General features: G+C 61.8%; 48 protein-coding genes (2 of these 48 running past the window's edge). 22 read left to right on the forward strand and 26 right to left on the reverse strand.

The features are described from left to right. Positions 1-111 carry the 5' end (the start) of an MFS transporter gene (locus C8K18_RS14885; RefSeq protein WP_107707931.1) on the reverse strand. 1290 nt of this gene lie to the left of the window's left edge, so 111 of the gene's 1401 nt are visible here — the first part of the coding sequence; the start codon lies at positions 109-111; the stop codon falls past the left edge of the window. A 717-nt stretch (positions 112-828) separates the two neighbouring features. Continuing rightward, positions 829-1560 (reverse strand): enoyl-CoA hydratase/isomerase family protein, encoded by a 732-nt coding sequence (locus tag C8K18_RS14890; protein ID WP_029968870.1) that lies wholly within the window; start codon positions 1558-1560, stop codon positions 829-831. A 56-nt stretch (positions 1561-1616) separates the two neighbouring features. Here C8K18_RS14890 and C8K18_RS14895 point away from each other — a divergent pair, with 56 nt between their 5' ends. The 3 genes from C8K18_RS14895 (at position 1617) to C8K18_RS14905 (ending at position 4081) form a co-directional block, all read left to right on the forward strand. Further along, entirely contained in the window at positions 1617-2399 is a 783-nt protein-coding gene (locus C8K18_RS14895; RefSeq protein ID WP_107707932.1) for a GntR family transcriptional regulator, read from the forward strand. Positions 2400-2414: 15 nt separating this feature from the next. Further along, positions 2415-2936 carry a DinB family protein gene (locus C8K18_RS14900; protein ID WP_006050444.1) on the forward strand — a complete coding sequence of 174 codons (522 nt, stop codon included), beginning with the start codon at positions 2415-2417 and terminating at the stop codon, positions 2934-2936. 182 nt (positions 2937-3118) lie between these two features. Further along, a complete protein-coding gene (locus C8K18_RS14905) occupies positions 3119-4081 on the forward strand; it encodes a Dyp-type peroxidase (RefSeq protein ID WP_107707933.1) in 963 nt (320 codons plus the stop codon). A 14-nt stretch (positions 4082-4095) separates the two neighbouring features. On the opposite strand, the gene C8K18_RS14910 is transcribed toward C8K18_RS14905, so the two are convergent. The 6 genes from C8K18_RS14910 to C8K18_RS14935 all read right to left on the reverse strand — a co-directional run bounded on the left by C8K18_RS14910 (position 4096) and on the right by C8K18_RS14935 (position 11428). Then, positions 4096-5733, reverse strand: a complete 1638-nt coding sequence (locus C8K18_RS14910; RefSeq protein WP_107707934.1) for a gamma-glutamyltransferase family protein — start codon at positions 5731-5733, stop codon at positions 4096-4098. A 63-nt stretch (positions 5734-5796) separates the two neighbouring features. Continuing rightward, complete coding sequence (locus tag C8K18_RS14915) at positions 5797-6693, reverse strand: ABC transporter permease (RefSeq protein ID WP_107707935.1); 897 nt, start codon at positions 6691-6693, stop codon at positions 5797-5799. Beyond that, positions 6693-7637: an ABC transporter permease gene (locus C8K18_RS14920; RefSeq protein WP_107707936.1), complete on the reverse strand. Its 945-nt coding sequence runs from the start codon at positions 7635-7637 to the stop codon at positions 6693-6695. Before C8K18_RS14920 ends, C8K18_RS14915 begins: the two co-directional genes overlap by 1 nt. 6 nt (positions 7638-7643) lie before the next feature. After that, positions 7644-9146, reverse strand: coding sequence for an ABC transporter substrate-binding protein (locus C8K18_RS14925; protein WP_029968858.1), 1503 nt, complete (start codon positions 9144-9146; stop codon positions 7644-7646). Between the two features lie 105 nt (positions 9147-9251). Continuing rightward, entirely contained in the window at positions 9252-10409 is a 1158-nt protein-coding gene (locus C8K18_RS14930) for an ABC transporter ATP-binding protein (RefSeq protein ID WP_258196124.1), read from the reverse strand. Then, complete coding sequence (locus C8K18_RS14935) at positions 10406-11428, reverse strand: ABC transporter ATP-binding protein (protein WP_107708139.1); 1023 nt, start codon at positions 11426-11428, stop codon at positions 10406-10408. The genes C8K18_RS14930 and C8K18_RS14935 overlap by 4 nt, the downstream gene beginning before the upstream one ends. A gap of 126 nt (positions 11429-11554) precedes the next feature. On the opposite strand from C8K18_RS14935, the gene C8K18_RS14940 reads away from it, so the two are divergent. Beyond that, a complete protein-coding gene (locus C8K18_RS14940; RefSeq protein WP_029968854.1) occupies positions 11555-12421 on the forward strand; it encodes a LysR substrate-binding domain-containing protein in 867 nt (288 codons plus the stop codon). A gap of 173 nt (positions 12422-12594) precedes the next feature. After that, the gene (locus C8K18_RS14945; RefSeq protein ID WP_107707937.1) at positions 12595-13767 is read left to right on the forward strand and encodes a TIGR03118 family protein; all 1173 of its coding nucleotides are present in this window, start codon (positions 12595-12597) and stop codon (positions 13765-13767) included. A gap of 253 nt (positions 13768-14020) precedes the next feature. Here the strand turns inward: C8K18_RS14945 and C8K18_RS14950 are convergent, their stop codons facing one another. Beyond that, entirely contained in the window at positions 14021-14878 is an 858-nt protein-coding gene (locus C8K18_RS14950) for a sugar phosphate isomerase/epimerase (RefSeq protein WP_053860493.1), read from the reverse strand. Between the two features lie 148 nt (positions 14879-15026). Between C8K18_RS14950 and C8K18_RS14955 the strand changes: the two genes are divergently transcribed. From C8K18_RS14955 to C8K18_RS14975, 5 genes are all read left to right on the forward strand, one after another. Next, on the forward strand, positions 15027-16205 hold the full coding sequence (locus C8K18_RS14955) for a sugar ABC transporter substrate-binding protein (protein ID WP_258196125.1): 1179 nt from the start codon (positions 15027-15029) through the stop codon (positions 16203-16205). An 88-nt stretch (positions 16206-16293) separates the two neighbouring features. Further along, a complete protein-coding gene (locus C8K18_RS14960; RefSeq protein WP_107707939.1) occupies positions 16294-17415 on the forward strand; it encodes a Gfo/Idh/MocA family protein in 1122 nt (373 codons plus the stop codon). A 396-nt stretch (positions 17416-17811) separates the two neighbouring features. Further along, positions 17812-19395, forward strand: a complete 1584-nt coding sequence (locus tag C8K18_RS14965) for a sugar ABC transporter ATP-binding protein (RefSeq protein WP_107707940.1) — start codon at positions 17812-17814, stop codon at positions 19393-19395. Beyond that, entirely contained in the window at positions 19388-20398 is a 1011-nt protein-coding gene (locus tag C8K18_RS14970; RefSeq protein ID WP_107707941.1) for an ABC transporter permease, read from the forward strand. The genes C8K18_RS14965 and C8K18_RS14970 overlap by 8 nt, the downstream gene beginning before the upstream one ends. Before the next feature lie 14 nt (positions 20399-20412). Continuing rightward, entirely contained in the window at positions 20413-21387 is a 975-nt protein-coding gene (locus C8K18_RS14975) for an ABC transporter permease (protein WP_006050459.1), read from the forward strand. 11 nt (positions 21388-21398) lie between these two features. Here C8K18_RS14975 and C8K18_RS14980 read toward each other — a convergent pair whose 3' ends face one another. Further along, complete coding sequence (locus C8K18_RS14980) at positions 21399-22322, reverse strand: LysR family transcriptional regulator (protein ID WP_107707942.1); 924 nt, start codon at positions 22320-22322, stop codon at positions 21399-21401. 314 nt (positions 22323-22636) lie between these two features. Here C8K18_RS14980 and C8K18_RS14985 point away from each other — a divergent pair, with 314 nt between their 5' ends. The 10 genes from C8K18_RS14985 to C8K18_RS15030 all read left to right on the forward strand — a co-directional run bounded on the left by C8K18_RS14985 (position 22637) and on the right by C8K18_RS15030 (position 32537). Continuing rightward, positions 22637-23518 carry an intradiol ring-cleavage dioxygenase gene (locus C8K18_RS14985; RefSeq protein ID WP_107707943.1) on the forward strand — a complete coding sequence of 294 codons (882 nt, stop codon included), beginning with the start codon at positions 22637-22639 and terminating at the stop codon, positions 23516-23518. Continuing rightward, entirely contained in the window at positions 23515-23865 is a 351-nt protein-coding gene (locus C8K18_RS14990; protein WP_006050462.1) for a Dabb family protein, read from the forward strand. Before C8K18_RS14985 ends, C8K18_RS14990 begins: the two co-directional genes overlap by 4 nt. Further along, positions 23852-24937, forward strand: a complete 1086-nt coding sequence (locus C8K18_RS14995; protein WP_107707944.1) for a maleylacetate reductase — start codon at positions 23852-23854, stop codon at positions 24935-24937. Before C8K18_RS14990 ends, C8K18_RS14995 begins: the two co-directional genes overlap by 14 nt. A 10-nt stretch (positions 24938-24947) precedes the next feature. Continuing rightward, a complete protein-coding gene (locus C8K18_RS15000; protein ID WP_029968831.1) occupies positions 24948-25232 on the forward strand; it encodes a YciI family protein in 285 nt (94 codons plus the stop codon). 119 nt (positions 25233-25351) lie between these two features. Then, the gene (locus tag C8K18_RS15005) at positions 25352-26128 is read left to right on the forward strand and encodes an SDR family NAD(P)-dependent oxidoreductase (protein WP_258196126.1); all 777 of its coding nucleotides are present in this window, start codon (positions 25352-25354) and stop codon (positions 26126-26128) included. A 27-nt stretch (positions 26129-26155) separates the two neighbouring features. Further along, positions 26156-26392: a hypothetical protein gene (locus tag C8K18_RS15010; RefSeq protein WP_029968829.1), complete on the forward strand. Its 237-nt coding sequence runs from the start codon at positions 26156-26158 to the stop codon at positions 26390-26392. Between the two features lie 40 nt (positions 26393-26432). Continuing rightward, a complete protein-coding gene (iolG, locus tag C8K18_RS15015; protein WP_107707945.1) occupies positions 26433-27425 on the forward strand; it encodes an inositol 2-dehydrogenase in 993 nt (330 codons plus the stop codon). 94 nt (positions 27426-27519) lie between these two features. After that, on the forward strand, positions 27520-28428 hold the full coding sequence (locus C8K18_RS15020; RefSeq protein ID WP_107707946.1) for a LysR family transcriptional regulator: 909 nt from the start codon (positions 27520-27522) through the stop codon (positions 28426-28428). 177 nt (positions 28429-28605) lie between these two features. Next, a complete protein-coding gene (locus C8K18_RS15025; RefSeq protein ID WP_107707947.1) occupies positions 28606-29739 on the forward strand; it encodes a substrate-binding domain-containing protein in 1134 nt (377 codons plus the stop codon). Further along, the gene (locus C8K18_RS15030; protein ID WP_107707948.1) at positions 29736-32537 is read left to right on the forward strand and encodes an ATP-binding protein; all 2802 of its coding nucleotides are present in this window, start codon (positions 29736-29738) and stop codon (positions 32535-32537) included. The genes C8K18_RS15025 and C8K18_RS15030 overlap by 4 nt, the downstream gene beginning before the upstream one ends. Positions 32538-32564: 27 nt before the next feature. On the opposite strand, the gene C8K18_RS15035 is transcribed toward C8K18_RS15030, so the two are convergent. From C8K18_RS15035 to C8K18_RS15080, 10 genes are all read right to left on the reverse strand, one after another. After that, positions 32565-33926 (reverse strand): metallopeptidase TldD-related protein, encoded by a 1362-nt coding sequence (locus C8K18_RS15035; RefSeq protein WP_107707949.1) that lies wholly within the window; start codon positions 33924-33926, stop codon positions 32565-32567. After that, on the reverse strand, positions 33926-35362 hold the full coding sequence (locus C8K18_RS15040) for a TldD/PmbA family protein (RefSeq protein WP_107707950.1): 1437 nt from the start codon (positions 35360-35362) through the stop codon (positions 33926-33928). Before C8K18_RS15040 ends, C8K18_RS15035 begins: the two co-directional genes overlap by 1 nt. Continuing rightward, complete coding sequence (locus tag C8K18_RS15045) at positions 35355-37013, reverse strand: ABC transporter ATP-binding protein (RefSeq protein WP_107707951.1); 1659 nt, start codon at positions 37011-37013, stop codon at positions 35355-35357. The genes C8K18_RS15040 and C8K18_RS15045 overlap by 8 nt, the downstream gene beginning before the upstream one ends. Next, positions 37010-38125, reverse strand: coding sequence for an ABC transporter permease (locus C8K18_RS15050; protein ID WP_029968817.1), 1116 nt, complete (start codon positions 38123-38125; stop codon positions 37010-37012). The genes C8K18_RS15045 and C8K18_RS15050 overlap by 4 nt, the downstream gene beginning before the upstream one ends. Then, positions 38079-39131, reverse strand: a complete 1053-nt coding sequence (locus C8K18_RS15055; protein WP_107707952.1) for a microcin C ABC transporter permease YejB — start codon at positions 39129-39131, stop codon at positions 38079-38081. The genes C8K18_RS15050 and C8K18_RS15055 overlap by 47 nt, the downstream gene beginning before the upstream one ends. Before the next feature lie 26 nt (positions 39132-39157). Continuing rightward, positions 39158-41026 (reverse strand): extracellular solute-binding protein, encoded by a 1869-nt coding sequence (locus C8K18_RS15060; RefSeq protein ID WP_107707953.1) that lies wholly within the window; start codon positions 41024-41026, stop codon positions 39158-39160. 115 nt (positions 41027-41141) lie between these two features. Further along, positions 41142-41912, reverse strand: coding sequence for a TonB family protein (locus tag C8K18_RS15065; protein WP_107707954.1), 771 nt, complete (start codon positions 41910-41912; stop codon positions 41142-41144). After that, a complete protein-coding gene (locus C8K18_RS15070) occupies positions 41909-42328 on the reverse strand; it encodes a biopolymer transporter ExbD (protein ID WP_006051605.1) in 420 nt (139 codons plus the stop codon). The genes C8K18_RS15065 and C8K18_RS15070 overlap by 4 nt, the downstream gene beginning before the upstream one ends. Positions 42329-42353: 25 nt before the next feature. Continuing rightward, on the reverse strand, positions 42354-42965 hold the full coding sequence (locus C8K18_RS15075) for a MotA/TolQ/ExbB proton channel family protein (RefSeq protein ID WP_006051606.1): 612 nt from the start codon (positions 42963-42965) through the stop codon (positions 42354-42356). A gap of 116 nt (positions 42966-43081) precedes the next feature. Continuing rightward, positions 43082-45784 carry a TonB-dependent siderophore receptor gene (locus C8K18_RS15080; RefSeq protein ID WP_107707955.1) on the reverse strand — a complete coding sequence of 901 codons (2703 nt, stop codon included), beginning with the start codon at positions 45782-45784 and terminating at the stop codon, positions 43082-43084. Positions 45785-47128: 1344 nt separating this feature from the next. Between C8K18_RS15080 and C8K18_RS15085 the strand changes: the two genes are divergently transcribed. Then, the gene (locus C8K18_RS15085) at positions 47129-47983 is read left to right on the forward strand and encodes a DUF2092 domain-containing protein (RefSeq protein WP_258196127.1); all 855 of its coding nucleotides are present in this window, start codon (positions 47129-47131) and stop codon (positions 47981-47983) included. Positions 47984-48300: 317 nt separating this feature from the next. Beyond that, on the forward strand, positions 48301-48756 hold the full coding sequence (locus C8K18_RS15090) for a hypothetical protein (protein WP_132384610.1): 456 nt from the start codon (positions 48301-48303) through the stop codon (positions 48754-48756). 82 nt (positions 48757-48838) lie between these two features. Here C8K18_RS15090 and C8K18_RS15095 read toward each other — a convergent pair whose 3' ends face one another. The 6 genes from C8K18_RS15095 to C8K18_RS15120 form a co-directional block, all read right to left on the reverse strand. Further along, complete coding sequence (locus C8K18_RS15095) at positions 48839-50458, reverse strand: tetratricopeptide repeat protein (protein WP_107707956.1); 1620 nt, start codon at positions 50456-50458, stop codon at positions 48839-48841. Positions 50459-50550: 92 nt separating this feature from the next. After that, the gene (locus tag C8K18_RS15100) at positions 50551-51120 is read right to left on the reverse strand and encodes a YSC84-related protein (RefSeq protein WP_006051611.1); all 570 of its coding nucleotides are present in this window, start codon (positions 51118-51120) and stop codon (positions 50551-50553) included. Positions 51121-51318: 198 nt separating this feature from the next. Next, positions 51319-52314 carry a 2-hydroxyacid dehydrogenase gene (locus C8K18_RS15105; RefSeq protein ID WP_006051612.1) on the reverse strand — a complete coding sequence of 332 codons (996 nt, stop codon included), beginning with the start codon at positions 52312-52314 and terminating at the stop codon, positions 51319-51321. 56 nt (positions 52315-52370) lie between these two features. Further along, positions 52371-53960, reverse strand: coding sequence for an aspartate:alanine exchanger family transporter (locus C8K18_RS15110; protein WP_107707957.1), 1590 nt, complete (start codon positions 53958-53960; stop codon positions 52371-52373). Positions 53961-54049: 89 nt separating this feature from the next. Further along, complete coding sequence (locus C8K18_RS15115) at positions 54050-56140, reverse strand: glycogen-debranching protein (protein ID WP_107707958.1); 2091 nt, start codon at positions 56138-56140, stop codon at positions 54050-54052. Next, positions 56127-57671: the 3' portion of a glycogen/starch/alpha-glucan phosphorylase gene (locus C8K18_RS15120; RefSeq protein ID WP_107707959.1), read on the reverse strand. 954 nt of this gene lie beyond the right edge of the window; only the last 1545 of its 2499 coding nucleotides appear in the window; the start codon falls outside the window, past its right edge — the gene reads right to left on this strand; the stop codon is at positions 56127-56129. Before C8K18_RS15120 ends, C8K18_RS15115 begins: the two co-directional genes overlap by 14 nt.

The raw sequence follows: 57671 nt of genomic DNA on the forward strand, positions 1-57671 counted from the left end.
GTAGATGTCGAAGCCGTCGAAGAACATGCCGATGCCGATCAGCCACATGATGCGCCGATGAAATCCCGACATCGGCAAACGGTCGAGCCGCGGGCCTGCGTTAACGTTCATGTCTGTCTGTCTCCTGTCGACGGGAGTTAGTGCTTCAGCACTTACTCCCGTCCCATGCACCGCTGTCGACGGGAGTTAGTGCTTTAGCACTTACTCCCGTCCCATGCAAAGCTGTCGACGGGAGTTAGTGCTTTAGCTGTCGGCCCGAGTTAGTGCTTCAGCACTTACTCGGGTCCCATGCAAAGCACTTACTCCCGTCCCATGCAAAGCTGTCGACCGGACTTGGCGCTTTAGCGCTTAGTCCGGTCCCATGCAAAGCTGTCGACGGGAGTTAGTGCTTTAGCTGTCGACCGGAGTCAGTGCTTCAGCACTTACTCGGGTCCCATGCAAAGCACTAACTCCCGTCCCATGCAAAGCTGTCGACGGGAGTTAGTGCTTTAGCTGTCGACCGGAGTTAGTGCTTCAGCACTTACTCGGGTCCCATGCAAAGCACTTACTCCCGTCCCATGCAAAGCTGTCGACCGGACTTGGCGCTTTAGCGCTTAGTCCGGTCCCATGCAAAGCTGTCGACGAGAGTTAGTGCTTTAGCTGTCGGCCCGAGTTAGTGCTTCAGCACTTACTCGGGCCCCATGCAAAGCACTTACTCCCGTCCCATGCACCGCTGTCGACGGGACTTGGCGCTTAAGGTCGTTGCCGCTGGCGTTCTGCGCAAACACGAGCCGTCCCGCGATAAAGTTCGCGCTCGCCGTCTATGAACTTCGATGAAAGAACCTGCGCTCAGCGCCCCTGCATCAGCCGCAGGCTCGCGACGGTCAGCATGTCGGTCGCGCTGCGGAAGTTCTGTTCGGTCGTGCATTCCTCCGCCGCCAGGAAGAATGCCTTGCACTGGCGCACGCCCGCATCGTCGAGCGCGAGAATGCGCTCGGTGAGCGCGTCCGCGTCGCTGCGCAGCATTGCGGGCTCGCAGACCTTCGTGATCAACCCCGCCTGCAACGCGGCCACGGGCGTCAACGCGTCGCCGAACAGGACCATCGGAAACAGCGCCTTCGGCAAGGCGTAGCGGCCCGCATACGCCATGATCGCGGCAGGCGGCAAACCCTTGCGCATCTCGGGAAACGCGAGCGTCGCGCGCGACGAGACCAGCGTGAAGTCGCACAGAATCGCCAGTCCGAAGCCGAAGCCGTGTGCATCGCCCTGCACTTCCGCGATCGCAATCATCGACGTGCCGCGCACGAGCCGCTTCAGTTCGATCAGCCGCGCGACTTCCGAACGGATCGACACCGCATCGCGCGCGGCGCGCTCGCGTCCCGTGCAGAAAACGTCGCCGCTCGCACGGATGCGCAGCACGCGCGCGGTCGGCTCGGCGGCTTCGCTGCGCAACGTCGCCGTCATCGCGTCGAACATCGGGCCGGAAATCTCGTTACCCGCGTCCGGGCGATTCAGCGTAAAGCTCAGCACGTCGCCCGCTCGCTCGATCAAAACCGGCTGCGGCAATGGACTGCGATCCATGACATCTCCTGTTGTATAATCTGTATACAGCGTATTCACATGATGACGAGGTGTCAATGCCTTCCAGCAAAACAGTGGTCAAGACTGTCGGCGCCGCCGCGCGCAAGCGCGCGAAAGAGCCTCATGCAGGCGCGCATTCGCTAGACAAGATCGCGATCAAATATCACTCGCGCCTGCGCACGGTCCATGCATCGAGCGACTCATTGAGCGAGGGTGTGGTGGTGCCCGCGTTGCGCGAGGCGATCGTCGAGGGCGTGCTCGCGCCGGGCAGCCGCCTTTCGGAAGTGCAGGTCGCGAAGCAGTTGAACGTAAGCCGCACGCCGATGCGCGAGGCGTTCGCGCAACTGGAACGCGAGGGACTGGTGACGGTCCTGCCGCGCGTCGGCGCGTACGTGCGCGCGGTGACGCTGCGCGATGTCGAGGAGATTTACACGGTGCGCGCGGCGCTCGAATGTCTTGCCGTGCAACTCGCGTCGGAGCGCATCACGGCGCTCGGCACCGCGCAATTCGACGACGTGATCGAAGCAATGCAAGCGAGCGTCGATGCCGACGATCCGGCGAGTTACGTCGATGCGCTGGATCGCTTCTACACACTCGTGATGACGATCGCCGACAACCGCACGCTACAGGACAGTCACGCAGCTTTGATCGGACCTGTGCGGCGCTTGCGACGCATTGCGATGGCGCGCGGCGGCCGCATGCTCGCGTCGTTCAGGCAGGCGGTCAAGATTCGCGATGCCATTGTGAACCGCTCGCCGAACGTGCAGGACCTGATGCGCGAACAGTTGGCCGGCGCGTGCTGTGCGGCGCTCGACGTGTTAAACGACGCAAATGAATAATCGAGGAAACGAGTCATGATCAATACGCAAACCGCCCGCATTCTTTCCCGCTACAAGAGCTGGGCCGACACGGTGCTTTTCGACGCCACCGGTGCCCTCGCGCCAGAGGAAGTCGTCAAGACGCGGCAGACGTTGTTCAAAACGATGATCGGTACGCTGAATCATAACTATGTGGTCGATCTGATCTGGAAGGCGCATCTCGAGCGCAAGGAACACGGCTTCACGACGCGCAGCGTGGTCCTGCACGCCGAGCTGAACGACTTACGTCGCGCGCAACAGGATGTGAACGCATGGTTCGAACGTTGGGCCGATGCACAAAGCGATGCGTCGCTGGCTGAAGAGCTGACGTTCGCGTTCATCTCGGGCGAGCGTTCGACGATGTCGCGCGGCGCGATGTTCATGCATCTCGTGAATCACGCTTCGTATCATCGCGGGTGGGTCTGCGAAATGTTCTTCGAGGTTCCCGCGAGACCGCCGACTACCGACCTGCCGGTTTTTATCGCGGCCCACCCGGAGTCCGGTTTTTCGCGCGCTTAGCCGCTAGCAGTCGTGTCGACATGGCTAGCGGTATTTATGAAGACCTACACTCTCACAGGTATTGCGGGGCGCTGTGTATCCTTCGGGGAAGCCGGCGGGCGAACCAGGGTTCATCTTGTGCTCGTAGTGGCGCCCCTTGATCATGCCGCGACTGCCCGCTAACGGATATCTGGGAGAGGCAAATGACTGACAGCAGTTGGGACCGAGTCCCAATCGATTCGCAAAGCATCGATGCGCCACTGTCGCGTGCGGCGGTGTTTCTCACCTTGACGGTCGCCGAGGGTCGCGAGGCGCTACAGGTCGTCGCCGGCGTCCTGGACGGTCTCGACGATCTGATCAAGACGGTCGGCTTTCGCGATCTCAACGGCCGGCTGTCGTGCATCACGGCCCTGGGGTCGGCGCTGTGGGACCGTTTTCAGACAGGCAAGCGCCCGAAGGAGCTGCGCCCCTTCACGCCGATCGAGGGTCCAACGCACACGGCACCGGCCACGCCCGGCGATCTCTTCTTCCATATCCGGGCCGAGCGCGAGGATCTCTGCTTTGAATTCGAACGCCTGCTGATGGACCAACTGGGCGATAGCGTGACGCTGGCCGACGAGGTTGCGGGCTTTCGCTACTTCGACTCGCGCGACCTGCTTGGTTTCGTCGATGGCACAGCCAACCCGACCGGTCGCGAGATAGGCTCGTCAACGCTGGTCGGCAGTGAGGATCAGGAGTTCGCCGGCGGCAGCTACGTGGTAGTGCAAAAGTATCTGCATCAAATGCAGCCGTGGGCTCGGCTTCCCAGGAATGAGCAGGAACAGATCATCGGCCGGGAGATCGTCAGCAACGTGGAATTGCCCGACGCGGCGAGCGGCCAGAAGTCGCACAAGACCCTCGCCACGATTGTGGACGACGACGGCACCGAGCACGATATCCTGCGTGACAACATGCCCTTCGGCCGCCCCGGCCACGGCGAATATGGGACCTACTTCATCGGCTACTCCAGGCATCTTTGGGTGACGCAAAAGATGCTGGAGCGCATGTTCCTCGGCGATCCGCCGGGCATGCACGACCGCCTGCTCGATTTCTCGACTGCGCACACCGGCGCGGTGTTCTTCGCTCCGGCGCCGCGCACGCTCAGTGCCCTGTTGCAAGCGGTGTAGGTGGAACGCCCCGATCAGAACCCGGCGGCCAGTCCATCGCGCCGGGTGTCGCTCGCGGCGACATAACCGCGTTCGGGATCGTTGCGGTCGAGCTTCCAGATGTACTGCCCGGAGCCGAAATCCATATACGGATCGTCGACCGATTTGATCGTATGGCCGAGCCCCTGGAGCGCGCGCACCGTGTCCACATCGAGCGTCGCTTCGACGTCGACCGAGAAGTCGCGGTTGACCTTCCAGCGCGGCGCGTCGCAGGCGGCCTGCGGTTGCTGGCCGTAGTCGAGCATGCGCACGATCGATTGCAGATGCCCTTGCGGCTGCATATCGCCGCCCATCACGCCGAAGCTCATCACCGCTTCCTGTGTGCCGTCCACCTGCTGCGTGAGGAACGCGGGGATGATCGTATGGAACGGCCGCTTGCCGCCCTCGACCACGTTCGCCGACTTCGGATCCATTGAGAACCCATAGCCGCGGTTCTGCAGCGAAATGCCCGAGTCCGGCACCACGATGCCCGAGCCGAAGCCCATGTAGTTCGACTGGATGAAGCTGACCATCATGCCGCGCTCGTCCGCCACCGACATGTAGATCGTGCCGCCCGCCTTCGGCATGCCGAAGTCGAATTGCGTGGCACGCTTGCGGTCGATCAGCTTCGCGCGCGACTTCAGGTACGCGTCGTCGAGCATCTGTTCCGGCGTGACCTCCATCGAGCGCGGGTCGGCGACGTACTGGTAGACGTCGGCGAACGCGAGCTTCATGGCTTCGATCTGCAGATGCTGCGATTCGATGCCGTCGACCGGCAGCGAGCCCAGGTCGAACTGTTCGAGAATGCCGAGCGCGATCAGCGCGGCAATGCCCTGCCCGTTCGGCGGAATCTCGTGCACCGTGTGGCCGCGACAGTCCTTGCTGATCGGCTCGACCCAGTCGACACGGTAGTTGCGCAAGTCGTCCATCGTGAGCGCGCCGCCGCCCTGGCGCGAGAACGCGGCGATCTGTTCGGCGATCTCGCCTTCGTAGTAAGCGCGCGGCCCCTGCTCCGCCAGCTTGCGCAGCGTCTTCGCGTGGCCGGGAAAGCGCACCAGTTCGCTGACTTCCGGCGCGCGGCCGCGCGGCATGAACGTGTCGGCGAAACCCGGCTGATCGCTGAGCTCGGGCACGGCCGCCGCCCACTTGTACGCAACCACGCTTGCCACCGCGTGACCCCGTTCGGCGATCTCGATCGCCGGCTCCATCAGGTCGGCGAACGGCAGCGTGCCGAACTTCTGATGCAACGCCTCCCAGCCGGCGATGACGCCCGGCACCGTCACGGCATCCCAGCCGCGCTTCGGATGCTTCGCGAGACCGTTTTCCTCGCCGTACTTACGCTTGAAGTAATCGACGTTCCATGCCGCCGGCGAGACGCCGGACGCATTCAGGCCATGCAGCTTCTTGCCGTCCCAGACGAGTGCGAACGCGTCGCTGCCGAGGCCGTTGGAGACCGGCTCGACGAGCGTGATCGCCGCCGCTGCGGCAATCGCCGCATCGATGGCATTGCCGCCTTTCCACAACATGCGCAAGCCGGCTTGCGCGGCAAGCGGATGAGACGTCGAAACGATGTTGCGCGCGAACACGGGCAAGCGCGGTGTCGGATACGGGTTTTGCCAATTGAAACGTGTCATTGAAAACTCAAACGAAAGTGATGAGAGGGCCAGTCGGCCGATGAAAGCGGTGACGGAATCCGGTCACGACTCGCGCGGATCGAGCGCATCGCGCAGACCGTCGCCAAGCAGGTTGAAACCGAGCACGGCCAGGAAGATCGCGATGCCGGGGAAAATCGACATCCACGGCGCCTGGCTGACAAAGTCCTTCGCGGTGTTGAGCATCGAACCCCACGACGGCGACGGCGGCAACTGGCCGAGCCCGAGGAACGACAGACTCGCTTCGGCGATGATCGCGGTCGCGATCGTCAGGCTGGCCTGCACGATGATCGGCGGCAGCACGTTAGGCAGAATGTACCGCACAATGATCCGTGCGTGGCCGAGGCCGATTGCCCGCGCGCCTTCCACGTAGTCCTCCGCCTTCACGGTGATCGCCTGGCCGCGCGTGAGCCGGACGAAGCGCGGCATCGCGGAGATGCCGATCGCGGCCATCGCGTTGGTCAGGCTCGGTCCAAGGAACGCGGCGAGCGCGATGGCGAGGATCAGGAACGGAATCGACAGCAACGCATCGGCGATTCGCGAGATCACGCCGTCGACGAGCTTGCCGAAATAGCCGGCGAGCAAGCCGAGCGGCACGCCGATCGCGACCGCGATGCAGACCGACACGACGCCCGCCAGCAACGACGCACGCGCGCCCCACAGCAGACGGCTCAGCACGTCGCGGCCGAGTTCGTCGGTGCCGAACCAGTGCGCGGCCGAAGGCGCCTGCCGCACGGTCATGAAGCTGGCCTGCACCGGGTCGTAATGTGACAGCCAGGGCGCGAAGACCGCCATGACGACGATCAGCAGCACGAGCGCCGCGCCGAACACGGCGGCGCGATTGCGCATGAATTTCACCAGTCCGCGGCGCTCGCGGCGCGGCAGTACGGTCGTCTGCGACGCAGCGGCCGAGGCACGAACGGGGGCGGCGGGAGTAGCCATCAGCTGCGTCTCAGTCGGGGATTGAGGAGGACGTACAACACGTCGGCGCACAGGTTCACGACGATGAAGCACAGCGCGGTGACGAGCACGACGCCCTGCACGACCGCATAGTCGCGATTGAACACGGCGTCCACGATGAGCTTGCCGAAGCCGGGGATCGTGAAGACCTGTTCGGTCAGCACCGCACCCGCGAGCAGTTCGCCGAACAGCAGCGCGAGCACGGTGACGATCGGAACCAGCGCGTTGCGAAAGGCGTGCTTGACGACGACGGTGCCGCGCAGCAGCCCTTTGGCACGCGCGGTCCGGATATAGTCGGTGCGCAGTACGCTCAGCATCGCGCTGCGCGTGTGACGCATCAATTGCGCGCCGAGCGAAGCGCCGAGCACGAACGCGGGCATCAGCATCGTCTTGATGCTGAGCCAGAAGTCTTCGGTCGGCGACACATAGCCTGACGACGGCAACAGATGCCAGCGCACCGACACGATGAAGATCAGCATGATCCCGAGCCAGAAGTTCGGGATCGACATGCCGGACAGCGCGAACACGTTGGCTCCGTAATCGAGCGCGCCGCCGCGGCTCGCGGCGGAGATGACGCCCGCCGGAATGCCGATACCGATCGCGAAGATCATCGCCATCGCCGCGAGTTGCAGTGTGACCGGCAGCTTCTGCGCGATCAGCGACGTCACCGGCACGTCGGTGCGCAGCGACGCGCCGAGATCGCCACGCACGACGTCACGTACCCACAGCGCGTACTGCGTCGGCACCGGCTCGTCGAGGTGGTACTTGACGCGCAGCGACGCGATCAACTGCGGGTCCTGGTCTTCCCCGGCCATCGCCGTCACGGGGTCGCCCGGCAGCAGCTTCTGCAGGCCGAAGATCAGCATCGACACCAGAATCAGCGTCGGAATGGCGACCAGCATGCGATTTGCAATGATCCGCAGCATGACCGCTCAGCCCTTGATACTGACGCCGCGCAGGCGGACCAGGCCGTCGGGATACGGCGTGAAGCCTTGCACCTTCTTCGACAGCTCGAACGGCCACGGCTGGTTATAGACATAGACGATCGGATCGTCGTCGGCGAGCAGCTTCGACGCCGCTTCGTAGTCGGTTTTGCGTTCCGCGGTGGTCAGCTTCACGCGCGCGGCGTCGAGCAGGCGGTCGACTTCGGGGTTGCAGTAATGCGCGTAATTGAGGTTGCCGGAGCACGTGTTGAACTGATGCAGGTTGCCGTCCGGATCGACACGGCCCGACCAGCCGAGGTACATCGCCTCGAAGTCGCCGCTGTGGGCGGCGTTGAGTTCGGTCGCGTAGTCGGTCGGCCGCAGCTTGAGATTGAAGCCGGCTTCGCTGACCATCGCCTGCATCATCTGCACGATCTGGCTCGACACCGTGTTGTTCGGATAAGTGAACTCGATGTCGACATGCTCGTGGCCCGCCGCCTTCAGCAACGCCTTCGCCTTCGCGATGTCGCGATGCGACATCGGCAGCGACGCGTTGTAGTACGGGCTCGACTTCGGCACCGCCTGATTCGCGGGCGCGAAGATGCCCGCGCCGATCACCTGGTTGATCGCGTCGCGGTCGATCGCGAGCTCGAATGCCTGCCGCACGCGCTTGTCTTTCAGCACCGCGTTGCTGCGCTTGCCGTTGCCGATATTGAACGTCACGTAGTAGTAGCCGAAGCCGCTGACCGGCGCGAACCTGAAGTTCGTGTCGCTCTTCGCCGACGCGACATCGGACGGCGCGAGGCGCTCGAGCATGTCCAGCGAACCCGAGCGCAGATTGGCGAGGCGCACGGTGCTGTCCGGAATCGGCAGGAACACGACGCGCTGGATCGGATATTTGTCGGCGTCCCAATAGCCGGCGAATTTCTCGAGCACGACGCGATCGTTCTGCACCCGCTGAACGAACTTGTACGGCCCCGAACACACCGGATGCGCGGCGACGCCGGCCGGATCGGCGAGCGTCTTCGGCGCGAGCATCATGCCGGCGCGGTCGGTCAGCGTCGCGAGCAGCGCGGCGTCGGGCTGCTTCAGCACGATGGCAACCGTGTAGTCGTCGATGACGTCGACGTGATCGACCGACGCCAGTTCGCTCTTGCGGTTGCTCGTCTGCAGCGTGCGGTCGCGGTCGAGGTTCGCCTTGACGGCGGCCGCGTTGAACGGCTCGTCGTTCTGGAACTTCACGCCTTTGCGCAGCTTGAATGTCAGCGTCTTGCCGTCGGCGCTCGTCGTCCACGAGGTTGCCAGCATCGGTACGATCTTCTGGTCGGGCGTGATATCGACGAGCGCGTTGCACAGCGACGCAAACACGATCCGGTCGACGAGCTGCACGCTGCGTGCGGGGTCGAGCGAACCGATGTCGTCCTGCAAGCCGATCCGTATTGTCTGACCGGTCTGGGCCATCGCGGCGCCGGCGCCAAGTGCGAGCGCCGCGGCAATCAACATTCTTCGCATGAGCATTTTCCCTTTGTATTCCGATTCATCAAACGGTGTGGTGAAGAGGCTGGCGGCGCGGCGCGCGTCCCGCTTGTTCGCTCGAATTTCATCGCGGCCACCGGCTCAGTCGCCCGCGGAAGCTAGCGCCGTCTGGCGCTCGCGGTAGATCGCGAGCCGCTCGATCAATTTCGGACTGACGCTCGTGGCCAGCGGTGCGCCGCTGCCGGCGTTCTGGATCTCGCGCCAGAAGTGGCATGCGACCTGCCGTCCGTCATCGAGTCGTTCGCTGACTGGCCGCACTTCAGCGCAATGCGGCTTCGCATGCGGACAGCGCGTATGGAAACGGCAACCCGAAGGCGGCGCGGTCGGACTCGGCAGATCGCCGGACAACGCGGGCTTCGCACGCCGCTCGTGCGGGCTGCTCGCCGGAATCGCGCGCAGCAGTGCTTGCGTGTACGGATGCAGCGGCGCGTCGAACAGTGCATCGACATCGGCCAGCTCGACGATCTCGCCGAGATACATCACGGCGACGCGGTCGCTCATATGGCGGATCACCGCAAGGTCGTGCGCAACCATGATCAGCGTGAGGCCGAGGTCCTGCTTGAGCGTCTCCAGAAGATTGATCACCTGCGCTTGCACCGAAACGTCGAGCGCCGACACCGGCTCGTCGCCGACGATCAGCTTCGGCTCACCGGCCAATGCTCGCGCGATGCCGATCCGTTGCCGCTGGCCGCCGGAGAATTCGTGCGGGTAACGGTTCGCGTAGGCCGGTCGCAGGCCGACCGTGCGCAGCAGTTGAGCGACGCGCTCGCGGTGCCCGGCGCTGTCGGGCGCGAGCCCGTGCAGCGCGATCGGCTCGCCGACGATCTTGCCGATCGTCATGCCCGGATTCAGCGACGCGAACGGGTCCTGAAAGATGATCTGCATTTCGCGGCGCAACCGCCGCAGGGGCGCGCCTTGCTCATGCGTGATGTCCTTGCCTTGATAGAAGACGCGGCCGTCCGTCGAATCGATCAGACGGAGCAGCAGGCGGCCGAGCGTGGACTTGCCGCAGCCCGATTCGCCGACGATCGCGAAGGTCTCGCCCGCCTGGACCGCGAACGACACCTCGTTGACTGCATAGACGGTCGGCGTGCGCATGAAGAGCTGCCGCGTACCGCCAAAATGCTTCGTCAGCGAGCGCGCCTCGATGATCGGCGCCGGTGAATGAGAAGCCGGCTGCGAGGCCGGCTGTGCGTGCGGCGTCGGTGCGTGCGGGGTCGGTTCAGTGGGCGTCGTCATGCCATTTCCTCACGCAAGAGCGGCGCGGCGACCTGTTCGACCGGCGCGAGCCAGCACGCAACGCGATGCACGCCGGCGATCACCTTGTCGGGCGGCGCGGCGTCAATGCAGCGTTGTTCGGCGAACGGGCAGCGCGGCGCGAAGCGGCAGCCGTGCGGCATCAACTCAGGCGACGGCACCGAACCGCGGATCGTCGCAAGCGCGCCTTCCCGCTTGCCGACCGAAGGAATCGCGCCCATCAGGCCGATCGTGTACGGATGTTGCGGGTCGTCGAACAGATCGGCGACGGTGCCGTATTCGACGATGCGTCCCGCGTACATCACCGCCACGTGGTCGGCGACTTCCGCGACGACGCCGAGGTCGTGCGTGATCAACACCATCGCGGTGCCGGTCTCGGCTTGCAGATTCTTCACGAGCGCCAGCACCTGCGCCTGGATGGTCACGTCGAGCGCGGTTGTCGGCTCGTCGGCGATCAACAGGCGCGGGCGATTGGCGAGCGCCATCGCGATCATCACGCGTTGGCGCATGCCGCCGGAAAGCTGATGCGGGTACGCATCGAGCCGGGTTTCCGGCGCCGGAATCCGCACCAGCCGCAGCATCTCGAGCGCCTCTTCGCGCGCTTGCCGGCGCTCCACATTGCGATGCCGTCGGATACTTTCGCCGATCTGCTCGCCGACCGTGAACGCCGGATTCAGCGACGTCATCGGCTCCTGAAAGATCATCGACAGCCGGTTGCCGCGAATATCGGCCAGTTCGCGCTCGGACAGCGCGAACAGGTCCTTGCCTTCGAAGTGCGCGGTGCCGGCGACGCGTTGCGCAGGCGGACTCGCGAGGAGCCCCATCAGTGCGAGCGATGTCACGCTTTTGCCGCAGCCCGATTCGCCGACGATGCATAGCGTCTCGCCAGTGCCGACCGAGAACGACACCTCATCGACGAGGTTGGGCGCGTCGGCGTCGCGCGAAAACTTCAACGAAAAGCCGCGAACCTCGAGAACCGGTCGGCGGGCGTCATCGGTCACGCTGGGAAACTCCATATCGTGCTGCTAGTCCTGTTCAAGGCTGTCTCGCGGCGATTATGTGGTGCGCTTTACGACAGAAAATATTAATATTTCTTACCCGTACTTAACTTTTCTTGAGGATGAACGATGCCCACGCTGCGCATGCTGAGGACCTTTCGGGCAGTCGCGCGCACCGGATCATTTGCGGCAGCGGCCGACAGCGTCGCGCTGACCCAGGCGGCGGTCAGCCTGCAGATGCGCGGGCTCGAACAGGCGCTCGGCCGCCAGCTATTCGACCGCAGCGGCCGGCAGATCGCATTGAGCCGCGACGGGCAAGATATCTGGCCGAAGGTCGAGCAGATTTTCGACCTGCTGGCCGAACTGGAGGCGACGCCGGCGGATTCGATGGTCGGGCCGGTGACCATCGGCGCGGTGGTGTCGGTGATCGGCGCGCTCTCGCTGGTCATCGCGCGTCTGAAGGCCGCGCATCCGCAACTGGATGTGCGGCTGCTGTCGTCGCGCTCCGACGAACTGGCGCGGACAGTCGAGGCGGGTGAGGTCGATATCGCGGCAGTCGTCGCGCATGCCGACACCACCCTGCCCGACACGCTGAAGTGGACGACGCTCTACACGGAGCCGCTGATGCTGGTGGTCAGCCGCGAAATCGGCGACAACGATCCGCGGCGGATTCTGCGCAGCTATCCCTTTCTGCGCTTCGACCGGCGCGTGCGCACCGGGCGCGTCGTCGAGCATGCGCTGCAAACAGCCGGCGTGACGGTCAACGAATATCTCGAACTCAATTCGATCGAAACGATCGTCGCGCTGGTGCGCGAAAATGTCGGCGTCGCAGTGTTGCCGCTTCTGCATCGCGGCAACTGGCAAAACGATCCGTTACTGCGAGTGCTGCCGATTTCAGATCCGCCGGTGTTGCGCACAGTCGGCATGATCCAGCGCGCGTCATATGGCCGGCCCGGCATCACGCAGGCGATTATCGATACGCTGCACAGCGACTGAGCGGCCGGACATGGCGTGTGCGCTGTTCTGTTCTATGACTCAATCGATCCGCAGCGGATCGCCAGTTCAGCCATACAAAGCACCCGCAAATAATTTCCCACCACTGGAATAAACCCGTTCGCCTTCCCGTTCATTCAGCGTTGTGACCTTTGGACGGAACAAGGAGTGCGGCCATGAAGTCTCTACTCGCAGCGTTCACTGTCGTAGCGTGCGGCGCGGCTATCGCGACACTCGCGTCGTGCGGCGGCAGTTCCAGCTCGAACAGTTCCGGGCCGCCTTTGCAGTCATCGTTCACCGCAACGGCGCTCGTCTCGGACGGCGCCGTGTCGGCGGCGCACACGGACCCCAATCTGAAGAATGCCTGGGGCGTGGCCTTCAATCCGAAAGGCTTCGTCTGGGTCGCCGACAACGGAACCAACCTCGCGACACTCTATGACGGCAACGGCGTGCCGCAATCGCTGGTCGTCACGATCCCCAATGGTACGAATGGAACAGCGTCGCCGACCGGCATCGTATTCAACGGCACGCAAAGCTTCAACGTGACGCGAAACGGCAAGACGGGCGTCGCCGCGTTTATCTTCGTGGGAGAAGGCGGCACCGTCACCGCGTGGGCGCCCGCCGTTGGGCCGACGAATGCGTTTGTCATGTACGACGACGGCACCGGCGGCGCCGTGTACAAGGGCCTCGCGCTCGCGCCGAACAACGGCAACAACTTTCTCTATGCCACCGATTTCCATAACAGCAAAATCGACGTCTTCGACACCAACTTTGCCAAAGTCGCCATGCCCGGCGCCTTTGCGGATCCATCCATTCCTGCCGGCTTCGCGCCGTTCGGCATCCAGTTGATCGGATCGAATCTGTTCGTCACCTACGCGAAGCAGGATGCCGACAAACATGACGACGTCGCCGGAGCAGGACTCGGTATGGTCGACGTATTCGACACGGCGGGCAATCTCAAGCAGCACTTTGCAACGGGCGGCGCGCTGAATGCGCCGTGGGGTATTGCGCAAGCGCCGGGCAATTTCGGCTCATTGAGCGGCGCGGTGCTGATCGGCAATTTCGGCGACGGCACGATCAACGCGTTCAACGCATCGAGCGGCCAGTCGATGGGCGCCATCAAGAGTTCGAACGGCAAGGCGATCGTCGAGCCGGGTTTGTGGGGCATCGCGTTCGGCAACGGGCTCGACAATCAGCCCGCCACTACCCTCTTCTTCGCCGCGGGGCCCAATGACGAAGCGGACGGTGTCTATGGAAGAATCGATTTGAATCCGGCATCGACCTCGGGTTCCGCCACGGGAACGAGTACAGGCACGAGTTCGAGCGGCGGCGCCAGCATCGGCATGTAGGTTGGGGGCAATCGTGCGGCCGCTAAGGTGGGACGAGCGGCCGCGTTGCTTTGAGCACCGCGAGCGCCCGAGAATCGTACAGCGGCCTGTCGGCCATCACCCTGCGGACAAAGGAACTGCTGAGCGGGAAGTAGTTCTCTTCAGGAGAGAAGGTCGCTCGTCGGGAACGAGCGACCGGCAAGTCGAAGCCTCCAAAAAAGCGGCCGCAAGCGTCTGGCGGCGGCCGTTCGCCTACCTGGTTCAGGCGTCGCGCTCAATTCTCGAACTGCCGAATCGTCGCGTTGTACGCACGTGTGGCCATCTCCTCGAGCGGCAGCTTGCGCTCGACTTCCGACAATATTTCCACGCCCCACGGCCCGTCAAAGCCCGTCGCCTGGACTGCCTTGATGAAGCCCTGCACGTCGAGTACGCCTTCACCCGGCAGACGGCGTTTGTGGCAGGTGTCCATCCACAGCGGCTCGATTGCGTAACGGTCCGCGTCGTCGAGTTCGATGCCCTTGATAAATTCCGGCTTGATTGTGGCGATTTCCTTGAAGTCGACGTTGCCGCGGCTCAGGTGCCAGATGTCGAGCAGCAGACCCGCGTTCTTCCTGTTCGCGCCTTCGACGATGGCCTTGCCGGTTTCAATCGTGCGTACGTTGCTGAACGGCATGATTTCCAGCATCACTTGCGTGCCACGCTTCTGGGCATCGTCAGCCAGCTTGCCGAATTCATCGACCATCAGCGGGATGTTTGCGGTTTCTTCGCCAATGCCTGGACCGACCTTCACGATGCGCGCACGAAGTTCTTCCGCAGCCTTCAGGTAGTAGTACCGCATGCTGTCCGACGTGCGGCGGCGCTCGCCGGTTTGATACCAGTCGACCAGGAACTCAAACTCGACGTGCTTCATGCCGTTGGCTTCGAGGATTCGGCGCATTTCCGGGAAGCCGATCTTGTCGGCCGTTGCATAGATATCCGAATGAATCAGGCCGATGCCGTCCCAGCCCGCTTTTGCTGCCGCTTCAACGCGATCCTTGAAGCTGAATGGACTGATTTCCGTGGGGCCAAACGGAAAGACGTCGCCCGACAGGGTGAAGTAAGCAGCAACAAGTTCGACTTTAGATCTGGACATGAAAACCCTCGTTAAGAAAGCAGCGACCGACCCGACGGGCGTCGCTAGAAAACCATGCCCTGAACTATCGCGTAGAAACGGCAGCGGATAAACAACCCTCGAATCGTCTCACCGTAGAGTTTGAATCTACACGCTGGCGTTTTGCGGATTGCTGGGCGTTTCGCGGCCCGCAAAAGCGGCGCGCAGCGTCATTCTTCGAAAGCCGCGTGGCTATCGCCGTCTGCAAGTCGCAATTTTTCCAGTGAGCGGAAATAACTTTTCGTTCTGTCGCATTTTTCTTTCCCATACCAAGCCGTACTGTGCCTTCTCGAGAACATTAAAACCCGGCTCACCTATCTCAGGGGCCATCAGGAGACACAGCATGAACATCCGCAAATCCGTTGTTTCTTGCCTTGCTGTCAGCGCTATCGCCACCGCTTTCGGCAGTGGCGCCCAAGCCGCCGACCAACCCCGCGTCGCATTGCTTATGCCGACGCAGAGCGTCGAGTACTGGGCGCTCTATGTCAAAGGCTTCGAAAAGGAGGCCGCGGCGCAAGGCATCAAGCTCGACGTGAAGGTTACCAACTACGACCCGAATGAGCAGGCAACCCAAGTCGACCAGACGCTCGCGCAGAAGCCTGATGTCATCGTCCTCGTGCCGGTTGATTCGAGCGCAATGGTCCCGTCGATTCGCAAGATAGACCAGGCAAAAATCCCGCTCGTCATCTCCAACTCGATGCCTGACCAGAAGTACTCCCGATACTGGAAAGTCTTCACCGGGCCGAACGACATCAGCAACGGCGACGTCGCGGCAAAGACGATGATTCAAGGCTTCAAGGAGAAGGGATACGGCGATAAAGGCAAAGTCATCGTCATTAACGGGCCGATGGGCACGCCTCCGCAAGTCCAGCGCTATCAGGGCTTCGTCGACGGCCTCAAGAAGAATGCGCCGGGCATTGAAGTAGTCGGCTCACAGCCGGCCGACTGGGATGCGGTGAAGGCGGAAGCCGCCGCGTCGGCGCTCTTCACGCAGTTCAAAGACGTGAAAGGCATCTACACGGAGAACGATTCACAACTTCGCGGCGTGGTGACCGCCGCACAGCGGCTCGGCCTCGACCCTTCGAAGCTCGTGATTGTCGGACACGGTTGCGACTCCGGTGCGGTGGAAGCTATCTCGGCCGGAAAGGCGTATGCCACGGTCGAGCAATCTCCCTTCGACGACGGCGCTTACGCCGCGAAGGCCGCGAAGCAACTCGCATCCGGCAAAGCCCCGCAAGCCGTGCAGTACTTGCCGAACCCGGCGGCCACCAAAGCCACGTTGAACGTCTGCTATTCCCAGAAAAAGTAAGTCACGCGACGGCTACCCAGTTGCTGCGTAGCCAATAGGACGCAACGCGACCCTGCGGGGTCGCTTTTGCAGTAGCACGGAGACACGAATGAGACGAGAGATTGGCGTTGCGGTGATTGGAACTGGCTTTATGGGAAAAGCGCACGCGCTGGCGTACAGAGCGGTGCCGAATGCTTTTCCTGGGTCTTTGATCCCGCGGATGGTGGCCGTCGCCGATGTCAGCGAGGCTGGAGCGAGGCAAGCGGCCGAGCAGTTTGGCTTCGAGCGTGCGACAAATGACTGGCAGTCACTCCTCGAAGACCGCGATATTCAAGTCGTCTCAATCACGACGCCATGCAGCTTGCACCGAGAGATGGCATTGGCAGCGATCGCCGCCGGCAAGCATGTGCATTGCGAGAAGCCTATTGCGCCATGCGCTTCCGATGCTCACGACATGATGAAGGCGGCCGAGTCCGCGAACGTCGTCACGCAAGTCGGCTACAACTACATCAAGAATCCCCTTCTCAAACTGGCGCGAGAGATGATCGCGTCCGGCGAACTGGGCGATATCACGAGCTTTCGCGGCATCCATGCGGAAGACTACATGGCCGACCCTGAGATTCCCTATAGCTGGCGAGTCGACCCTCAAAACGGTGCTGGCGCGCTGGCGGAAATCGGCAACCACATCGTCGGAATGTCGCGCTTCCTTCTTGGTCCTATCACCCATGTGAACGCGCAACTCGAGACCGTCAATAAGTCGCGCCCAGTGTCACCTGGTTCGCTCGAGCGCCTGGAGGTGAAGGTCGACGACATTGCCAGATTGATGGTGACGTTTGACCGCGGGTGTTCGGGCTCGATCGAAGCAAACTGGACCGCGACTGGCCGCAAGATGCAACTCGAGTTCGAGATTTATGGAACAAAGGGTGCATTGTGCTTTTCCCAGGAGCGCTTCAACGAGCTCCGCTATTTCAAGGCCGGCGGCGACGTACGGACATCGGGATTCACTCGAATCGAAGCCGGACCCGCTCATCGTCCCTACGAAAACTTCACGGTGGCGGGCGGCCACCAATTGGGCTTCAACGATTTGAAAACCATAGAGATGGCGGAATTCATCGCCGCAATCGAACATGCAACGCCTACGTTCCCGGACTTTCGGGAAGCGTGGGAAATCCAACGGATTGTCGACGCCGCTATCCGGTCTTCGGCCGAGGCACGGAGAGTCTCTCTGTAACCGACCGCGTTTCTTTACGACTGCAGCCGGACGCCGATATTTCCGGTGGCTGGAAATATCATTTCGCGGCCACGCATTTTTCTTTCCTCGGCGAACGAATAACCTGTGTTTAACGATAACGAAGCCGCTAAAGCGAGTTTCGGATGGAGACGACATGCATTCCTGCGCACGCAGCGATTCTTTGCCAATTCCTCTCCTCCTGAACTCACAGCAGCGGCATCGCTGATGCGGCAGCGCCCACGGCATGCCTGCGCTTCAGTCTCGATGCAAGGCTTCGTTATTCGAAATGTATGCGTCACGAAGCGTGAGCAATCACGCGGATGAGCAAGGTGACGGTGACGGGCATCGACCCGTAGCAGCGGACGACCGAAGAGTGTCCGCGTATGGAGGAAGACAATGCTGCAAGACGCTAAAACAGGCGGCGAGACGCTCGCCACTCAGAGTCTGCTGTGCGCTCGCAATCTGACCAAACACTATGGTGGCGTGAAGGCGCTCACCGGCGTCAGCCTCGAGCTGGCGCCTGGTGAGATTCACGCGCTGTGTGGCGAGAACGGTGCAGGCAAAAGCACGTTCATCAAGATTCTCGGTGGCCTGGTGCAGCCGGACGACGGTGAAATTACCATCGACGGACATCAACTTAAGCTGGGGCATCGCACCGACCCGAGACTCATCTCCATCGTTCACCAGGAGCTGGCTATCGTCCCGACGCTGTCGGTGCTCGATAACATTCTTCTCGGTGGCGCGAACCAGAGCGCAATCTACCGTCGCAGCCAATACCGGGACTCTGTCCGTGAGCATCTGGATTCGGTCGGACTGTCGCATATCAAGCTCGACGCGCCTGCGTCGCGACTGAGCCTCGCCGAATGCCAACTCGTCGAAATCGCCCGGGGCATGTCGCGTCAAGCGAAGGTCCTGCTGCTGGACGAACCTACCGCGACCTTGTCGGATGCGGAGATTGTTCGGGTCTTCGATGTCGCGCGCAAACTGCGTGACCAGGGGACCGCGATGATTTTCGTCAGTCATCGACTCGACGAAGTGTTTGCGCTCACAGACCGGGTAACGGTCTTCCGCAATGGACAGCATGTGCTCACGCAGCGCACCGCGGATATGACGACCGCAGAGGTGGTCAAGGCAATGATTGGTCGCGAGCTGGTGCACAGCAAGGTCATGCCGCCGGAGAATCGCGCCAATGTGGCGCCGCGTCTTTCGATTTCCAACCTGACGGTCGCGGACAAGGTCAAGCAACTGTCAGTCGACGTCGCGCCGGGTGAAATCCTCGCCGTGGTCGGCCAGTTGGGTTCGGGAGCGGAAGTCCTCGTTGAAGCGCTTGCCGGCCTGCGCGGTGATATTTCCAGTGCGGTGAAAGTGGACGGCCAAACCGTCAAGCTCGACAGCATTCGCAACTCGCTGCGAGCGGGAATCGCGTACGTGGCAGAAGACCGCGCTGACAAGGGCGTTTTCCTGGATGCGCCAATTGCCATCAATATCACTGCGTCCGTTATGGCGAAGTTCACCCGAGCGGGAATCATGCGGAGCGCCGGTGAACAGGAAGAGGCACGACGCCTGGCCTCGATGTTCGCCATCGACCCGAGGCGTCTTCCGCACGAAGTGTCGACGCTTAGCGGCGGCAACCAGCAGAAGGTCTCTCTCGCGAAGGCAGTAGCACTGGCTCCACGTCTGTTGCTTCTGAACGAGCCTACCCGGGGCGTCGATATTGGCGCCCGCAGCGAAATTTACGCCACGCTGCGCAAGATGGCGGACGAAGGCCTGGCGATCGTCTTCTATTCGACTGATCTTGAAGAAATCCTGGAGCTCGCGGATACGGTTCTCACTGTCTTCAGAGGCCGGATGGTCCGTCATAAGCCGCGCTTCGAGATAAACGGCGACACGCTCCTGCACGACATCGTGGCAGGCGACGGCGATGCATCTCATAGCCATATCTCTTTCCGGAACCAGACTGTGGAGGTGGGTAATGCATAAGACAGCTCTTGAGCCTACCGTGCAGGTATCGACGACTGCGCTACGACGCTGGGCCGCAGCGTTGTTCGGCACGACGAGTATTCACGCTGCGTCGATTCGCATCGCTACCCTTGTACTTATCGTAGTGGCCGCGGCTATCGTTCCGCACTTCACCGAGTTCGGAAACATGCAGTCCCTGATGTATTCGGTGGCCGCGGTCGGCATTGGCGCTATCGGGATGGCGCTAGTGACCCTCAGCGGAAATCTCTTCATGCTTTCGATGGGCGCAACAGCGGCCGTCTCCACTGTGATGTTCGCTGCGCTCATTCATCTGGGTCTCGGCGCAACGCTGCTGCTTGTCGTGTTGAGCGGCCTTTTGATTGGGGCTCTCCAGGGTGGAATCAGCGCATTGGGCAGAGCGAATCCCATCATCACCACGATTGCCACCTCGTCAATCATCATTGGTGCTGGCGTTATCTACACCGGCGGGCTTACCGTCATCGGAAAAGGCGACGCGACCTGGCTCGGTCAAGGACGGTTATTTGGCTGGCTGCCGAATCAGATCCTGGTGCTGGCTATCTTTGCGGCCATCGCAAGCTTCATCCTGCAAAAGTCACGTATCGGGCGGGAAATCCGACTGATTGGTATGCGAGCCGAAGTTGCGCGCATTGCAGGGCTTCGGTTGATGACGGCAACGCTCGTTTGCTATGGATTCGCAGGCGCCGCAGCGGCGCTTGCCGGCTCGTTGATTGCATCGTCGTCGGCACAAGGCAACCTGACCTACGGCATTGACCTGGACTTCAACGCAATTGCTGCCGTGCTCGTCGGCGGAATTTCGATTCGAGGCGGACGCGGACAAATCTCGGATGCGGTAACAGGCGCCATTTTCCTCGCCGTTATCAGCAACATCCTTCTGGTCAGCGGTGTGAGTTACGAGTACCAGTTGGTAGCGAAGGGCATCGTCGTTCTCGCGGCAGTCGTGTTCGGCGCGTTGCTTGCCCGGCTCGGTCCGGGACGGAAATAACAGGAGATTTGAAAATGGAACAGTCTCAACGACTTCTCAATCTGGCCATTCGCCTCGTACTGCTCGTGGGAATGCCTGTTGTCTTCGGCCTCTGCGTCGACCACTATTTTTCGCAGGCGAACCTCTACGCAATCTTCCAGGCGTTTGCATTCCTCGGCATCATCGCGCTCGGTCTTTCGGTCACGATGATTGCGGGCGAGTTCGATCTGAGCGTCGCTGCAATTTCGACAGTTGCCGGCCTCATCACGGTGAAGTTCGGTGGCGATAGTGCGATGCTCGGCATGCTGTACGCCATCATCTTTGGCGTGGTGGTCGGCATCGCTAACGCGGCGCTGCTGCCGTGGCTCGGTGTCTCTTCGCTGGTGACGACAGTCGGCTCCATGATGTTCCTTACCGGCATCGGTTACTGGATTGCGGGTGGCCGCGTGTTGAGTTACGCCAACCTCGATGTCAGCGACTTCCTTGACCAGAACATTGCTGCAATCTTTTCCCCGCGTAGCCTCATTACGATCGCCTGCTTCGTCGTCGTATCGCTTTTCTTGCGTTACACCACCCTCGGGCGCGACATCTACGCATCGGGTGGGCATCGCAAGGCGGCAATTCAGAGTGGCGCGCGTGTGGGTAAGGCGCTGACGGTCGGCTTCGTCATCTCCGGCGGACTGTCGGCACTGGGCGGCGGCCTTCTCTCGCTGAGCCTCGCGACTGCGTCCGCAACGATGGGAAGCAATATCCTGCTTCAGGCGGCTTCAGCGGCGATTGTTGGCGGTGTCGCGTTGGGTGGAGGTATCGGTTCGCCGCTCGGCGTGGCAATGGGCGTTCTGATTCTTACTGTGCTGAACAATGGGCTCGGCCTGTTGAGCGCTACGTCTACGCAGATTCTTCTCGTCAACGGCCTTTTGCTTCTGATTGTGGTTCTGCTCGATGGGCGCCTGGGTGCAGTCCTCGCGTCGCCGCTCGAGCGATTTATTGCATTTCGCCGAGTGCATTGAAGGCCGGTATTTCAGGTCGCAAACGTCATCCAACGTTCTTCGAGATTCAGGCTTCTGACGCGCTCCATGAGGAAGTCCGTGAAAACTCTGATTTTCGCGGGCTGGTAACGTCGGCTTTGATAAGCCAGGTTGATGGTCAGACGCGGCAATTGCCAATCGTCGAGCACTGGGACGAGACGGCCGGACACGATGTCGTCGTGAATGATGTAAAGCGGTTGGACAACAATCCCTAGCCCTGCCCGCCCGGCCGCGACGATGACCTGGCCTTCGTTGGAGTCGAGCGCGCTTGTAATGGCGACATTGCGTTCTTCCGTTCCCCGACGCAGATGAAGCAGATAGGGGTCGACGGCAAGGTTATAGACGAGCATGTTGTGCTGCGCGAGGTCCTCGGGATTCTGGGGACGACCGTGCGCGGAGAGGTACGCCGGCGACGCCGCCAGCACTCGCCTGGTCTCAGCAAGGCGTCGTATGGTGATGCCGGAATCTCCCTCGTGCTCCCTGGTGCGAATGGCGATGTCTATCCCGGCTTCGATGAAGTTCTGGTACTGATTCGCCGCGACTATCTGAACCGACAGGTTGGGATAGCGCGTGAGGAACTCCGGTAGCGCGGGTGCTATATGCATCATTGCGAATGAGACGGAACTGGTCACGCGCAGTACGCCGCGCGGGCTCACTGCCTCTTCGGAAGCAATCGAGTCGGCTTCGGACAGTTCGGAAATAACCGCAGTGCAGCGACGATGATATTCACGGCCGGCATCGGTGAGCCACATGCGGCGGGTCGTCCGCTCTATCAACCGTGCGCCGAGGCGCTCTTCCAGCGAGCTCAGCGTTCGACTGGCCGCAGCGTTCGACATGTCGAGCTGCTCGGCCGCCTTCGACAGGCTGCCCAGATCGGCAGTGAGCACAAACAACTGCAATTGCGTCCAGCGGTCCATCGCCTGCCCTCTTCCCATTCAGGTGAAACATTCAGGTGAAAAAATCGGAAGGGATTCTTCCACCCCTTCCGGCCCAATATGCCGTAGACGGGAGCATTGATAAACCGACTCAAGGTATCCGATTTGTAGAATCGACTTCTACAATGAAAGAGCGTTGACGGGCGCGCTTGCAGGTCCGCCGCAAGCTGCAATGCGCGCTTAGCCGATTCTTCCGGGACAAGGAAATGTCATTTCACTTCGAGGCATTTTATTTACGCGGATGACCCATTACCTTTCGTTTAAGACGCCTTGAGCGCACAACGGAGACACGCACGATGCGCAACATCAACGAAGACACCATCACTCAGGCCGTTATTGCCTCGCTCGCGGAGTGCAAGGACGCGAGACTCAGGACCGTCATGACGAGCCTGGTTCAACATCTCCACGCTTTCGCCCGCGACGTTCATCTCACCGAGGACGAGTGGTTTAAAGCCATCAGGTTTTTGACGGAAGTAGGACATATCACCGACGACAAGCGGCAGGAATTCATTCTGCTCTCGGACACACTTGGCCTTTCAATGCTGGTCATGTCGCAGAACAATCGCAAGCCATCGAATTGCACGGAAGCAACCGTGTTCGGGCCGTTCTACGTAGAGGGAGCGCCTCTCTACAACAACGGCGACGACATTTCGAATGGTGCGAAAGGTGCGCCTTGTTATGTGAAGGGGCAGGTTCGCGGCGCCGGAGGCGAAAGCATCGCGAACGCCCAGATTGACGTTTGGCAGTCGGACGAAGACGGTTTCTACGATGTCCAGAACGTCGACGAGGCAGGCAATGCCATCCATCGCGGTCGAGGCCGACTGAACGCAGATGCTGAAGGGTATTTCAATTTCCGCTCGATTCTTGCCGAGGCATATCCCATCCCGCACGACGGGCCCGTTGGTCGCATGCTGGCCGCTGTCGGTCGTCATCCCTGGCGACCAGCGCACCTGCACTTCATGATTGAAGCGCCTGGCTACGAGACGCTCACTACGCATGTGTTTCGTGATGGCGACCAGTATCTTGACTCGGACGTCGTGTTCGGCGTGCGCTCATCGCTGATTGCCGATTGGAAGCGTCATGAGCCAGGTGTAGCGCCGGACGGCCGCGAAATGACAGTGCCGTGGTACTCGCTTGAATACGACTTCGTGCTCAACCCGTCGGAGGCACACGCATGATTCGGCACATCGTCATGTGGCGTGTCAAAGGTGACTCGCCTGCAGAGCGGCTAGCTGCGTCCAACCTCGTTAAGACCAGTTTCGAAGGCTTGCGCGGCTGTATCCCCGGCATGCGGCACCTCGAAGTCGGACTTGACTCCAGCCAGGTCGATTACGCGTGCGACGCCGTTCTCATCACCGAGTTCGACTCGCAGGAAGCGTTGGAAGCCTATGCGTCTCACCCCGAACATCTGCGCGTTCGTCACGAACTCGGCGACCTTCGCACTGCACGGTTCCAGGTTGATTACCAGTTGGAAGCGGGGTTGAGTTTCGAGAGTACAGCGGAGTTATCCAATGCAAAAGCGTGAGTTCGTTTATCAGGCGCGTGCCGGTCGAGTTGTCTTTGGCCCAGGCAGTTTGCAGCACCTCGAGCGCGAAGTACTTCAACTGGGTTCGGAGCGAGCACTCATTCTGTGCAGCCCGGAGCAAAAAGAGACCGGTGAAGCCATCGCTGCGCGCCTGGGCGCGCGAGCCGCCGCTGTGTTCGACCGTGCGGTCATGCACGTGCCGCTCGAGTTGGCCAAGGAAGCTCGCGCACTGGCAAGAGAGCTGAACGCCGATTGCGCCATTGCCGTTGGAGGCGGCTCGACGATAGGTTTAGGCAAGGCAATCGCGCTCGAATCGGACTTGCCGATTCTCGCCGTGCCGACGACTTATGCAGGCAGCGAAATGACGCCTATCTATGGCATCACCGATGCGGGTCTGAAGAAGACCGGAACGGACCTGCGCGTGTTGCCAAAGACAGTGATCTACGATGCGAACCTGACGATGTCGCTTCCTGTCGCGCTATCGGTCACGAGCGGCATCAACGCAATTGCCCATGCCGCTGAAGCGCTCTACTCGCGCGACGAGAACCCCGTGACGAGTTTGATGGCGGAAGAAGGCATCGCTGCTCTGGCGCGCGCTTTACCGCTTATCGTGGCCAACTCGCACAACGTGGAAGCTCGCGCTGAAGCACAGTACGGTGCCTGGCTCTGCGGAACGGTGTTGGGCAGCGTGGGCATGGCGCTTCATCATAAGTTGTGTCACACGCTCGGCGGAAGCTTCAACCTGCCGCACGCTCAGACACACACCATCGTTCTCCCACATGCGCTTGCGTATAACCGGCAAGCCGCTCCAAACGCGATGCAACGGATAGCCCGCGCTCTAGGTTCGCAAGACGCGGCATTGGGTGTCTATGAGCTCGCTAAACGCTGCGGTGCGCCGCTTGCGTTGAAAGACATCGGGATGTCCGCCGAAGATGTGTCGAAGGCCGCCGATATAGCCAGCTCGAACCCCTACTGGAATCCGCGTGAAATCGAGCGAGACGCGCTGCTTGCGCTTCTGCAGGATGCCTTCGATGGCGTCGCACCGCGCGGCGCAACAACTCAATCAGAGTAAGGAGACGAAAATGAACTTCACTGTCTACTGTCTTGATCACCCCAATATGGTCGAGCGTCGCCTTGAGAACTATGACGCGCACAAGGCCCATTTACAGACAGCACCTGTAAAGACACTCATCTCCGGGCCGCTGACGAAAGCTGACGGCCAGACGATGATTGGCAGCTTCTTTCTCTATGAAGCCGATGGTATTGAAGAGATTCAAAAATTCGTAGAAGCCGACCCGTTCAACAAAGCCGGAATTTGGGCCACGGTCGATATCAGGTTTTTCATCAAGCGGGTCGACAACCGCTAAGTCCGTCGTATCACGGCGCTGTTTGAAAGCGAATGGAAATGGCATCGAGTTCCTGAACGCTCGGAAACTACAGAACATTGAATGGAGACATCATGCAGACAGGCCTGGAAGGGAGAATCGTGCTCATCACGGGCGGAGCCCAGGGTATCGGACGCTCGACCGCCTTGGGTTTCGCACGCGAAGGCGCACGTCTTTGCATCATCGACATCGACGCGCATGCGCTGAAGGAGACCGAGTCGGAATTGCGCGCGCTCGGCACCAATGTCACGACTGCACAGGCAGATTTATCCACGGCCGATGGCGTGAAAAGCGGCATCGACGCGGCCCTTAAGCCGCACAACGGGCAGGTGGACATTCTCGTGAACAACGTCGGCGCGGGGAAGGTCCGCACGTTCGAAGAACTTTCGGACGAGGAATGGGACTTCACGATGAGCCTTAATTTCATGAGCTATGTCCGGACGTGTCGATACCTGCTGCCGGTACTGCGCGCTCGCGAGAACTCGGTGATTATCAACAACGCGTCGGACCTCGCCCGCCAGCCCGAACCTGTTCCGATTGATTACTCCGCATCCAAGGCGGCTGTACTCGCTCTGACAAAAGGTCTCGCGCGAGCCGAAGCTCCGAGAATCCGCGTGAACGCGGTTGCACCGGGTCCGGTCTGGACGCCGTTCTGGACGAAAGACGGGGGATTCGCCGACACGATGGGCAAGTTTCATGGCATGGCTCCGAAGGACGCGGTCGAGCACGAGTTGTCTCTGCGCCAGTTGCCGTTAAAGCGCCTGGGCCAGCCGGATGAAGTGGCCAACGTGATTGTTTTCATGGCTTCCGACCTCGCGTCGTTCGTCACTTCTGCGGTCTGGGGTGTCGATGGCGGCAGTATCCGCAGCCTGATTTGAAGGCCGCATTGTTCTGGAGACCCGCGTATGTCTGCTTATGACCACGTGGTTGCAGCGAAGGTATCGCAGAGAGAACGCGCTTTTCTTGTCGAGGCGCTGGAGTTGTTGATGCGTGAGCGCTCAAACGCGCTTCGCATCGCGACGGATGTAGCAAAAGCGCGTGGAGACCGAGTGCCGGAAGTCCAGGAGTTTGGTCTTGACGACATCCTGCGGCTTAGCCGACAGATCGCTGTATCGGCGCTTACCGAAATCAAGAGTGAATAGCCGGGGCGCTTCACGCGCCGACGAAATATAGGAGACTCAGATGTTGCGTATCGCTGTTCTCGGTGCCGGACGCATCGGAAAAATTCACGCGGCCAATGTTGCCGCCGACCGTCGAGTGAAGCTCGTCGTTGTGGCCGACCCGAACAAGCAAGCGGTTGAGGCGCTCGCCGCAGAACTCGGTTGCGACTCGTCTGTGGATTGCAAGTCGGTAGTCGACCGCGAAGATGTCGACGCCATCATCGTCGGCACACCGACAGATACACATATCGACCTGACGCTGCAGGCCGTCCGGCTCAGCAAGCCGGTACTCTGCGAGAAGCCCATCGACCTAAACATAGACCGGGCGCTCGCCGCCGTAAAAGAAATCGAGCGTCTTAACGGGCGCGTGATGCTTGCTTTCAATCGACGCTTCGACCCGGATGCAATGCGGCTCAAGCAGGCTATCGACGAAGGCGAAGTCGGCGATGTTCGCCAGGTCGTCATCACGAGTCGCGATCCCGGCCTCGCGCCGCGAGAGTATCTGCGGCACTCGGGCGGAATCTTCCGTGACATGACGATTCACGATTTCGACACTGCTCGCTGGCTGCTCGGCGAAGAACCAGTCGAAGTGATGGCAATGGGGAACCGCCTGGTCGACCCGGGTCTGGAAGAGCTTCCGGACTACGACAGTGTGATGGTGCTGCTGCGGACGGCGTCGGGCAAGCAGTGTCACATCAACGGTTCACGCCAGGCCGTGTATGGCTTCGACCAACGGGTCGAAGTCTTTGGTTCAAAGGGAATGGTTTTGAATGAAAACCACAGGCCGTCGAGCCTGCGCCGGTGGACGAGCGACAGGACCGAAGCGCGTGAGCCGCTGCTCAATTTCTTTCTTGAGCGGCACGCCGATTCATACAAGGTCGAACTGGACCGCTTCCTGACGGCGCTCGAAAACAACGCACCGATGCCTGCAACGCCTCGGGACGGTATTCGCGCGCTGCGAATTGCGAACTGCGCCCTTGAGGCGGCCAACACAGGCTGCGCGGTCAAGATTTAATCGGGACCGTTGGCCGTTGACTTCCGCGTTGCAGGTTGACAGTGCTCGCGTTCGTGCCCTATAGGTGGAATCAAACTCGTCAACGGGGCATGACATGGCGCAGGCCGACACATTCAGCGGCATATTGATATTCGTCACCGCAGCGAAGTCGCGCAGCTTCACCGACGCAGCCGAAGAACTCGGGCTGACCAAGTCGGCCGTCGGTAAAGCAATCGCAAAGCTCGAAGACCGGCTCGGCGCGCAGCTATTCCATCGCACGACGAGAAGCATCTCGCTCACGGCCGACGGCGACGCCTATTTTGCGGCATGCGCTTCTGCACTCGACGAAATCAGCACAGCGGAAACGGCACTTGGCCCGGGAAACCAGCGGCCAGTCGGTCGCTTGCGGATCGACATGCCGGCAGCTTTCGGCCGACGCATTCTCGTTCCAATTCTGCTGGACATTGGTCGAAAGCATCCTGACCTGCAGTTCACGATGACCTTCTCCGATCATCTCATTGACCCGATCGAGGAAGGCGTTGACCTTGTGATTCGATTCGGCGAACTCGAAAGCTCGAGTGGTCTCGTTGCGCGTCGTCTGACCAGCCAACGGATGGTGATTGCGGCATCGCCTGACTATCTCGCGCGGCGCGGCGCTCCCAACACGCTTGAAGAGTTGAAAAATCACTCATGCATTGTCGGCCATCGCCGTGGTCAGCCGCTTTCATGGCGCGTGAATGTCGATGGCGAGGTCTCCCGGATTTCGCCGCCGGCAACCCATCAAATCAGCGACGGCGACTCGATCGTGGAGGCCGCGCTCGCGGGCCTGGGACTTTGCCAGATGCCAATGTCTCTGCTGCGACCTCATCTGGAGTCGGGCATGTTGATATCAGTTCTCGAAGACGTTTCGAGTGAGTTCATCGACGTGCACGCGGTCTGGCCGAAGGTGGCGCATCTACGCTCCAAAGTCCGCCATGTGGTCGACACTTTTGTCGAGCTGGCCGAACAGGGCAAACTGGATTGAACCTGCCGGTTTGTTAATCGTTTTCGCTGCGAAATCACCCTTTGCAAGCGGCAGCCGCACGATAGAAGACGCGGTCATCGCGGTGTACTATCGTATCCGCAGGGCAGATGCGGTGCGGCGTCTGGGCACGTGTTCAACAGCGGTTGATCGACCGCGATGAAGCCCTTGGGGAACAGCATGAGGCGCTTGCTGGTGGCATTGGAGTGCGTGTGTGCGCTGTCGGTTGCCGCAGCGCAAGGTATGCCGCTCGTGCCAGCGCCGGGGACCACTGTCGCGGCCAGGGACTATCTGGCCGCAGCGGAGCGCGTCGTCGATGCCGCGGCGCAACCCGCCGCACCCTGGAACGGGCCGCGGAGCGGTCCGCGCGCCCAAGCCGGCAGACGCGTCGCCATCGTTGCCGAGGATTTGCGCAACGGCGGCATCATTGGCGTGGTCGACGGTGTGCTCGAGGCGGCCAAGGTCATCGGCTGGAACGTACGAATATTCGACTCGGGCGGCACGCCCGACCTGCGGCTAAAGATGCTTGCGAACGCGCTGGCAAGTGGCCCGGACGGTCTCATCATCGTCGGCAGCGACGCACGCGCCCTGCTGTCCGGCCTGCAGCCGTTTGCCGAACGCGACATTCCTATCGTCGGCTGGCATGTCGCCGCCCAGGCCGGACCGGTGCCGGGCACGCCCGTGGCGATGAACGTGGCGACCGATCCACTCGAGGTCGCGCGCGTGACTGCGCTCGCGGCCATCGTGCAGTCCGGCGGGCAAGCGCAAGTCGTCATCTTCACCGACTCCAATTTCCGGATTGCGCGAAGCAAGGCAGACGAAATGGCCGCGGTTGTGCGTGCGTGCAGCGGCTGCACGTTGCTTGAAGTGCGCGACGTGGCGATCTCGCGCAGCCAGGACCTGATGCCGCGCACGACACGCGCGTTGCTCGCACGTTTTGGCGAGCGCTGGACGTATGCGCTGGCCGTCAACGACATCTATTTCGACTACGCCGCGCCCGTACTGACGCAGGCCGGGATTCCAACCACCGCGATGGCCATGCTGTCGGCCGGCGACGGCAGCGAGTCCGCCTTCCTGCGGATCCGGACGGGAAGTTTCCAGACCGGCACCGTCGCCGAGCCGCTGAATCTGCATGGCTGGCAGTTGGTAGATGAAATGAACCGGCTGTTCGCCGGTGCAGGCGTGACGGGTTACGTCTTACCCGTGCACCTCGTGACGGCGAACAATGTCGCCGCGGACGGCGGCGATCGTCTGATCTATGACCCGGCCAACGGTTATCGTGACGTCTATCGCCGCATCTGGCAACGCCCGTGAAAGCTCCTCTGCCCCGCTCGCTCACCGCGCAATTCACCTTCGTGGTTTCGTGCCTCGCGGCGCTCGTCGTCGCGGTCGGCGCCACGACCCTGTACTCATTGGCCGGCTCTGCCCACGCAATTCGTCAGTTGGCCGAAGAGCGGCTGGCTCGCCAGGAGGATGCACAAGACCTGGCGCAGCAAACCCTGATCATCGAGCGCCTCGCGCTACAGCTTTCGCGTGACGATACCGTCGACGCGGTGCGCGAGACGCATCGGCGTGTGCTCGAACAACTGGTGTCGTTCGATCGCTCGGTGGACCGCCTCGCCTCCGCGACCACGAGCGACAACCTGGGCGTCGACGCGCTGACGCTGCATCGGTCGAGCCAGCGTTTTCGCAACACGGTCAATATCGAGGCCCAGTTGCGCGAGACCGCGCTCGGCGCCGACACGATGTCGCAGACCGTGCCTCGGCCTGGCGCGTCATTGGCCAGCCTCGACGACGATCTTCGCCGCCAGGCCGACGCCTTGGCGGCCGCAGCCCGCGATCAGTCTGACTATTTCACGCGAGATTATCGGAAAGCCGTTCAAGGCCTCGCCGACGACGTAAACCGCACCCGCATGTGGGTAGCCGGCGAGGTGGCGGTGAGCCTGCTGCTTACCTGGCTGATCGCCCATGCATTCCTCGGTCGTCACGTCGTGGCGCGGCTGCGCCGGGTCAGCCACTTCCTGCGTCACGGTGATGTCGGCGGCGTCCAGGCAGGCGTGCCCGTTCATGGCGGCGACGAGATTGCCGACATGGCGCGCGCCGTCGAGCAGTTCCTGAAGGATCGGCGCCAGCGTCGGCAGGCCGAGGATGCGCTCAAGGAACTCAACGCCGGACTCGAGGCGCGCGTTGCGGAGCGCACGGCCGAACTCAGTGCTGCGCTCGCGGGCCAGACGGCGGAGATCGTCGAACGACAGCGTGCCGAGCAGGTTGCGCGAGCGAGCGAACACTTCCTGGACAGCATTGTCGAGAACATCCCCGACACGATTTTCGTAAAGGATGCGGCGACGCTGCGCTTCGTGCGCATCAACAAGGCAGGCGAGCAATTGCTCGGCTACGGGCGCGAACAGATCATCGGCAAGTCCGTGCATGACATGTTTCCGGCGCAAGAGGCAGAATTTTTCGCGCTGAAGGATCGTGACGTACTGAAGTCGCATCAGATGGTCGACGTGCCCGAGGAGCCGGTCGAAACCGTTCACGGGCAGCGTCTGCTGCACACGATGAAGATCCCCATCGTCGACGAACGCGGCGAGCCGCAGTTTCTGCTCGGCATCTCGCGCGACATAACCGGGCAACGGCGAGCCGAAGAGGAATTGCGGCGCTATCGCGAACACCTCGAGGACATGATCCGCGAGCGAACGGCCGAACTGGCCGTCGCCAAGGAGCGCGCCGATGCGGCCAATCAGGCAAAGGGCGCCTTTCTCGCGCACATGAGCCATGAACTGCGTACGCCGTTGAACGGAATTCTGGGCTACGCGCAGATACTGAAGCGCGATAAGAACCTGGACCGACGCCACATCGATGGAATCACGGTGATCCAGCGCAGCGGCGAACATCTGCTTGCGATCATCAACGACATTCTGGACATGGCAAAGATGGAGGCCGGAAAGGCGGAGCTCACTTTGTCCGACGTTCCGCTCGAGGGGTTTATCTACTTCATCGCCGAGACGATTCGGGTTAAGGCAATGGAAAAGGGCTTGGCCTTCGCGTGCGAGCTGGCGCCCAATCTTCCTGCGGCTGTGCGAGTCGATGAAAAACGGCTGCGCCAGGTGCTGCTCAATCTCCTCTCCAACGCAATCAAATTCACGGAGACGGGCAGCGTGCGCCTGCGCGTCGGGTGGATGCCGCCCGCGCGGTTGTCTTTCGAAGTGCGGGACACGGGCATTGGTATACACGAAGCGCGTCTGGGGGCAATCTTCCGGCCGTTCGAGCAGGTAAGCGATGCCCGGCACCAGATAGGAGGCACCGGGCTGGGCCTCACTATCAGCCGGCAGCTCTTGCGCCTGATGGGCGGCGAGATCCGCGTCGACAGCCGCCACGGCGCGGGCAGCGCGTTTTCGTTCGAGTTGAACGTGCAGGTAGTGGCGCATCAGTCAGTTGCCATTCCGCCCGAGCAGGCGGTCAGCGGCTACAAGGGACCGCGCAAGCTGATTCTCGTCGTGGATGACGTCGCGGTAAACCGTGCTGTGGCGATCGATATGCTCGGTCAGCTCGGATTCGACGCGGTCGGGGCCATCAACGGATTCGAAGCATTGGAAAAAGCGCAAGCGCTACAGCCGGCGCTCATCCTGATGGATGTGGTCATGCCAGAGATGGACGGACTTGAAGCGACGCGGCAGCTTCGCTCGATTTCCGAGTTCGCCGATCGGCCCATCATTGCGGTATCCGCCGGCGCCTCGGGGAGCGACGCCGCGAAAAGTCTGGCGGCCGGTGCAAACGCGTTTCTGCCAAAGCCAATCGACTTCAGCGCGCTGCTGTCGCAGATCCAGATGCTTCTTTCGATCGAGTGGATCTACGAAGTTCCGCGGACGCAAGCCGCCGCTCCGTCGATGGAAAGCTTCATCATGCCGCCGCCAGGGGAACTCGAGGCGCTGCACCACCTGGCGCGACTCGGCGACATGCGTGCCATCGCGCAATACGCCACGCAGGTTGCCGGGCTTGACGAGCGATATCGTCCGTTCGCCGATCACCTTTGCCAGTTGGCGAAGGACTACCAGTCGAAGGCAATCCTAAGTTTCGTCGACCGATGTCTGGAAAGGAGGAGCGTGCCGTGATTGTGGGTAGATCACCGCCGCGCCCCCCTACAACGTCAACTGAAACGAACGCGTAAGAATGCCCGGCAATTGCATGCCGCCCGTCGCCCGCTCGCCCCACGTGCCGTCGCTGAGCAGCAATTCCGCTTGCGCGCCAAGCTCCTCGAGCTCGCTGCCGAGCAGCCGATACAGGCTGTCGTCAAAGCGCATGGCGTCGAGCGGCGCGACGATCTGCCCGTCCTCGACCCAGAACGTCGCGAATCGCGTCATGCCGGTGACGCGGCAATTCATGCGGTCCGAAAAGTTCACGTACCACAAGTTGCCGACATAGAGACCCGTGCCGATCCGGGCGAGAACGTCGTGATCCGCGAGACCGCCGGCCTGCATTGCAAGCGACGTTGGCGCTTCTTCAGCAAGCGCGCCGTTCGGCGTCAAGCCGTATTCACGGGCGCTTCTCGCGTTGGTCAGCGTGCCGGCGCTGCGCCCCGCGTCGATGAGCGCGACCCGCTCACGCAGATACCCGTCTTCGTTGAAGGCCGGCGCGATGCCCAGCTCCAGTTCCTCGGCTATCGAGACGCGCGGGTCCAGCGCGACTTCGCCCACGTGCAGCTTGTACAACTCGCTGCGCGAACTGGCCTGCGCGCGCGCCGAGAAGCCGCGCCATGCCGTTACACCAAGCAGCTCCGCGAGCGCGGCCGGCGCGAGCCACGCGCGATACGCGCCCGGCGCGAGCACACGCGGTGCGCGAGCGAGCACCGCGAGCCGCCCGGCGGCCTGCTCCACTTTCGCCGCAAAAACGGCATCGCTCCAGTCGTCGCCGGCATAAGTGGTTTTGATCGCGCGGCCGCTCGGGTCGTACAGCGACCAGCTAAAATTGAAGTTGTCCACTTCGTACCAGCCGCGGCTGCCGTGCGTCGATGCAAAGCCGCGCACGATCGTGCCGCCCGCGTAGAAGCCCACGAAATCGAGGCCGCGCGCGCATTCTCCGACGAGGCGCGACAAGCCGTGCGGATCAGGCAATTTGCCCGAACGCCGTGTCGTGCGCTGCCATGCGGACGTATCGACGAGCAGATGCGGATCGTCGGCGGCATCGCGCAGCGCTTGCCGCAACATCGCCAGCGCGGCGCTCACTTCGTCGATGTCCTGCTGCAGATCGCCGCAGACCGTCAACGTGGAATACGCCTGGCGCGCGCCGTCGATCAGCCGCAAAGTCAGCTTGCCTTGCGACACGGTGCCGCTCTGGCGCACCTTGCCCGCGTTGAAGCGGATGAAGTCCGACTGCTCGCCGGCGAACGAGCTCAGCGTGGTTTCGCCGCCTTGCTGAAGGCGCTCGATAGCGTCGGCAAGCGACGTGAAGTGCCCCTGCCAGTCGACCAGTTGCCCGGCGCGCGTCGACATGAAGTGGTTCATCATGCGCCTCCGAACACGTCGACGTTGCTGAACACGCAAGCCGGCGACGCATGCCCCACGCGAATGACCTGCGCCGGCTCGCCCTTGCCGCACATCGGCGTGCCAAACACCTCGCGCGTGTCGGCGTTGCCCACGGCGCTCAGGCTGCGCCAGAAATTCGCGGAAATGCCCCGATAGTTCGGCTGCTTGACGATCTGCGTGAGCTTGCCGTTCTCGATCAGCTGCCCGAATTCGCAGCCGAACTGGAACTTGTTGCGATGGTCGTCGATCGACCATGAGGTGTTCGTTCGCATCAGAATGCCGTGTTCAATGTTGCCGATCATCTCGTCGAGCGAACTGTCGCCGGGCTCGATATTCAGGTTCGCCATGCGGTCGATGGGCGGCCGGTTCCAGTTCGACGCACGCGAATTCGCGACGCCCGGCATGCCCGCGCGTTGCTGCGACAGCGCGCCGCCGAGCGGTCGCTCCAGCACGCCGTTGCGGATCAGATATTCCTTGCGCGCTTCGGTGCCGTCGTCGTCGAATGCATAGGCCGCGGCTTCCTCGCGCAGTTCAGGATCGAAGGTCACGTTCAGCAGTTCGGACCCGTAGCGATATGAGCCGAACATGTCGGGCTTGACGAAACTCCAGCCCGCGAAGTTGCGCTCGTCGCCGAGAATGCGGTCGAGTTCCAGCGGATGCCCAATCGACTCGTGAATCTGCAACATCATCTGGTCGGGCATCAGCAGCAGATCGCGCTTGCCCGATGGGCAGTTGGGCGCGGCCAGCAATTGCAATGCTTCCGTGGCGACGCGCGGACCTGCGCCGTCGAAGCCGAAACGCGCCAGCACGTCCATGCCGCCCTGCGCAAGCGTGCCGTAATTGCCGCCGAGCGTGCGAACCTGCGTGTCGCCGTCCGCATGCGCGGCCACGCTGAGTTGCGGCATCACGAAGCGAAAGCGCTGATCGATCCGCACGCCGTCGCCGGTCATATAGAACTGATCGGTATGCGTGATCTGCACCGCCGCCACGCGTTCGACGATGCGCGGATCCAGCTTCGCAGCCGCGCATTCCGCGCTCAGGCGGTCGATCCATTCCGCGCGGCCCGGCAGCGCGTGCTGTGCATTCGGCGACACATATTCGCCGCTCACCGACGGCCGCGCCACCTCGCGATGATCGATCAACGACAATGCCGCGCTCGCCTCGGCACGCGCGCTTGCGAGATCGAGCGCATGCTGAAGGCCGGCCGCCGACAGGTTGGCCGTCGCCGCATAACCGGCCCCCGCCCCGACCCACGCGATCAGCATCGCGCCCCGATCGCGCACGGTGCGCAGCGGCTGCGCGACGTCGTTGCGAACTTCGTGATCGTCGATCCGCTCATCGACAATGCGCAGCGACCAGAACCCGGCGCGGCTCGTCAGTGAACGGGCGGCTTGCACCCAGCGTTCGTCAATCATTCAGGCTCCGTAGGTTTGGCGTGGGCTCAGGCAGTGGCGACAGCAGCGACGAGGCCAGCAGCGAGCGCGTGTAGGGATGCGACGGCGCGCGCAGCACGTCGAGCGTGTCGCCGCTCTCCACGACGCGCCCCGACTTCATCACGATCACGCGATGCGCGACGGCCCGCATAACCGCCAGGTCGTGCGTGATGAGAAGGTAGCTCAGCTTGCGCGTGTTCTGTAAATGTACCAGCAGCGCGAGCACCTGTTGCTGGATCGACACGTCGAGCGCGCTCGTCGGTTCATCGAGCACCAGCAGTTCCGGCTCGACTGCAAGTGCGCGCGCAATCGCGATCCGCTGACGCTGCCCGCCCGAAAATTCATGCGGGTAACGCGGCATGGCATCAGCGGGGAGCCCCACTTCGTCCAGCAGACTGGCGACTCGCGCGCGCCGCGCTTTCGCGTCGATCTCCGGGCGATGCACGGCGAGCCCTTCACCGACGATCTGCTCGACCGTCATGCGCGGCGACAGCGAACCGAACGGGTCCTGAAAGACGACCTGCATGCGCGAATACAAGGCCCGCCGCGAACTTGCGGAGCTCAGCGTGGACAGCGGCATGCCGTCGATATGAACATGACCCGCGGCCGCGCGCTGCAAGCCCAGTACGGTCGCCGCAAGCGTCGACTTGCCCGAGCCCGATTCGCCGGCAATGCCGAGCGTTTCGCCGCGCCGCAAGCTGAGATCGACGTCATGCACCGCGCGAAATGTCGAGCGTCGGGCCAGCGAGCGCCAGCCCTTGGCGGGCGTGCTGTAGTCGACGCACAAGCCTTGCACTTCGAGCAGACGGCGCGCGCCTTTGCCGAGCGGCGCAATCGAACGGCGCGGCTCGCTGTCGAGCAGGCGTCTGGTGTAGGGATGCTGCGGATCGCCGAACAGTGCCTCCGTCGTATTGGTTTCGACGAGCACGCCCTTCTCCATGACCGCGACGCGCTGCGCAAAGCGTCTGACGAGATTCAGATCGTGTGTGATCAGCAGCACGGCCATGCCGCGCTCGGCGGCTTCCTGTTCCTGAAGCTCGATCAGCAGATCGACGATCTGCTGGCGCACGGTCACGTCGAGCGCGGTCGTGGGCTCGTCGGCGAGAAGCAGACGCGGACGGCATGCGAGCGCCATCGCGATCATCGCGCGCTGACGCTGGCCGCCCGACAACTGATGCGGAAAACTGTCGATGCGCCGCTCGGGCTCGGGAATGCCCGTGCGTCTGAGCAGTTCGATGCCGCGCGCCCGCGCCGCGTTGGGCCGCCCGCCCTCGTGCAAACGCACGCTTTCGGCAATCTGCTTGCCGATCGTGAAGAGCGGATTGAGCGCGGTCATCGGTTCCTGAAACACCATCGCCACGTCCGCCCCGCGCACGCCGCGCATCTCCTGCTCGGTCTTGCGCAACAGGTCGTCGCCGTCGAGCAGAATGCGCCCGCCGAGTTCCGCATGATCGACGAGCCGCAGGATGGACAGCGCGGTGACGCTCTTGCCCGAACCCGATTCGCCGACCAGCGCGACGCGCTCGCCGCGCGCGATCGACAGGCTCAGATCGCGAACCGCTAGCCTGTCGCCGAAGCGCGCGGAAAAGCCTTCGATTTCGAGCAAGGGCCGCTCGTTTGCAGTGCGGTTCATCGGGGCGCTCCACCGAATGCCGAGCCGCGCGAACGCGTGTCGAGCGCATTGCGCAACGCGTCGCCGATAAACGTCAGCAGCAGCAGCGTGACAACCAGCGCGGCAAATGCCGACACCGAAATCCACCATGCGTCGAGATTGTTCTTGCCCTCCTGCAACAACTCGCCGAGGCTCGGCGTCGGCGGCGGCACACCGAGCCCGAGGAAATCGAGACTCGTGAGCGACAGGATCGCGGCGCTCATGCGGAACGGCAGAAACGTGATAACCGGCGTGAGACTGTTCGGCAACACGTGACGCCAGATGATCTGCGAGTTCGACAGACCCATCGTGCGGGCGGCTTTCACGTAGTCGAGCGAACGGTTGCGCAGGAATTCCGCGCGCACATAATCGGACAGCACGAGCCAGCCGAACATCGACAGAAGAATGAACAGCAGCCACAGCGTCGGCTCGAAGATCGACGCGAAGATGATGAGGAGATAGAGGTCGGGCATCGAGCTCCAGATCTCGATCAGGCGCTGGCCGATCAGATCGGTGCGGCCGCCGTAGAAGCCCTGTATCGCGCCCGCTGCGACGCCGATCAGCACGCCCGAGACCGTGAGCGCGAGCGCCATCAGCACCGACAGCCTGAAGCCGTATAGCAGGCGCGCAAGCACGTCGCGTCCGTATTGATCGGTGCCTAGCCAGTTCGACGCGGTGGGCGGCGCCGGATACGGATGCGCGGCGAAATAGTCGATGGTGTCGTAGCGGAAATGGTTCGGCGGATAGATCGCGAAGTTGCCGTTCGACTGAAGCCGCGAGCGGATATACGGATCGAGGTAATTGGCGCGTGCCGGAAAGTCGCCGCCGAAGAGCGTCTCCGGATAGTCCTTCACGATCGGAAAATAGTAATGGCCGTCGTAGCGCACCACGAGCGGCCGGTCGTTCGACAGCACTTCGCCCAGAAGGCTCACGACAAACAGCGACATGAAGATCACGAGGCTCCAGTAGCCCAGACGCTGCCGCCTGAAGCGCAGCCACGTCCGCCGCCACGGAGAAGTCACGGCTCGGCGCGTCGCGCCGGGTACATCATCGGTCCAGCCGGTTGAACTGGATGCGCGGGTCGACGAGGACATAGCAGACGTCAGCAATGAGTTTGGTTACGAGAGCGATCAGCGTGAAGAGGAACAGCGAACCCAGCACGACCGGATAATCGCGGCGAATCACGGAGTCGTAGGAAAGCTGGCCCATGCCGTCGAGCGAGAACAATGTTTCGATCAGCAGGTTGCCGTTCAGAAATGCGCCGACGAAGGCCGCGGGCAAACCGGTCAACAGCGGGATAGCCGCGTTGCGCAGCACGTGTTTCCACAGCACGTCGCGCTCGGAGGCACCCTTCGCGCGCGCGGTCAGCACGTACTGCCGGCCGATCTCCTCGAGGAACGTGTTCTTCGTGAGGATCGTGACGATTGCAAAATTGCCGACCACCGATGCCGTGACCGGCAGCACGATATGCCACAGATAGTCGAGCAGCTTGCCGAACAGGCTGAGTTCGCCGAAGTCGTCCGATGTGAGTCCGCGCATCGGAAACACCTGCCAGAAAGTGCCGCCGCCGAACAGCATCAGCAGCAGAACGCCGAGCACGAAGCCGGGGATCGCATAGCCCGCGAGCACGAGCACGCTCGTCGCCGTGTCGAACCGCGAGCCGTTGCGCACGGCCTTGGCGATGCCGAGCGGCACGGAAACGAGATACGTGAGAAGCACCGTCCATAGCCCGAGCGTGATCGACACGGGCAGCTTCGAGCGGATCACGTCCCATACTCGCGCATGCTGGTAGTACGACTGTCCGAGATCGAAGCTCGCATAGTGTTCGAGCATCAGCCCATAGCGTTCGAGCGGCGGCTTGTCGAAGCCGAACTCTTTCCTGATCTGCGCGATCTGCTGCGCGTCGACGCCCTGACTGCCGTGATATCCGCCGCCGCCCGCGCCCGCCTCTCCGCCACGGCCGGCGCCGTGGCGGAGTTGCGTCATCACCTGCTCGACCGGCCCACCCGGCACGAACTGCGTGACGACGAACGTGAGCGTGACGACGCCAAGGAGCGTCGGCACCATCAACAACAATCGTCTGAGAATGTAGGCAAGCATGCTGCTCCTCGATTCCTCGATAACGGCTAGTGAGCCGCGGACGTGACGGCCGCCGTGGCCGCGTCGCCGCGCGGGCGTCTTGCGAACCAGTAGCTGATCACCCAGTCCTCGTATCCATACGACGCCGGCACGACGTTGGGGAACCCGAGCGTCGTCTTGTAGCCGATGCGCGCCCCCGGCGCGTAATACTCGGGCACGAGGTAATACGAGTTGATCAGCACACGGTCCAGCGCGCGGGTCGCCGCCTGCAGATCGTCGAGCGTGGTCGCGGCGAGCGCCGCGCGAATCAGCGAATCGACCGCGGGCGAGCGAATGCCAGGATAGTTTTCCGAGCCCACCTGCGAAGCCGCCGCGCTGCCGAAGCGCCGTTCCAGTTCCACGCCCGGAATCGTCACCGGCGGATAGATGTACGTGGTCATATCGAACTGGAAGTTGTCGATCCGCTTCTGATACAACGCACTGTCGATCTCGCGCAAATGCGCGTCGATGCCGAGATTCGCGAGCGCCTGCATGTACGGCAGAATCAGACGGTCCATGCCCGGCTGATCGTCGATGATCTCGATCGTCATCGGCGTGCCGTGCTGATCGCGCAGCGCGCCGTCGCGATAGTGCCAGCCGGCTTGAGCAAGCAGATCGCGGGCGACGCGCAGATTGCCGCGCAGCGAGTTCGGCGGCAACGTGTTGGGCGGCGGCAGCATGGACCCGAACACTTCGGGCGGCAGACTCGCGCGGAACGGTTCGAGCAGCGCGAGTTCCTTCGGTCCCGGCATGCCGGTCGCGCCAAACGGACTCGCATCGAAATAGCTTTTCGTGCGCCTGTACTGGCCGTAAAACATCATGCGGTTCATCCAGTCGTAGTCGAACGCGAGCGTCAGCGCGTGGCGCACGCGCACGTCCTGGAACATCGGCTTGCGCAGATTCATCAGCATGCCCTGCATCTGCGCGGGGCCGTCCGCGAAATTGCCTTTTTTCAGCAGGCCGTTTGCGAAGTTCTTGCCCACGTACTTGCGCGCCCATTGCGTCGCGCTGTATTCGACGATCGCGTCGGCGTCGCCCGCCTTGAACGCCTCCAGTTGCGTGTAATGGTCGCGATACAGCTTGAACGTGATGTGCGCGAAGCGGTACATGCCGCGCCGCGACGGCAGGTCCGCCGCCCAGTAGGCAGGGTTGCGCCGGTAGGTGATTTCCTTGTCGTTCTTGCGCAACTCGACGAGATACGGGCCGCTCGAGATCGGCGGCTCGTTCGCAATCTGATCGAACGGCGGACGCGTGCCGTCAGCGCGCATCCCCCATTTCGGCGAGAACACCGGCAAGTCGCCGGCGATCAGCGGCGCATCGCGTTCGGCGTGCCGGAAGTCGAAGCGCACCGTCGCGCGGTCGATGACCACCGCGCGCCTGATCACCGCGAACTGCGCGTTGAACATCGGCGAGGCGCGCGGGCTCGTCAACGTGTCGAACGAATATTTGACATCGGCTGCCGTGACCGGATCGCCGTTCGAAAAGCGCGCGGCCGGGTCGATGTGAAACGTCGCGGACGACAGGTCGGGCGCGACTTCGACATCGTTCGCGATCAACGGATACTCCGACGCGAGTTCGTCCCAGCTTCGCTGCATCAGCGTGTCGAACATCAGATGCAGCACGTCCGGCGCGGGCGCGCCGCGCACGAGGAACGGATTCATCGAATCGTAGCTTTGCAATTCGTTGTAGTTCTGAAAATTCAGTGTGCCGTCGGTGCGCGCCGTGGGATCGGCGTAGTCGAAATGCGTGAAATTCGCGGCGTATTTCGGCTCGTCGTATTGCGATATGGAGGGCTTCGCGTGCGCGCACGCGCACAGCACACCGAACGCAAGGCTCAGGCCGACAGCGCGCGGCCAGCGAAACTTCACAGGTGTCATCTGTTTCAAATGCCAGAGGTCGCGCGCCGCTTGCGAGCCGACGCGCGATACATCGAACCGGCGCGACGATGATGATGGTCATCGCGCACGCCGCTGCTTCAATGCTGATGCCGCGTTACTCGTCGTCGGCCGGCGTGGTCTTGAACGAGAACGCCACTTCGCCGACGTACGGCTCGGCATTCTTCTCGCACCGGTACGCCTTCGCCGCAGTGACGACCGCCTCGTTGAAGACCGAGGTCGGCGGCGTCACGCGCACGATCTTGACGTCGCTCACGCTGCCGTCCGGGCTAATCGACAGATGCGCAATCACGGTCGCCGAGATACCGTCTTGCAGCGCGCGGCGCGGAATCTGCGGCTGCACCGCCTGACAGTGACCGCGTCCGTCGACCACGCCGTGCAACGCGGGCGGCGCCACCGGCGCGGGCGGAGCCGCGGGCGCCGTAGCGGGACCTGGCGTCGCATTGGCGGTGGCGAGCGCGGGCGCATTCGCGCTCGGATTCGCAGCGGGCGCGATGTTGGCGGGCTTAGGCGTCGCCGACGGCAACGCCGGCGGCGGCTTCGCCACCGGCAACGGCCTGGGCTGCTGCGGTTTGGGCGGCGGCTTCACCGGCGTCGGCGCAGGCGGCGGTTCGAGCTTCTTCACCTCGGGCGGCGGCGGCGGCGGTGGCGGCGCCATGGTCACCTGCATGACTTCGCGCGCGGGCGGCGGCTCCTGTTTGAAGCTCACGTGCGAGAGCCCCGCGACGATCAGCAGTTCGACAACGAGCGCGATCGCGAGCGCTGTCTTCATGGACATGCGGCCATGATGCGCCGGATTGGACGACGCCCATAGCGCGCCGCTCAGACGGCTTTGCGGGTCTTTCATGTCGAGTACCGGAGAGCTCATGTCGTCGGGTTCGTTGCCAGTGCAACCGAGCTGATGCCCGCCGCGCGCACCAGATCCATGACCTTGACGATGTTCTTGTAGCTCGTGCCTTCGTCGCCCGCGATCGCCACGTCGACCTTCTTCGAATCGTGCACGAGCCCTTGCAGGTGCGCGGTCAGTTCTGTCGGCGTAACGGGCTTTGCGTCGAGATAGATTTCGTCGGTCTTGGTGACGCCGATGGACACCTTCACCGTCTGCTGTAACTGCTCCGCCGTGCTCGATTGCGGCAGGTCGAGTTTGATGCCCGCGCCCTGGATCATCTTCAGCGTGGCCAGCATGAAGAACACCAGCAGGAACATCATGATGTCGATCATCGGAATGATCTCGATGCGCGCCTTCTCTTCCGCGCCCAGGTAATGGCTGCGATGGTTACGCATGATCGTTCTCCTTGGAAGCGCGCATTCAGGCGGCGAACCGCGACACGAGCAGCGACTTGATCAGATCGAACTGATTCACCGTCATGCGGATGCGCTTGTTGAAGTAGTTCAGAAAGATCACGCAGACAATCGCGATGGTCAGGCCGCAGGCGGTGGCCGTCAGCGCATGGCCGATGCCGCCCGTGACCCCGTTGGGGTTCGCGGTGCCGCTCGTGCCGAGCACGTTGAACGATTCCACCATGCCGATGATCGTGCCCAGCAGACCGAGCAGCGGGCCGAGCGTGACCGCCGTGTCGAGAATCCACAGGTTGCGGTCGAGCCGCGGCATCTGGAACATGATGGTTTCCTCGAGTTCGCGCTCGACCACCGCTTCCGGTTTGCCCCGCACTTTCAGCGCGCTTTTGACGAGTTCCCCTTGCACGGTCTGTCCGTAATGTTCGGCGACCTTTTGCGCGTCGGACAGGTTGGCCGGCTCGACCATCTTCAGATCGTGTTCGAGCGTCTTGCCTGCCTTGACCGCTCGCGAGAAAAACATGAAGCGCTCGACGATGATCGAGATGCCGAGCAGGAAGATGAAGGCCAGAAGCGGAATCAGGCCCATCGATTGAACCGAATAGTTGATAAGGGTATTGAGCACGAAAAACTCCGGTTACGTCTTTAACAAAGTTGAGCCGCCTCGGTCCGAAGACCTGAGCCGAGGCGGCGACCGACCAGACTAGACAGACTGCGTTTCTAAAACAGACATCGCGCGGCCTAGAAGCGATACGTCGCGCCGACCTGGAAGAAGCGGCCAATGTTGGTGTAAAGCGACTGGTCGTAGCCGGTGATATCCGGCGTGGCCTGCCACTCCACGTCGAACGGCGGCTTGCGATCGAAGATGTTGTTGATGCCGCCGTAGATGGTCCAGTGCTTGAAGCCGCGATACGTGGCCATCAGGTTGAACTGGCTATACGACGCGACAGACAAGGTGCCGCCGTCGCCGAACTCGTCCGCCACCGCGTTGGTGTACGGGCCGGTGTATTGCCAGGTGAGCGTCGTCGTGAACTTGCGGTAGTCCCAACTCAGGCTCGTATTGCCCTTCCAGCGCGGATTGCTGGCACCGAACGGTTGCAGCAGCGCGAGATTGTTGCCGGCGAAATCCTGAGTGGGCGCGCCCGGACTATTGAGCTTGAAGTGCCACACATAGGCCCAGTCGCCCGCGAGCGTGAAGGTGCCGTACTTCGTGCCGACTGACTTGCGGAAGTTCATGTCGAAGCCGTCGGTGTCGAGCGAGCCAAGATTGACGAACTGTTCCTTGATGTACGCTACCGTGCCGTCCGCATTGCGAATCACCGTCGACGGATCGTTCGCGTTGATCACCGCGTTCGGGTCGTTGGTGCCGATCACTCCGTCGATATGGATCTTGTAAAACGCCGCGCCGATATCCGTCGACGAGTCCGGCGATAGCTGGAAGCCGATGTTGTAGTTCTTGGTCCGCTCGGGTCCGAGGTTCGGATTGCCGTTCACCTGTTCGGTCGTGAAGTGCTTGGTCGGCACGCCGCTCGGGTCGTTCGGGTCCACCAGATTCTGGTGCGCGAGATAGGTCGCCTGCGAATTTTCGACGAGCGTCGGCGCACGGAAACCACGGCTGTACGACGCGAATGTCGTGAGCGCCTGCACCGGCTGAAAGCGCAGCGCGAAGCTCGGCGAAAACGCGCCGCCAAAGTCGCTGTAGTGGTCGTAACGGCCGGCCTGCGTGAACGTCAGGTTGCGGATGATCGGAATGTCGATCTGGTAGTAGACCGCGGCCACGTTGCGCTCGCCGTCGACCGTCTGCACGTTGGCCGGCGCGGTGATGCCGAGCGCGCTGTAGGTGCGCGAATTGATCAGCGAGCTCTCGTGACGGAACTCCGTGCCGAAGCCGACACCCACAGGCCCGCCCGGCAAGTTGAAGAGATTGCCCGTGGAGGTTTTGGCCGTCACGCTGTCGAGCTTGGAGATGGCCTGCTCGTAGTCGTTCTGGAACACGCCGTTCAATCCGTTAGGCGTGGCCGACGGATTCGAGAAATCATAAACGCCGTTCTGCAAGATGTTTTCGACACCCGCCACGTTCAGGGCATTCCTGTATGTCGTGTCGACCGTGCTTTGCGAATGGCCGTAGTCCGCGGACCAGTCCCAGTCGCCGAACTTCTGTGTGGTGAACGAGCCCTTCACGCCGGTCGTCGCGCGCCAGAATGTGGACACCGTATCGGCTGAAACCGTATTTGGAAACGTGTAATTGATTTGCGCCGGCGCGCCGAACGGGTTGTACGGATTGCTTCCCGGGACGGTTCGCGATAGCGGCAACGCGGAGCCGGTCGCCGGATTGAACGCGTTGGTCGTGCTTGCAAGCACGGCCGGACCTTCGTTCTGCACCGTTTCATTGCGGCTCACCCACAAGTCCGCGTAGGCCTGCACGTCGTCGTTAATTTTGAAGGTGCCGCGCACCTTCGCATTCAGACGCGTGGTGGACGGCACCAGCGATGTCGCGCTGGCGGGGTTGCTCTTGCACGTCGCGCCGCCGTTTGCCGAGACGCTGCCGGGCGGGCATGGGCTGAGCGCGGTCTGGGTGCCGTCGGGTGCTGTCCAGTAAGACTGCTGATTGGGGCCGAGCGGGCCTGCGAGGCCGCCGGGGAACTGGCTGAAGTCCTGATTGGCCGTCATCGACCGGTCCGCCAGCGACGATCCGCTGTCGCGGTAGTAGCTTGCCGCGGCCGTCACGTTGAAGCGATCCGCGTTCAGATCGCCGAAGCCGCCGAGCACGCCGAAGTTGCCCTGGGCATCGCCAGGATGCTGCGCCTTGCCGAGCTGGCCGTCTATCTGCAGGCCCTGGAAGTTCTTCTTCGTGATGATGTTGACCACGCCCGCAATCGCGTCCGAGCCGTACACAGACACGGCGCCGGTCTTCACGATATCGATGTGATCCACCATGTTGAGCGGAATCGAATTGACGTCGAAGAAGGTGTCCGTGAAGTTGACCGCCTTGCCGTAATTGGCGACGCGCTGGCCGTCGACCAGGACCAGTGTGTACTTCTCACTCAAGCCGCGCAGCGCGATGCCGCCGCCACCTTGCGCCGAGCTGTTCATGGTCGTTTGGCCCCAGCTGCTGCCCGAATTCGCCGACGTGCCGCGCAGGAAATCGGCCACCGTCGTATAACCGCTTTGCTCGATTTCCTTGGGCGTGATGGTCTGCACTTCCGTGTTGCCGACCTTGTCCGACGTGCGAATCAGCGAACCGGTGACTTCCACGCGCTGCATCTTCGTGACGTTACCCGTGTCCGGCGCGGCCGGCGCGGCTTCCGACGTCGTCGCGGCTGCGGTACTACCGGTCGGGGCCGGTTGGCTTTGTGCAAACGCTGGTGCGGCAATCGCCGCTGACAGCGCAAGTTCTGCCCAAAGCATTTTTCTGATGGCCAACGCCAATGCCCTTTGTTTCATTTTCCCCTTCTCACTTGTCAGTAAGACCACACCTGTTGTGCAAAGAAAAGTCTTATGGACTTCTCCGCCTTTTTTACAACGCCCACGCACCACGCTTTACCGGATATGCCCCGCATGTGTGCAAATACGTCCAAAACGGATAAATCTAATCAGGTGCACTTTTGTTAAATCAGAGACCAGCCATCTATTCAATGGCTTTAAATATGGATGCCTAACTAAATAACAAAATGAAAGGTATTTTCTTTCTGGAACATTTCAGGTTCGATAAAAATTCGAAGCGTTGGGCATTCGACTTTTTCGCATCGCCTGTATCACTTGCGCAGCCGGTAACTAGTACGGATGCCTAAGTTTTCTTCTCTCCGCCTCCGGTCAGGCAGGACTCGCCCCCCGGTTCGCGCGCCGCGGCTTGCCGGTGGGTTCGTCAGCCTATCGAAAGGTTTGCGGACACCTGGCTACCATCTTCGTTGCGCGGCCAGGAACGCCTGCATGCGCATGGCGGCCCTTGCCTTGGGTGGGATGAAACATAGCAAGCCAGAAACGCAGAGTCAAAATTTGTTTGATATATACAAATCTTGTTTGATGCCTTTTTGGCCAGGCTTCATCTGGTGTATGGGCGCTGCACAGCGTCTCGTCCGACGTGTCCCATACGACGCGAACCCGGCCACGACTTTCGAGCGCGAGCGAAAGCGGCGTCCGAATAGCGGGACGCTGACTTTTGCTCAGGCGGGAAAAGCGTGGAGATAGAAACTCACGGATCTCACGGCCGCGCGCTGCGTGTTACCAAAGCGCTCAATGGACAGGGACAATAACAAATCAAAATCGGTCGTCAAACTTTTTTTGATGCCGTTGTTTCAAACTTGCACCGCACCTGTCATTAGATGGATCGTTCTAGGGCTTTCGAATTTTCTCGCGCTTTTGAATTGCCTGGGATGCGTGAGCTATCGCAACGAGACTGAGCGCAATGCGAGTGGCAGATAGACGGTGCGCTTGCTTGTGGCGATGCAATGGTGGGGCGCTAGTCGTTGGTGCCGGCTCAGGTTCAAGCACCCGTTTAGAGCAACGCCCGCGTGGCTTGAGACCATCCCTTCGCAAATCATTCGTAGTCCGATGGGCTTTAAATCCACAAGCCAGTCCTTCGGTACCGGCAAGACGCCTAGACGCCCGGCGGAAATACACTTCACGTGGCTCGAAATCGAGCAACCATGACCACACCTGATCAGACCCTGGCTGCGCGTTAGCTGGCTAAGATGCGCATCCTTGCATGGTAAAAACTTTGTAATCCACTATTCTTTATATGGGCGGACCGACAGCTGTCAGGGCTGTTCCAGCTGAGGAGTTAATAAATTGATCACTAACTTATTGCGCCGCTCATCGTGGGCGAGCTTGCTATTAGTTCTGCTATTGAGCAGCGCTCCTCACGCCTATCCTGCCTCCGGGCAAAAAGAACCGCCGGTGCGTGCCGCGCGAGCTCAGCCTGAAACCGCCTCACAAGCCGAGGCTCGCGCGATTCTCATGAAAATGGCGCAGTTCCTTGGCGCGACGCAGAACTTTCGTGTCGGTGTGCGCAGCGGCTACGACGCGGAGCAGCCGTCTGGGCAAAAAATCGAATTCGGCGAATACCGCACCGTTACGTTGAGCCGGCCGGATCGCATGCGAGTAGAAACCGAGCGCAGCGATGGCGCAAAAACACTAGTTGTCCTGACTGGAAAAGAGATCGTTCTGGTCGATCTCGCCAGCAAAGTCTATGCGACTGCGCCGCAACCAGGTGCGCTGGACCAGAGCATCGTGTATTTCGTCAAGGATCTCGGCATGCGCCTGCCGCTCGCTGCGCTGCTGTTGAACCGGTTGCCAGAAGAATTGCAAACCAGGGTAGGTTCGGTGGACTATGTTGAGAAGACGAGTATCTACGGAACTGCGTCCCATCATCTGGCCGCGCGTACCGACACGGTGGATTTTCAGGTGTGGGTAGCCGATGGCGACAAGCCCCTGCTGCAGCGGATCGTACTGACTTACAAGAAGGCTGTAGGCCAGCCCCAGTTCTGGGCGGATTTTATCGACTGGAATCTCGCGCCCCAACTTAACGATGCGACCTTCTCGGCACAGGTCCCCGAGGGCCTGCAGAAAGTCGCGTTCGCAGCGCAACTTCCGCGTGCGTCGCACACGGCTCGCCAGTCGTCGGCGAAGAAGGGAGCCAAATAATGAAAACAGGACCGTGGGACCGTGCCATTGCGGCGTTGTTCGCCGCAGTGCTCACGTTGGGGCTGATCAACCAGGTCGATGCACGAGGCGAGCGAGGTGGTGGCGCCCGTGGCGGCGGCGGCGAAGGTGGCTTTTCGCGTGGCGGGGCAGCGTCGGCTGGGGGCCTCTCTTCCGGCGGCTCGACCGCTGTGCAAGGCGGTTCACGATCTCCCGGCGGACAGCAGGCAACGGCCCAACAACGGCAGACCTCTCGCCAGGCTACAGCGACCTCGACATCAAGTGCGAATCAGAGCGCGCGTCAGAGTTCAGCGAGTTCGATGCAGGCAACCTCCAGCCAGAACCAGGCGAACCGCCAGCAGAGCGCGAGCCAGAACCAGTCCCAGCGCCAGGCTGCGTCGAGCCAGAACCAGGGTGCACGTCAATCCACCGCTAAGGAGATGCAGAACACGCGGGCTAACACCGTGAGCAACGTGCAGAACAACTACCATGGCGATTGCAACAACTGCTCCAACTCGGATTGGGACGGCGGCTCTGCGGCAGTCGGATTTGTGGCCGGGGCAATGGTGGTTGGTGCGACCGCTGCCGCAACCGCACCGCCGCCCGCAACCGCTGCGGTTGTCGCAGCGCCTGCGCCTGTCGCGCCGCCGTGCAACGTCGCACCAATCGCCGTTAACGAGGTGCCGTACTATAAGTGCGGCGCGACGTGGTTCGCGACGGGGTATGGCAGCGGCGGCGTGGTGTACACACAAGTTCCGCCACCGCCTGGATATTGATCGCGGTCGCCTCTCGCACGGCTGGCGGTTGAGCATCGCTCGGGTCCTGCTGACTCTCGAATGTCAGCACGAAAGCCACCGTTTAGACGTCCGGCAATGCATCGATCTCTGCGCGAAGCGCAGCGACTACATCCGTCCAATCGCCTCTCGTGGTTTGCCGGAACAACCGCGCGTTTGCGTACCACGGACTATCGCTTCTATCGAGTTGCCATCTCCAGTCCGGCATGAACGGCAGAGCGATCCAGACGGGTTTTCCAAGCGCCCCGGCCAGGTGCGCCACGGCTGTGTCGACGCTGACTACCAGGTCGAGCCGGGCGATCAGCGCAGCGGTTTCGGCAAAGCTGGTTAGCCGTCCTGACACATCGCGTAGCGCCCCGCTTTGCTCAAGTTGTGCGAGGCACGCGCGATCGCTATCGCGCACATCCGGTTGCAACGCGAAGAAGTCCGCGTCGGTTTCGAACACCGGCTTTAGTTGCTCAAGCGGAATCGATCGATTGTGATCGTTCAGATGCGTACGGCTTCCCGACCACACAATCCCAATCCGCGGCCGTCGCCTGGCGACCGGCAACAACTCGTCCCATTGACGGACAAGCTCTTCGTCGGCCTGCAGATAGGGACCGGATAGCGCGGGACCGGGTGTACCCACCTTGAGCGCAAACGGCAGACTCATGGTTGGAATGTGATAGTCAAAATGCTTTACCTGGTCGGTCTCACCGATAACTTCCGCCGCGCCAGGATAATGCCGGAGGAGCGGTAACAAGGCCTCCTCGACACGCAGTACGACATGGGCGCCGGCCGCACTTAGCTGATCCACGAAGCGTACGAATTGCAGCGTGTCGCCGAACCCTTGCTCATGATGAACGAGCACTGTCTTGCCGCCTATCGGTTGCGCGCCAGTCCATAGCGAATGCTGCGGAAATCCGTGGTCGCCCGTGCCATCGCGCCAGCGCCATTCATACTCGCGCCAGCCGTGTTCGAATTCGCCCAGCAGTAAATTGGTCTGTGCTCGATTCGTGCGTGCGCCGGCGTCGTTCGGATCGATCGAAAGCGCCTTCCTGAATTGAAGCAACGCCTCATCAAAGCGCCGGAGATCTCGCAATGCGACCCCGAGGTTAACGTATGCGCGCACGAAACGCGGCTTGAGCGCGATGGCCTGCCGGTAGGCATCGAGCTCGTCGTCATAGCGACCCATCGTGCCTAGCAGCGTTCCCCGGTTGTAGTGCGCTTCGGCTAGTTGCGGATGGACCTTGCAAAGATGCACGAACACCTCGAGTGCCCGCTGCGATTCACCAAGCTCTATCAGCGACACCGCCACACCATGCAACGCGGCGGCATCGTTGCGACACTGCGCCAGGCAGCGTTCGAGCAGCGCTATAGCAGCATCGCGGCGCTGCGCCAGCCGACAAACCTGCGCGGCGAACTTCAGTTGATGCCACGAGAGTGACGCACGCTCCGATGCCTGGATCAGATAGTCCGCGGCGCGTGCATGATCGCCCTGCTGGGCGGCGATATAGCCAAGGCCTGCGAGCGCCTCGCCGTGGTCGGGAGCGGTCTTCAGAATGCCGTGAAGCAGGCTTGCCGCATCGTCGAGCCGGCCGGCCTGCAAGTTCGCCTGCGCGGCGGCGAGAATGTGTTCAGTATCGTGACTCATTACGCTGGGCACCAGGCAAGTGCGATCTGTCCAAAGATCGTAGAGGCCCATTGTACGGAATCGCGTCTAGCGGGTCTTACGAGCGATGCTTCCGGTTGGTTACCGCCAGATTCAGCGGAGATTCATCCGGTCCGCCACCGCTTCTAGATGTCGAGCTTGCTGACCTTCGTGCCTTCAAAGCTGAGGTTGGCCATCAGGCCGGAGTTCGTGACCACGAAACCGACGATCGGCGAACTGGTCGTTGCAGTGTCGAGCGAACCGTTGGCGCCAGTCTTGGCCACCGCGACGGAGCCATCCACGCCGGCTGTCCAGCCCTTGTCGGTGGTGCGGAATTTGTCGAGCGCGTCCTGCGTCATGAACATGAGTATCACCGCCTTGGACTGGGCGCCGATCTGCAAGCCAAATGAGGCGGTACTGGTCTTGTAATACCCGACGGACGTGCCTCGCTCGCGAAGCGCGCCTTCGCCGTATTCGCCACCGACCACTACGCCTGCCGCGAACACGGACGGAAAGACAAGAATCCCCTTGGCGTTGCCGGCCTGCGCCTGAGCACCCGGCGTCGAACTGTATAGCTTCTTGAGGGCGCCATCGACGCCGTCGTCGATTTCATTGCGCTTATTGGCCGCTTCCGTCGGATTCGAGGTCGTGCCACACGCGGCGAGCGAGCTGGCTAGTGCGATTGCGCTAACCGAAAAAAAAGTGCGACGGTTCATGAGCGTTCCCTTATTGAAGTGCGCCAGATTTGCGCCTGGAAACAGATGAGATTGCGATTCGTATCCGCCACGCGACGGAGTAACGCGGCAACACCGCACATGAACGATAGGCCTCGCGCACGCGGGCAGGTATAGGACCTTGGTCCGATGCGTCGCGACCTCGTTAGCCTCGCTTCGCGTAGTCAATAGCACACGCTGCTACTGGATCTTCACCTCGTTCTCTAAAGTCCGATTGTTCTCGAATGCCGAGACGCTTTCAAGCGTGGTTTCGCAAATGGTCGTCAACGCCTCGTGCGTGAGATAGGCCTGATGCCCCGTCACAATTACGTTGGGGAACGACACGAGTCGCTGAAAGACATCGTCGGTGATGATTTCGCTCGATAGATCGCGAAAGAAGAGATTGCTCTCCTGTTCGTACACGTCTATTCCAAGGCCGCCGAGCTGCCCGGTCTTCAACGCGTCGATGGCAGCCTCGGTGTCGAGCAGCCCCCCGCGGCTGGTGTTGATGAGTATCGCGCCTCGCTTCGCGCGTGCGAGCGTCTGCGGGTTGATCACGTGGTGTGTCGCCGGTGTAAGCGGACAATGCAGCGAAATAACGTCGGCCTGCTCCCCTATCTCGCCGGGCTTCGCATAGCTCAGGCCGAGCGCCTGAAATTCCGCCGACGGTTGCGGATCGAAACCGATCACCCTGCAGCCGAAGCCGAGCATGATCTTCGCGAACACGCAGCCGATCTTGCCGGTGCCGACCACCGCAACCGTCTTGCCGCAAAGGTCGAAGCCAGTCAGCCCGTCAAGCGAGAAATTCGAGTCACGCGTGCGATTGTAGGCACGATGCACCTTTCGGTTGATTGCGAGCAGAAGCGCTACGGCATGTTCCGCCACGGAGTTCGGCGAATACGTCACCACGCGCACCACCTTCATGCCGAGCCCGGCGGCGGCGGCGAGATCGACGTTGTTAAAGCCCGTGCAGCGCAGAGCCAGCAGACGCGTCCCCCCCCTGTGCAGCGCGCCGAGTACTTCCGCGTCTGCCTTGTCGTTGACGAAGATGCAGACGGCGCCGTAGCCGGCGGCGAGGCCGGCGGTATCCGTATCCAGCAACACGTCGAAGTAATGCAGCTTGTGCGCACCGTTGCGATTCGCTCCGTCGAGATACCGGCGTTCATAGCGCGTCGAACTAAATACCGCTACTTCCATGATCGACTCCTTCAGTGTCCGGATTGAACGTCCGTCCTCGTGCGGCGCAGCTTTGTCTAGCCGGCCGCAATCGCTATGGCAAGCTGCACGAAGAGCACCTTGAGGATGGTCATCGACGGGAAAATCATTGCGTACATGATGTCGGGCTGATCCGTCGGCGCAACGCGGTTCGCGAAGGCGAGAATCGCGGGGTTGCCGGTTGCACCGCAAATCACGCCCACCGATGTATCGAAAGACAGCTTGAAAACCCAGAGGCAGCACATCGCCGTGACGCCGACGAGCACGAGCAAAGTTATCGCGCCATAAAGCAGCAGCAGCGGCCCCGCGGTCCCGACGGTCGTGACGAACTTGGGTCCGCAAGCGATGCCCACTTGCGCGAGGAAGATGGTGAGTCCGAGGTTGCGAAGGACAAGGTTCGCGGAAAGCGGCATCGTCCATACGAACGGTCCGTTGCGGCGCGCCTTGCCAAGGCACAGCGCGACCAGCAGCAACGCCGCCAGACCCAGACTGAACGCACCGAGACCCGGAAAGCGCAGCGGGATCGCGCCGACCAGCAGTCCCGCAGTCGCGCCTATGCCCAAGGAAATGAAACTGAGATCGGCCGTGCTCTTGATCGAATCGCCGAAGAACGCGCGCACCGCCACCTGATGCGCGCGGTTCACGAGCAGGCCGACCCGATCGCCCGCTTCGAGAACAAGCTCCGGCGTGGACAGCAGATCCGTATCGCCGCGCCGCACATGCGCAACCGCGCAGTTCACACCGTCCGGGAAACGCAGACTGCCAAGCGGCATGCCGACCACCGACGGATTCGAAGCGAACACGCGCATGTAGTCCAGGTCTTCCCGGTGACTCGCGATGCGTCCCGGCTGCAACTCCCCGCAGAGCGTCGTCGCCTCCTCGAGCAGGCGCGCGTCGGTGGCCGTGACAAGAAGGACGTCGTCGGCGCGCAGAATGAGATCGTCGGTGGGGAGCTGGTTGCGATGCGCGCGCCGCACGGCCGCGATGGCTACGCCAGCAGGCAGCCGTGTCAGAAGTTCCGGCAACCGCAGACCAAAGAGACGCTCATTGCGCAGCGCGATTTCCGCAGTCTCGAGCAACTTCGCGGGCGGCTTGCGTATCCTGGCTTTGAGCGCCACGTTGAGCGCATAGATAAATAGAATCGGCCCGGCCACGCCGAACGGATAGGCAACGCTATAGGCCACGGCGGCATCGCTGCTGTTCATCGACGCGATCGCAACCTGAAGGCTCGCCGTGCTCGTGCCGCTCCCTGCGAACATGCCGAGAGAATCGGCGAGCGTAACGCCAAAGCGGATGAACGCGCACGCTGCGAGGCCTGACGCAATGACGCCGATACATGCGGCGAGATTGGCCTTTAGGCCCTCGCGGCTCGTCAGTCCACGAAAGAACTGTGCGCCGTACTGAATGCCGATGCCATACAGAAACATCAACAGACCCAGCGTGCCCAGCAACGCTGGCGGCGTGGCTTTTGGCGCGAACGCGCCAAGCGCCAGTCCAACGAACAGTACTGCCCCGGAGCCCAGCGCCACGCCTTTCACATTGATTTCGCCGATCAGGTAGCCAACCGCGATCGTCAAAAACAGCGCAAAGAGCGGCTGAGCTTCGACGAAGGTTCTGACTGCGTCCATGACGCCCCCTCAGGTTGTACAAGGCAATGCAGCAATACATCGATATGGAAGTCGCTTTGCCGCCGACGGTCTTGCACCACTGCACCAATTCATCTCGATTCAAGTACGACCACACTGCGCGATTCGACGCGGCAGATACCGCGCTCGACGCGGGCCGTTTCAATGTTCGAAACGACTTTCGACGGCAGTTCCGCAGCCGTATCGACGAACCGCCGCCAGCTCGCGTCGTCGAGCGCGGGAAGCTCAACATCGCGCCCGTCTGCGTTCATGTTGAAGATGACGTGCAACATGGGCTCGTCGAGCGCCTGTGCCGCGAGCGTGAACGCGACGAGGCGAGCCTGCGGGTCTCCCCATGAGGGCGCTCCGAGCCGTTCCCCGTGCCACGCCACATCGGGATGCGTTTGGTCATGCTCCGTACCGCCCGTGAAGAACCGGCGACGACGCAGGCTCGGGTGACGCTTGCGCAGCGCAATCATCTCGCGCACGAAACGCAGCATGTCAAGCGAGTCATCGGAGAAGCGCCAGTCCGTCCACGACAGTTCGTTGTCCTGGCAGTAAGCGTTGTTGTTGCCGCGCTGGGTACGCAGGATTTCATCGCCGGCGAGAAGCATGGGTACACCCTGGCTCAGCAGCAGGATCGCAATGAAGTTGCGCCCCTGCCGCAAACGCAGACGGACGATCGACGGATCGTTTGTGTCGCCTTCCTCGCCGCAATTCCACGAGAGGTTATCGTTGCTGCCATCGCGGTTGTCGTCGCCGTTGGCCTCGTTGCGCTTCGCGTCGTAGCTGACGAGATCGCGCAGCGTGAAGCCGTCGTGGCAGGTGACGAAGTTGATGCTGTTCACTGGCAGTCTGCCGTCCGCCTGGTAAAGATCAGCGCTCCCAGCGAGACACGTGCACATCTGGCCGATCATTCCAGGATCGCCGCGCACGAAGCGCCGGATCACGTCACGGTAACGCCCGTTCCACTCGGCCCACGCCATGCCCGGAAACGCGCCGACGTGATACAGCCCCGCCGCGTCCCAGGCCTCCGCGATCAGCGGCACGCGCGCGAGTACCGGGGAAGCTTCCATTGCCCACGGCAACGGCGGCGTACCTAGCAATGCACCGCCCTCGCCGCGCGTGAATACGCTCGCGAGGTCAAAACGAAAACCGTCCACGCCGAATTCCCGAACCCAGTACTCGAGACAACGCAGGATGAACGCCGACACCAGCGGATGATTGCAGTTGACCGTATTGCCGCAGCCTGTGTAGTCGAGATAACGTCCTCCTTGCGCCGGATCGACGTGATAGAACACTTCGTTGGCGAGCACCTTGAAATTGATCACCGGGCCGCTCGCGCCCGCTTCCGCCGTGTGATTGAACACCACGTCCAGCAGCACCTGGATCCCGGCCGCGTGCATCGCATCGATGAACGCACGGAACTCCTGCGGCGCGCGCCCAGGTTCGACGCTATAGCCAGGATGCGGAGAGTAGAAGCTATGCGTGCTGTAGCCCCAGTAATTGACGAGGCCGATCGCTGCAGCCGGTGCAGGCACGTCCTGCTCATCGAAAGCCATCACCGGCAGCAACTCCACGTGCGTGATGCCCAAATCCTTCAGATAGGGGATTTTCTCGATCAGCCCCGAGAACGTTCCGGGGTGTTGAACGCCGCTCGACGAATCGCGCGTGAATCCGCCTACATGCAGCTCGTAGATGATCGCGTCATCGAGTGTGCGCACGCTCACGTCTTCGCGTTCGCCCAGCGGTTCGGTGACGATGGCTCGCAGCGAAGCATGCTCTCGCTCCCGTACAGCGGCAGCGGGCTGGCGGCGCCATCGCCGATCGCTGACCGCGCGCGCGCCGGGATCGAGCAACTCAAAACGGCTGCTGGCTTCGTCATCCAGTTGCGGAACACCATGACGGCCGTATGCACGCCACGTGTAGCAGCATTGCTCCGGAAGGTCTTCTATCAACACATGCCAGAAATAGAATGTGCGGTTTGTTTCGGGCGTTAGTCCGACGATCTGGAACGGCGCGATGCTATCCGGCGAAGCGTAAAGCAGCAGTTCCAGGCGAGTCGCGTGCCGGCAGAAAATACAGAAATTCACGCCGCCCGGCACGACCGACGCACCAGGCGGAAATCGTGAGCCGGGCCGCGCTACATAAGTACGCTGGCTATCGACGTTAGCGCTGCTCAAGGTCGATCCTCACTGCACGAGCGTTCCATATGCGCTCGCAATACTCACCTATCGCACGATCGGACGAGAACTTGCCCGATCGCGCCGTATTCATAATCGACATTCGCGTCCACCGCCTTGCGTCCTGCCACGCGTCGCTCACACGTTGCTGACACGCGACGTAATCCGCGAAATCGGCCAGCACGAGGAACGGGTCGAATTGCAGCAGACTGTCGACAAGCGGCCTGAATACATTCGGATCGCCCCGCGAGAAGCGCCCCTGCGCGATCTGCGAAAACACATCGCTCAGTTCGTCGTTAGACTTCACATAGTCGGAAGGACGATAGCCGTCGCGCTTGGCCTCTTCGACCTGTTGCGCGGTCAAGCCGAACAGGAAGAAGTTGTCGGCGCCCGCTTCTTCACGGATCTCCACATTCGCGCCATCGAGCGTGCCGATGGTCAGCGCGCCGTTCATCATGAACTTCATGTTGCCCGTGCCGGATGCCTCCTTGCCCGCGGTCGAGATCTGCTCCGAGAGGTCCGCGGCGGGATAGACCCAATGCCCGTTTTTCACGTTGAAGTCAGGATAGAACACGACTTTCAGCCGACCGTCGATTACCGGATCGTCATTGACGACTTCGGCAATGCCCGTAATCAGGCGGATCATCAGCTTGGCCATCGCGTAGCCCGGCGCCGCCTTGCCGCCAAAGATGAAGCAGCGCGGCGCGATGTCGAGCCCCGGATCGCGGCATAGCCTCCGATACAGACTGATTATGTATAACGCGTTCAGGTGTTGGCGTTTGTACTCGTGGATGCGCTTGACCTGGACGTCGAATAGCGCGTTCGGGTCGACGTCGATACCTGTTGCGTCAGCGATACGCGCCGCCAGCGCCGCCTTGTTGTCGAAGCGCATTGCACGCCACGCCTCGTGAAAGCCGTCATCGTCGGCATGCGCGGCAAGCGCGTCGAGCTCGGTCAGGTCGGCTCGCCACTTCGCGCCGATAGTCCTGTCGAGAAGACCCGCGAGCCCCGGATTGCTCAACATGAGAAAGCGGCGCGGCGTCACGCCGTTCGTCACGTTGAGAAAGCGTTGTGGATACATCTCCGCAAAATCACGCAGCACCGTCTGGCGCAAAAGATCGGAGTGCAATGCCGCGACTCCGTTGACCGCATGCGCGCCGACCGTGGCGAGATGCGCCATGCGCACCTTCTTGTCGCCGCGTTCGTCGATCAGCGACATGCGCGTCGCGCGCGCGTCGTCGGCGGGAAAAGCACACCGCACGCTGTCGAGAAAACGGTGATTGATTTCATAAATGATTTCGAGCTGGCGCGGCAGCAGGCTCTGAAAGAGCGGCAGACTCCACGTTTCAAGCGCCTCGGGCAACAGCGTGTGATTGGTGTATGCAAGAGTGCGCTGGGTGATATCCCACGCCGCATCCCAGGAAAGTCCGTGCACGTCCAGCAGCAGACGCATCAACTCGGCAACGGCGATTGATGGATGTGTATCGTTGAGTTGCGCGGCAAACAGGTCGGGGAAGTGTTCGATCGATGT

Source organism: Paraburkholderia sp. GV068, assembly GCF_003058125.1.
Lineage (GTDB): Bacteria > Pseudomonadota > Gammaproteobacteria > Burkholderiales > Burkholderiaceae > Paraburkholderia > Paraburkholderia graminis.

Excerpts from the sequence above, each read along its gene's own strand:
- C8K18_RS14965 (WP_107707940.1), top strand. The coding sequence starts at position 17,812 with ATGCTGCAAGACGCTAAAACAGGCGGCGAGACGCTCGCCACTCAGAGT.
- C8K18_RS14890 (WP_029968870.1), bottom strand. The coding sequence starts at position 1,560 with ATGGATCGCAGTCCATTGCCGCAGCCGGTTTTGATCGAGCGAGCGGGC.
- C8K18_RS15000 (WP_029968831.1), top strand. The coding sequence starts at position 24,948 with ATGAACTTCACTGTCTACTGTCTTGATCACCCCAATATGGTCGAGCGT.
- C8K18_RS14920 (WP_107707936.1), bottom strand. The coding sequence starts at position 7,637 with ATGCTGCGGATCATTGCAAATCGCATGCTGGTCGCCATTCCGACGCTG.
- C8K18_RS15070 (WP_006051605.1), bottom strand. The coding sequence starts at position 42,328 with ATGCGTAACCATCGCAGCCATTACCTGGGCGCGGAAGAGAAGGCGCGC.
- C8K18_RS15100 (WP_006051611.1), bottom strand. The coding sequence starts at position 51,120 with ATGAACCGTCGCACTTTTTTTTCGGTTAGCGCAATCGCACTAGCCAGC.
- C8K18_RS15060 (WP_107707953.1), bottom strand. The coding sequence starts at position 41,026 with ATGACACCTGTGAAGTTTCGCTGGCCGCGCGCTGTCGGCCTGAGCCTT.
- C8K18_RS15080 (WP_107707955.1), bottom strand. The coding sequence starts at position 45,784 with ATGAAACAAAGGGCATTGGCGTTGGCCATCAGAAAAATGCTTTGGGCA.
- C8K18_RS14985 (WP_107707943.1), top strand. The coding sequence starts at position 22,637 with ATGCGCAACATCAACGAAGACACCATCACTCAGGCCGTTATTGCCTCG.
- C8K18_RS14925 (WP_029968858.1), bottom strand. The coding sequence starts at position 9,146 with ATGCGAAGAATGTTGATTGCCGCGGCGCTCGCACTTGGCGCCGGCGCC.
- C8K18_RS15095 (WP_107707956.1), bottom strand. The coding sequence starts at position 50,458 with ATGGGCCTCTACGATCTTTGGACAGATCGCACTTGCCTGGTGCCCAGC.
- C8K18_RS14990 (WP_006050462.1), top strand. The coding sequence starts at position 23,515 with ATGATTCGGCACATCGTCATGTGGCGTGTCAAAGGTGACTCGCCTGCA.
- C8K18_RS14970 (WP_107707941.1), top strand. The coding sequence starts at position 19,388 with ATGCATAAGACAGCTCTTGAGCCTACCGTGCAGGTATCGACGACTGCG.
- C8K18_RS14980 (WP_107707942.1), bottom strand. The coding sequence starts at position 22,322 with ATGGACCGCTGGACGCAATTGCAGTTGTTTGTGCTCACTGCCGATCTG.
- C8K18_RS14950 (WP_053860493.1), bottom strand. The coding sequence starts at position 14,878 with ATGTCCAGATCTAAAGTCGAACTTGTTGCTGCTTACTTCACCCTGTCG.
- C8K18_RS14940 (WP_029968854.1), top strand. The coding sequence starts at position 11,555 with ATGCCCACGCTGCGCATGCTGAGGACCTTTCGGGCAGTCGCGCGCACC.
- C8K18_RS14995 (WP_107707944.1), top strand. The coding sequence starts at position 23,852 with ATGCAAAAGCGTGAGTTCGTTTATCAGGCGCGTGCCGGTCGAGTTGTC.
- C8K18_RS15090 (WP_132384610.1), top strand. The coding sequence starts at position 48,301 with ATGCAGGCAACCTCCAGCCAGAACCAGGCGAACCGCCAGCAGAGCGCG.
- iolG (WP_107707945.1), top strand. The coding sequence starts at position 26,433 with ATGTTGCGTATCGCTGTTCTCGGTGCCGGACGCATCGGAAAAATTCAC.
- C8K18_RS14945 (WP_107707937.1), top strand. The coding sequence starts at position 12,595 with ATGAAGTCTCTACTCGCAGCGTTCACTGTCGTAGCGTGCGGCGCGGCT.
- C8K18_RS15010 (WP_029968829.1), top strand. The coding sequence starts at position 26,156 with ATGTCTGCTTATGACCACGTGGTTGCAGCGAAGGTATCGCAGAGAGAA.
- C8K18_RS15035 (WP_107707949.1), bottom strand. The coding sequence starts at position 33,926 with ATGAACCACTTCATGTCGACGCGCGCCGGGCAACTGGTCGACTGGCAG.
- C8K18_RS15020 (WP_107707946.1), top strand. The coding sequence starts at position 27,520 with ATGGCGCAGGCCGACACATTCAGCGGCATATTGATATTCGTCACCGCA.
- C8K18_RS15065 (WP_107707954.1), bottom strand. The coding sequence starts at position 41,912 with ATGAGCTCTCCGGTACTCGACATGAAAGACCCGCAAAGCCGTCTGAGC.
- C8K18_RS14960 (WP_107707939.1), top strand. The coding sequence starts at position 16,294 with ATGAGACGAGAGATTGGCGTTGCGGTGATTGGAACTGGCTTTATGGGA.
- C8K18_RS15105 (WP_006051612.1), bottom strand. The coding sequence starts at position 52,314 with ATGGAAGTAGCGGTATTTAGTTCGACGCGCTATGAACGCCGGTATCTC.
- C8K18_RS15025 (WP_107707947.1), top strand. The coding sequence starts at position 28,606 with ATGAGGCGCTTGCTGGTGGCATTGGAGTGCGTGTGTGCGCTGTCGGTT.
- C8K18_RS15040 (WP_107707950.1), bottom strand. The coding sequence starts at position 35,362 with ATGATTGACGAACGCTGGGTGCAAGCCGCCCGTTCACTGACGAGCCGC.
- C8K18_RS14910 (WP_107707934.1), bottom strand. The coding sequence starts at position 5,733 with ATGACACGTTTCAATTGGCAAAACCCGTATCCGACACCGCGCTTGCCC.
- C8K18_RS14975 (WP_006050459.1), top strand. The coding sequence starts at position 20,413 with ATGGAACAGTCTCAACGACTTCTCAATCTGGCCATTCGCCTCGTACTG.
- C8K18_RS14930 (WP_258196124.1), bottom strand. The coding sequence starts at position 10,409 with ATGACGACGCCCACTGAACCGACCCCGCACGCACCGACGCCGCACGCA.
- C8K18_RS15110 (WP_107707957.1), bottom strand. The coding sequence starts at position 53,960 with ATGGACGCAGTCAGAACCTTCGTCGAAGCTCAGCCGCTCTTTGCGCTG.
- C8K18_RS14900 (WP_006050444.1), top strand. The coding sequence starts at position 2,415 with ATGATCAATACGCAAACCGCCCGCATTCTTTCCCGCTACAAGAGCTGG.
- C8K18_RS15055 (WP_107707952.1), bottom strand. The coding sequence starts at position 39,131 with ATGCTTGCCTACATTCTCAGACGATTGTTGTTGATGGTGCCGACGCTC.
- C8K18_RS14905 (WP_107707933.1), top strand. The coding sequence starts at position 3,119 with ATGACTGACAGCAGTTGGGACCGAGTCCCAATCGATTCGCAAAGCATC.
- C8K18_RS14915 (WP_107707935.1), bottom strand. The coding sequence starts at position 6,693 with ATGGCTACTCCCGCCGCCCCCGTTCGTGCCTCGGCCGCTGCGTCGCAG.
- C8K18_RS15045 (WP_107707951.1), bottom strand. The coding sequence starts at position 37,013 with ATGAACCGCACTGCAAACGAGCGGCCCTTGCTCGAAATCGAAGGCTTT.
- C8K18_RS15050 (WP_029968817.1), bottom strand. The coding sequence starts at position 38,125 with ATGTCCTCGTCGACCCGCGCATCCAGTTCAACCGGCTGGACCGATGAT.
- C8K18_RS14895 (WP_107707932.1), top strand. The coding sequence starts at position 1,617 with ATGCCTTCCAGCAAAACAGTGGTCAAGACTGTCGGCGCCGCCGCGCGC.